Origin of the sequence: Tautonia marina (assembly GCF_009177065.1) — a bacterium.
GTDB classification, from domain to species: Bacteria; Planctomycetota; Planctomycetia; order Isosphaerales; family Isosphaeraceae; genus Tautonia; species Tautonia marina.
In genome coordinates, this window is record NZ_WEZF01000022.1 from 1 (window position 1) to 57,671 (window position 57,671).

The window sequence follows — 57,671 nt, forward strand, 5'->3', positions numbered from 1 at the left end:
ACGGGTGCTGGTTCACAAGAGAGTGGAGCGCCGGGAGCGTACGAAAAGCGATGGTCGGCTCATCAATAGCATCGTGACCAAGGGGGGGCTTCAGTCACTTTTTTTCGGATACGGGGGTTTTGCCGGTTGAGATTTTGGAGCCCAGGATGGGAGAACGGAAGGTCGGACGGGTGCGGTACAGCACGTTGAGTCAACCAGAGGGAGACGGTCGTAACGGCCGAGGGACGAAATGCGAACAACCCTGATGATCGTTCCGGGAGTGGTGCTGGGGCTGCTGGTGGGCTGGCAGGGAGAGGCGACCGGGCAAGTGCAACCGACCAAGATCGCGCTGGAGTACGCGCCCGCGGCGGTGGACAACCCGATGAAGGGACTGGTCCCTTACGCGGGGCAGGGAAGGGAGTTCCCGCATTCGCTCGAATTTGATTATGTGTCGCTCAGTGAAGTGATGACGGGGTATGAGTCGTTTGACTGGGAACCGCTGGAACGTCGGCTCGATGCGATCGCGAGCCGAGGGAACCAGGCGGTGTTTCGGGTCTTCCTGGAGTATCCGGGACGGTTGGGGGTGATTCCCGAATTCTTGATCCGGGATGGATTGACGGTCCATCGGTATGTGGTGGCCGACACCGACGGGAAGGAGGTCGAGACGCCGGACTATGAGGACGAACGGTTGCGGCGGGCCTTACGATCGTTCATCTCGGCCCTGGGGGAACGGTACGACGGTGACCCGAGGCTCGGGTTCTTGACGGCGGGGTTGCTCGGGCACTGGGGAGAGTGGCACACGTATCCCCGGAGTGAGCTGTTTGCCTCGAAGGCCGTGCAGGAGGAGGTGCTTGATGCGTTCGAAGGGGCCTTCAGCACAACGCCGGTCCTGTTGCGGTATCCGGCCGGAGACGATCACGACCGAATGGCCTCGAACGCGGCGCGAGGCTTCGGCTATCACGACGACTCGTTCGCCTGGGCGACTCTGGACACGGGGCGTCGGGAGGATTTCTGGTTTTTTGTTCCCTTGCTGAAGGCGGCGGGGCCGAAGGCGCTGGAGAAATGGAAGACGCACCCGATCGGCGGCGAGATCCGGCCGGAAGCGTGGGGAAAGGTCTTCGACGAGGATCCGGGAGATGATCGCATCCAGAACTTTCGGACGTGCGTGGAGGTGACGCATGCCTCGTGGTTGCTGGATTCGGGGATGTCGCGGAGGAACGTGCCCGAGTCAAGGCGGCGAAGGGCCGATGATGCCGTGAGAGGGATGGGCTACGAGTTCCATGTGCCGACGGTCGAGATCGGGCCGGATCGGGAGGGGTCGAGGACGGTGACCGTCGAGATTGATAACCGAGGGGTCGCGCCGTTCTATGTCGATTGGACCCCGGAATTCGGTCTGCTGGGAGAGGATGGAGCGGTGATCACGTTCCCTTGCGACGGCTCGTTGATCGGTCTGCTGCCGGGTGATCCGCCGCGGCAGTGGACCGGGACGATCGCCACTGGCTCGGATGAGCCATCGCAATGGACGCTGATGCTTCGGATTCCGAACCCACTGCCGAACGGCAATCCGATTCGCTTCGCCAACGCGACGCAGGATGCCGACCGGCCGGGGTGGTTGACGCTGGGGACGATTACCCCCTGAGCGAGTCGAGGACGGAAGCGACGTCGCAATCGCCGACGCCATCGGGAGGTGAGCCAGATCCGGAGTCGGCGGAGGATGATGGGGCCGTCGCGGTGCCGTTGACCTGATCGAGGAGGATCTGGAGTTGGTCGTCGGCGGTAGGGCTGTCGTCGGTAAGCAGGGCGTCCAGCTCCTCAATGAGTTCACGTTTCGCGCGGTCAGCCTCCTCGCGCAAGCCCAGATGGATCAGGAAACCGAGAGAATTGGCACGATGGGCGTAAAGCGCGGAAACGTACGAAGCGGAATGAGGGAACGATTGAACGAGTTGACTCATGATCGCCTCCGACTCCTTCATCGCGGCACATGACTCTTCGCGGAGGTGCAGTTGAGCATATCCGTTGGCGAGCAGGTGGAGAGTGGCCGCGCGCTCGAACTGTTGCTGAGGAAGGCCGGGATTCAAGTTACTCATCTGGGAGACGGCGACGAGGGCACGCTGGGCGGACTGAACGGCCCTGTCCGGGCGCTGTTGAATGAGGTCCAATTGGGTGAGCAGCAGTTCGGTGCGATAAAGGTTGCCATAGAAGAGGGGATCGTCGGGAGCCTCTGAAACGAGTTGTTGGGCGAGGCCGCGGGCCAGCAGGACATAAGATCGAGATTTATCGAACTCTTGCTGGAACTCATACAAGAATGCAAGGTTGTAGTACTGGTAGGCGATGGCGTCGCGGCACTGAGGCTCGGTCGGGCTCTCGGGGTGATCGGCGGCGAGGGCCTGAATGATCTCTAGCGCGCGTTGGTGGTCGGCTTCGGCGGCGGCGAAATCGGGATTCTCCCCCCAGGCCGAACGAGCGATCCCGCGTTTGGAGAGGCTTCGAAAGAGGTTGTAGCGGTACCAGGGGTCCTTGGGACGGTCCCTGAGGACGGATTCGAGCAGGGTGATGGAGCGGCTGAGGTGCTTGAGAACGAGATCGATGTACGCGTGGTGATCGCGCCCTTCATAGGATTCGGCGAGGGTGTAATTGATGAGTGCGGTGCGGTAGCGGAGTTCAATGTCTCGGTCGGCGCCGGGGATGTCGCGGAGGGCGGTCTCGAACAGATCGTGCGTGGCGAGGATGTAATTGTGCATCGCGTCGGAGCCAAGGGGCACGGCCTTGGAGATGTACTCGGGGGCGAGCACGGCATTCCCGATGAGCTTCCAGGCGAGTCGCATCGATTCGCGGGCCTGAGCGTCGGCGACGAGGCGTCGGTTCTCGACGGCCAGCAGGGTGAGGGCGGCGATCAGGAGGGTGATTGCCAGAGAACCGGCAGCGAGGAGCCGGCCGCGGTGTCTTGCGGTCCAGCGGTTCAACTGGGTGATCGGAGACGGGCGGCGGATGGTCAGGGGGAGACCGTCGAGGTAGCGCTGAAGCTGTTCGGCCATGGCTCCGGCCGTGAGGAACCGCTCGGAAGGGTTGCGGTCCATGGCCTTCAGGGCGATCGTTTCGAGGTCGTAGGGGGCCTGGCGACGGTAGAACCGAGGGGGGCGAGGTTCCTCGTGGAGGACTTTCATGCACAGTTCCACATGAGAGCCACCCATGTAGGGAGGACGACCGGCGATGAGGAAGTAGAGAATGGCTCCGAGGCTGTAAATATCGACCGTCGGCAGGTTACGGCCAGGGCGGGCGCCGAGCTGCTCGGGGGCCGCAAAGGAGGGGGTGCCGACGATGGCGCCGGGATGGGTGACTATGGAGTGTCCCTGGCGGAGAATGGGACGGGCAAGTCCAAAGTCGGAGACCTTGGGCACCCCTTGTTTGGAGATGAGGATGTTGGAGGGTTTCAGGTCGCGGTGGACAATTCCCTGGTCGTGGGCGTGGTCGACGGCGAGAGCGATGTCGCGAAGGATGGTAGCGATGCCGCGATCGTCGAGGGTCGCCCGGTAGTGAGGGGCACTGAGATTCGGACCGTCGACGAACTCCATCACGAGATAGGGAGCGCCGGTGTGGTCGGTGCCGGTGTCGAGAAGCCGAACGATGTGCGGGTGCTTGAAGTGGGCGAGCAACTGGCGTTCGGCGTGAAAGCGTCGGATGAGATCGGGGGTCGCGCCGTGTCGGATCTGCTTGAGGGCGACGAACTGGAGGGGGGACGATTCGAGGACGGCGAGGTAGACCGATCCCATGCCACCGTGGCCGATGGTGCCGAGGATGAAGTACGGGCCGACCTGATCTCCGGCCTTCAGTTGGGAATCGTCGGGGAGGTCGAGGATGAGTTGGGTCTCGGGTGCCGATGCCTCGGATGAGGCATCGCCGAGCGCCTGGACGAGAGCTTCGGCTTCGAGCAGGGCTTCGACCCAGGCGACGAGGATGGGGTCGGAATTCTTGAGCGCCTTGAGTTGGTCGAGGCGTTGGGCGGGATCGAGGTCTCGGATCGAATCGAAGAGAGCTTCGGCTTCGTTCCACCGAGCCATCGAGTCTCCGTCGGGTTGGTCAGCGATCGACATGGGCACACTCCGCCTGGACACCCCATCCTCATCGAGGGGCACACACAGCTTGCTCAGAGCCACACGGGACGTGCAAACAAACCGATTCGAGGACGACGGGCCAGGGGTTCTGGTGAGAGGGGAGGGATCAACCGAGCCTGGCCTGTCGGACGCTTCAAGACAACCTGGGGAGAGGTTCGGACGGCGAGGAACTTAGCGGAGAGCGTCGCGAGGCGTCAACTGATCTCGAAGCCAGGCGGCGCGGTTGGTGGTGATGGAATCGACGCCGAGATCGACGAAGATCCGGGCGACCTCGGGATCATCGACGGTCCAGACATGGAAGGAGAGGCCGGCGTCTCGGATCCTCCGGACGAGGTCGGCGTCGTACGGGCCGCGGTAGGCGAGGTCGAGGCCATCGGCACGAATTTCAAGGGCCGTAGAGATCAGGTCTTCGATCGTGGGGGTCCATTCGCCCGTCTGATCGTCGCGGCGGAAGCCGGAAAGGTAGTACATCTGGAGTTCGGGAAGCCGACGCTTGGCCTCGGCGATCGTCTCAGCGTGGAAGCTGATGACGGCGAGTTGCTCGGCCGACTTTCCCGAGGCTTCGACGGCCCGGACAAGGGCAGGGACGGCTTCGGGTCCGACCTTGACCTCGATCAGGCACAGACCGCCGTCGGGAATGGTGGCGAGGGCTTCTTCGAGGGTGGGCAAGGGCTCGCCGGCCCATTGCTCCCCTTTCCAGGAACCGGCATCGAGCGGACGAAGTTGATCGAGGGTCGATTCCTTGACGAGCAGATCAACGCCCGTGGTGCGCTTGGTCGAGGCGTCGTGAATGACGATGAGGCGGTCGTCGGCGGTGAGATGGACGTCAAGCTCGATGGCCGGCACGCCGCGCTGCCAGGCGAGATTGAAGGCGGCCAGGGTGTTTTCCGGGGCATCGGCCGACTCGCCTCGATGGGCGACGAAGGGTACCGAGGGGGGCACCTGGACCGCGAGGGCAAGACCAAAGAGCATGGCGACCACGAGGAGAGGCTCCGGCGGGGACGAAATTGTTGAATTTCAGTTAGACCTCCAGGATTGCCGGAGGACGCGCCTCGGTTCAAGATGATTGTCGGTGAGTTTCAGATTGTGCTGGCGAAACGCAACGGTGAGTCGTTCTAATAAGAACCGTATGCTCGGTTCGGACGGGGCCCCCTGGCGACTGGCTCAGGCGATCGGGGACCCCCGTTTCGCCGCCTCAACGGGTCACGAATCCCCGAGCCGTGGTGTGCCCTCCCCAACGTCCGAATCTTGAAGGAGAATGTATGAGAAATCGACTGCTCGCGATCGCCCTGGCGCCGGTTCTTGCACTAGGGGTTGTGGCCGTCTCGCCCGCCAAGGCCAACGATGATGTCAAGGCGAAGGCCGAAGCGGTCAAGGCCAACCCGACGGCCGAACTGATCAACGACTACATGGGTACGGCCATCGGCGACATCCTGACGTCGATGGAAAACGACGTCAAGGCCGCCGAAAAGGCCCTGGCCGAGCTGAAGGCCGTGGTGGAATCCCTGAAGCCCGAGGCCGACGACGCCAAGCAACTGGTCGATCGCGCCAAGCAGGTCGTGCCGATCCTGGAGCAGCGAATCGAGCTGTCTCGGACCACGCTGGCCGACGTGCAGAAGAAGCTTCAGGAAAATGTGAACGACGCCGAGACCCTGAACCTGTACCGCGAAAAGCTGGTCATGGAGCTCAGCTCGAAGGCCTACAGCGCTCCGGCCGAGGCCAATGAGCAACTGACCAAGGCCCGTGCCTTCCTGGCCGAGGCGGCTGCCGCGGCCACCGAGAAGCAAGGCTATGCCCAGACCATGCAGGTGCTCGACCAGATCGGCGGCGCGATCGAGAGCAACCTGGCCCGCGAGCAGATGATCGGCAAGGACGCGGCCCCGCTGTCGGTCGAGGCGTGGGTCAACGGCGAGCCGCTCACCGATTCGGACCTGAAGGGCAAGGTCGTCTTGCTCGACTTCTGGGCCGTCTGGTGTGGTCCGTGCATCGCCACCTTCCCGCACCTGATCGAGTGGAACGAGAAGTACGGCGACAAGGGCTTGGTCATCATCGGCCTGACGAACTACTACGAGTTCGGCTGGGATGACGCCTCGGGCCGCGCCGTGCCGAAGCCCGGCACCACGCCCGAGGAAGAACGGGCGATGCTGGAGAAGTTCGCCGCCTCGTACGATCTGACGCACCGCTTCGCCATTCAGGACGGCGACGCGATGTCGGAATTCTATCAGGTGTCGGGCATTCCCCAGGTCGTTCTGATCGACCAGGAAGGGAAGGTCCGGATGGTCCGCGTCGGCAGCGGCGAGCAGAACGCCAAGGACATTGGCAACCTGATCGCGGAACTGTTGGGCGATTCGGCTCCGGCGGGCGAATGATCGCCTGAAGGAGTCGGGCCCTTCGGCCTTGAGCCCCGAGCAGCAGACAACCACGGCCGAGGTTCGATCGGATGATCGGGCCTCGGCCGTGGGTCATTTCCAGGGATGAGCGAACGATCGGACGTCCGATCAGTTGATGCCGTATTCCTTGAGCTTGCGATAGAGGGTCCGTTCGCCGATGCCGAGGATGCGGGAGGCTTCCTCGCGGTTGCCGCCGGTCAGGCGGAGGGTCTCGGCGATGTAGTGAGCCTCGATCGACTCCATCGGCTGGCCGACCAGTTGAGAGGCCCCCGAGGATTGAGGGGTGACGCCGGCCGAGGCGAGCAATTCTTCATCGGTCAGGTCGTCGAGGCCCAGCTCACCATCGGTGTCGATTACCAGGAGGCTCTCGACCACGTTGCGCAACTGGCGGACGTTGCCGGGCCAGGAGTAGGACATCAAGACCTTGCGCAGGTCGGGATGAATCCCGGGAATCGGCTTGCCGTAGTGGGTCGCATTCTCTCGAACGAAGTGATCGAGCAGAAGGGGGATGTCTTCTCGACGTTCGCGAAGCGGAGGCAGCTTGATGCTGATAACCTTGATCCGGTGGTAAAGGTCGGTGCGGAACTTCCCTTCCTTGATCATCTCGGGCAGGTCGCGGTTGGTGGCGGTGACGAGCCGGACGTTAACGTGAATCGGCTCGTTGGTGCCCATGCGGATGATCTCGCCGTTCTCGATCACGCGGAGCAGGCGGACCTGGGTTGAGGGGGGAATGTCGCCCACCTCGTCGAGGAAAAGGGTGCCGCCGTTGGCGTGTTCGATCAGCCCTTTGCGCTCGCGGTCGGCGCCGGTGAAGGCCCCTTTGATGTGGCCAAAGAGTTCGGATTCGAGGATCGAATCGCTGAGGGCCGCACAGTTGAGGGCGACGAAGGGCTTGCTCTTGCGGGGGCTGTTGTTGTGGATCGCCTTGGCGACCAGTTCCTTGCCGGTGCCGCTCTCGCCGGTGATGAGAACGGTCGCGGTGGTGGGGGCGATCTGGCGGAGCTTGTCGATGATCGCCTTCATCTGAGGGCTATTGCCCACCACCCCTTCGAAGCCGAAGCGTTCCTGCAGCTGGCGCTGGAGTTCGAGGTTTTCGCGGGCGAGACGCTGGGATTTGCTGGCCTTGTCGACGACATCGCGGAGTTCATCGATGTCGAGCGGTTTGGTCAGGTAGGTGGCGGCGCCGCCTTGCATGGCCCGGACGGCGGTTTGAATCGTGCCGTGGCCGGTGAGGATGACGACCTCGGCCTCGGGGAGTTCCTGCTTGGCCTTGCGTAGGACTTCGAGGCCGCCGACCGGTTCCATGACGAGGTCGGTGACGATGATGTCAAAATGCTGTTCTTCGATGAGGCGCAGCGCCTCTCGACCACCGACGGCCACCGTGCAATCGTATCCGACGCGCTGAAGGCTCTCGGCGACGGCCTGGGCATGGGGCTCGTCATCATCGACGACGAGGACGCGGATCTGAGGGTCCATCAGGCATTGCCTCCTGGATCGGAGGCGGGCAGTCGGATGAGGAACCGCGTGCCTTTGCCAGGCTCGGAGTCAAGCTCGATGGTGCCGCCGTGGGCCTCGATGATGCGACGGGTCATGGGAAGCCCGAGTCCCGAGCCGCGCGGGCGGGTCGAATAGAAGGGGTCGAAGACGCGAGGGAGGGCATCGGCGGGAATGCCGCATCCGGTGTCGATGACATCGATCACGACGCTGTTCTCGGGATTACGGCGGGTCCGGAGAATCAATTCTCCTCCTTCGGGCATGGCGAGCTGAGCATTGCGAATCAGGTTCAAGAGTGCCTGCTTGAACGAATCGACATGCAAGGCGACCGGCGGCAGGTCGGGATCGGTTTGCAACCGGGTGACGATCCCCTGAGCGAGCGACTGGGGTTCGCAGAAGTCGCGGACGTCTTCGAGGACCGCGTTGAGGTCGCCGGGCACGAGGTCGAGATCGCTGAGGCGGACGACGCGGAGAAAGTCTTCGAGCAGGTTTTCCAGGCGGTGCGACTCCTTGCGCACCCGATCGATTTTCTGCAAGGCCCGGCGTTCGCGGTCGGTCTGGGCGTCTCGAAAGTCCTCGGCGAGGAGGTCGAGGGTCAGACGCATGGTGGACAGCGGGTTGCGGATCTCGTGGGCGAGGCCGCCGGCGAACTGGGCGATCTCGGCGTACTGATCACGAAGCCGACGGGCCAGTTCGGGGGGCAGGGGGGCGGCCGGTTCGGGATCGGTGGCGTGGGAGTCGGCGAGGGCGGGCTCCGGCGCGGGGGAGGCAGGAGCGGCGGGGGATCGTGCCATGGGCGGGCTCCCCTCGGAGCGATCGGGGGGCGGGGCTCGGTCCGTTCCGGTCGTGTCCGAATGCCCCACGCTCTTCCCAGGCGACGCGAACGGCCCGGTGCGATGACCGGGCCGATTGAGCGTCGAAAAGGGAGTCGGGGCATTCGAACGGTGTCCCGGCGACCGAAACCCTCGGACCGGGACACACAGAGGAAAACGGGACGATCCAGGAGTGGGTGCTGGATCAGCGACGGTCGCGGTCTCGGTCGCGGGGAGGAGGTCCGCCGGGGCCTCGCGGGCCGGGGCCTCGGTCGCCTCGGGGGCCACCAGGTCCACGATCACCGCCGCCTCGGGGACCACGGTCCCCCTCACCACCGGCGGGCCGGGGCTTCGACTCGACATCGTCTTCGATCCCGCGCTCGGCGAGGGCCTGGCGACGGGAGAGCTTGACGCGGTCTTGCTCGTCGATGGCGATAACCTTGACGAGCATGGTGTCGCCGACGCGGCAGACGTCGGCCACACTGTTGATATAGCCGTCGGTCAATTCGGAGATGTGCACCATGCCGTCCTGGCCGGGCAGGAGTTCGACGAAGGCACCGAAGTCCTTCACGGACATGACGCGGCCCTCGTAGATCTTGCCGAGCTGGACGCCGGCGGTCATCCCCTCGATGCGGTCTCGGCATTCCTCGGCACCGACGGCCGAGGCGCTGGCGATGGTGACAATGCCGGTGTCTTCGATATCGATCTTCGTGCCGGTCTCCTCCTGGAGCCGTCGGATCGTCTTGCCACCGGGGCCGATGAGCATGCCGATCTTCTGAGGATCGATCTGGATCTGGATGAGCCGGGGGGCGTTCATCGAGATCTGGTCGCGGGGCCGCTTGATGGCGCGGAGCATCGAGCGGAGGATCTCGACGCGGGCCTCGCGGGCCTGGTCGAGCGTGTCTCGGATGATCTGTTCCGAGAGGCCGATGTTCTTGACGTCGAGCTGGATGCCGGTGATGCCGTGCTGGGTGCCGGCCACCTTGAAGTCCATATCGCCGAAGTGGTCCTCGTCGCCGATGATGTCGGTCAGGAGGATGTAGCGGCCGGTCTTCGGGTCTTCAACGAGGCCGATCGAGATGCCGCCGACAGGGTCGGTGATGGGCACGCCGGCGTCCATCAGGCTGAGCGTCGCGCCGCAGACCGAAGCCATCGAGCTGGAGCCGTTGGATTCGAGAATGTCGGAAATGACCCGGATGGTGTAGGGGAAGCGCTGGGGGTCGGGCAGGATGGGGGCGACGGAGCGCTCGGCGAGCATGCCGTGACCGATCTCGCGACGGCCGGGACCTCGAATCGGCCGAACCTCGCCGACGGCGAAGTGGGGCATGTTGTAGTCGAGGTAGAACTTCTTCGAGTACTCCTCCATGATGCCGTCGACGCGCTGCTCGTCGGCCCCGGTGCCGAGGACGGTGGTGACGAGGGCCTGGGTTTCGCCGCGCTGGAAGATGGCCGAGCCGTGGGCACAGGGGAGAACGCTGACCTCGCAGGAGATCATGCGGAGGTCTTTCGGACCTCGGCCGTCGGAGCGGTAGCCGTCGAGGATCATCTCGCGGGCCACTCGTTCCTGAAGGGCGTAGAAGGCGGTTTTGACCTCAAGGGGAGTCGGCCCGGTGGGTTCCTGGCCTTCGGGGACCTCGGGGCACAGTTCGGTGACGACCCGCTCTTGCAATGCCTTGACGGCGTTGTTGCGATCCTGCTTGAGCTTGATGAGCCGGGCCTCCCGGAGGTCGGCCGAATAGCGGCGGTGCAGGTCCTCGACGAGGGGATCGGGCTGCGGCTCGGGGTGCTCCATCGGGGGCATGCCGAGCTTCTCGCGGAGCTCAAGCTGTAGGTCGATGAGTTCCTGATTGAGCTTGTGGGCTTCGAGGATGGCGTCGAGCATCTCGGCCTCGGGCAATTCCTTGCCGAAGCCTTCGATCATGGTGACCTTTTCGCGGGTGCTGGCGACGATCAGGTCGAGATCGCTGCGGGTCATCTCCTCGGCGGTCGGGAAGGGGACAAGCTGACCGTCGATCCGGCCGAGCCGGATGGTCCCGAGCGGCCCGAGGAAGGGGACATCGGGGCAGATGCAGAGGGTCGTCGACGCACCGATGAGGGTTAGGATATCGGGGTCGTTGATCCGGTCGGCCGAGATGGGGCTGGCCTGGATCTGGACCTCCATGCGGTAATCGCTCGGGAAGAGCGGCCGGATGGGGCGGTCGGTGAGGCGCGAGGTGAGAATTTCCTTGGTCGTGGGGCGACCTTCGCGCTTGATGAAGCCACCGGGGAACTTGCCGGCGGCGTAGACTTTCTCGCGGTAGTCGACCATCATCGGGAAGAAGTCGAGCCCCTCACGACCGGGGGCGACGACGGTGGCGACGAGGGTCATGGTGTCGCCGAGGCGGACCACCACGGCACCGGTGGCCTGCTTGGCAAGGCGGCCGGTCTCGATGGAAATTGTCTTGCCGCCGATCGTACGTTCGACAACGACAAGTTTCTTGACGGGATTCACGGGAGCGAAAGAACCAGACGTGGACATGCCCACCCTTACCTCGACTCGGCAATAGTGTGCCGGGTGCGTGGGCGATGGCGTACCGGCCTTGAGAAGACCGGGAGGAGAGAATGACGCGGGAGGGCCGGTCGACCCAATCGGGAACACAAGAAAGCCACGAGCCGAAACAGCCCGCAACCCTCCTGATCAATCAAACACGATCAGGGCGCACCGAGATTCGGAAACGCCCTAACCGAAGGAGTGGGTCACCGACAGACGGTTACTTGCGGAGGCCGAGCCGGCCGATCACTTCGAGGTAGCTCTTGCGGTCGGTCTGTCGCAGATACTTCAACAGGCTCGATCGCTTGGAGACCAGCATCAGCAGCCCGCGGCGGCTGGCGTGGTCTTTCTTGTGGGTCCTGAAGTGGTCGGTCAAATCGTTGATGCGGGCCGTCAGCAGCGCAATTTGCACCTCGGGCGATCCCGTATCATGTTCCTCGCGCCTGAACGCGTCGATGATCTCCTGCTTCTTCTCTTTGGTGATCGCCATCACACGCCCCGCAAGGCACCGGCCGAATAATGTGAGAGGCCGTAACTCGAAATCTTTACGCTACGAAGTGAGAGAGTTTACGCGAGGCGGTGTCCAAGAGCAATGGCAGTTGGTCGAAATTGGCCGGAACCGGAGGGATCGGTCCGGTGTCGAGGGGGAAGGTTGCGCGTTGAGCGAGCGGTTTCGCCGTGTGGCCAGACGGTTTTGTCTATGATGAACAGCAAGGGCGTTGTGGAGACGGTTGGTTCAGCCGGGAGCGAGCAAGGAGCGGCATCTTGAGCGAGGGGCATCGGGTTTCAAGTCGGAAACGGCTGGAGGAGGTCGCGTCGACGCCAACGGCGACGGGGTCGAACGCGGGAGGACTCGGGCCGGAGCTGCCAAAGACGCGGAATCGATCGATTTTCGAGCTCTACCGCGCCCTGTTTGCCCTGATGAAGGGGCATCGGGGGATGCTGGCGCTGACGCTGGCGACGTTGACGATCAGCACGAGCCTGAGGCTGATTCCTCCGGCGGCGACGAAGGTAGTGATCGATTACGTCCTGCTCAAGCGCCCTTTGCCCGAACAGGTGCCAAGCTGGCTGCCAATGCCGCCCAGCGGCCTCGGGATGCTGACGGCGGTGGTGGTGGTCGTCTTCGCCGTGTCGATCGTCGGGGCGTTGCTGGGGCTCTGGGGGCGATGGCGGGCGACAGTGTTAACCAAGCAGATCCAGGTGAAGGTGCGTCGCCGGGTGTTCGAGCATGCGTCGAAGCTCCCCTTGCACCGGATCTATCAGCTCAAGTCGGGAGGGCTGTCGAGCCTCTTGCGCGAGGATGCCGGGGCGCCGGGCGAGATGGTCTTCAACATGATTTACAACCCGTGGCGAGCGGTGACGCAGCTCATCGGGGGGCTGTTGATCCTGGCCTGGATTGACTGGCGATTTCTGCTCGGGGCGGCGTTTTTGATTCCGGTAGCGTACTGGGCCGACCGGCTCTGGAATCGGGTCTTACGGCCGATTCATCGCCGATCGCGCCGCCAGCGGCAGGAGATCGACGCCAAGAGCGCCGAGACGTTCGGCGGGATTCGCGTCGTGCGGGCCTTCGGCAGGCAGAAGACCGAGGCCACACGGTTTGTCCGGGAGAGCCATTTTCTGACGAGGCTGGAGATGCTCGGCTGGTACCGGGCGAGGGCGTTCGATCTGTTCTGGGATCTGTTGATGCCGACGGCCTCGGGGATCTTGTTGCTGTACGGCGGCTGGCAGGTCTTGCAAGGGGCGCTCTCGCCGGGGGATCTGATGATGTTCCTGGTGTATCTGGCGATGCTGCTGGAGCCGATCGCGGTCCTGGCGTCGAACATGACGTCGTTGCAAAACAACCTCTCGGGGTTCGACCGGGTGCTGGACCTGCTGGCCGAGCCTGCCGAGTTGCAAAGCCGTCCCGGTGCGATCGCCGTGCGAAAAGGTGACGTGAGCGGTCGGATCACGCTCGATCGGCTCCGGTTCCACTATCCGGGGCATCCGGAGGAAGTGATTCGGGGGATCGATCTGGAGGTCGAGCCGGGGGAGACGATTGCCCTGGTCGGCCGCAGTGGAGCGGGGAAGACAACGCTTTGCAACCTCGTTGCGCGGTTCTACGACCCGACCGGCGGCGCGGTCCGGCTGGATGGAATCGACCTGCGCGACATCGACCTGCAACGCTACCGGCGATTACTGGGGATCGTTGAGCAAGACGTGTTTTTGTTCGACGGCACGGTGGGAGAGAACATCGCCTATGCCGACCGCCGGGCCTCGCGACGGGCGATCGAGGAGGCGGCCGAGGCGGCCAACGCGGCAGCGTTTATTGAGGCCTTGCCCGACGGTTACGACACCTTGATCGGCGAGCGGGGGGTTCGCCTGAGCGGCGGACAACGGCAGCGGCTCGCGATCGCTCGGGCCATTCTGGCCGATCCGGTGATCTTCATTCTTGATGAAGCAACGAGCAATCTCGACTCGGAGAGCGAGCGGTTGATTCAAGGCGCGCTGGCCGACCTGATGCGCAATCGGACCTCGTTCGTAATCGCGCATCGGCTGAGCACGATTCGAGACGCCGACCGGATTCTCGTCCTCGATGGCGGCGAGGTGGTCGAGTCGGGCAGTCACGCCGAGCTCATGGAGTCGAGCGGTCTGTACCGGGATATGGTGGAGCTGCAACGCATGGAGGAAGGCTTTTGAGAGCGCGGCAAGGAAGGTCGCCGGTTGTGATCCGATCTCGGTCGAGGCCCCGGGGGATTGCGTCAGGAGAGGATCGTTTCGGGTTGGTCGATCCCTTCGAGCGAAAGGCAATCGCGCAGGGGGAGGGTTTCTGCGGGTGTGGGACGGGCGAAGAAATAGCCCTGTCCACAATCGCACCCGAACTGCTGAAGCATGGCGAGTTGGTCGGCCGTCTCGATCCCCTCGGCCACGACCCGAAAGCCGAGGGTCTCGGCCAGCGAGGTGACGGTCCGGACGATGGCGGTTTGCCGGGCTGAGATGCCGAGGTCTCGAATGAAGGACTGGTCGATCTTCAACAGGTCGAAGGGGAACTCGTGGAGGCAGGCGAGCGAGGAATAGCCGGTGCCGAAGTCGTCGATGGCCAGGGAAAAGCCGGCGGCTCGGAGTTCGTTGAGGGTGGATCGGGCGGCTTGCAGGTCGTGCATGACGGCCCCTTCGGTGATCTCGATGTGGATGTCCGAGGGAAGGAGGCCGGCGGCCTTGGTCGTGTTCAGAAGCCGGCAGACCAGGTCGGGCACGAGAAGGTGCTGTCGGGCCAGGTTCACACTGACGCCGGGGATGGACAGGTCCGGGTTTTCCATCCTCCAGCGGGCGAGCTGCCGGAACGATCGCTCGATCATTCGCTCTCCCATCGCGACGATCAGGCCGCATTCCTCGGCCATGGGGATGAACTCTTTCGGCGAAATCGGTCCGAGCTCGGGGTGCTCCCATCGGGAAAGGACCTCGAAGCTGAGGACCCGTCCGGTCTGGAGGCAGACGATCGGCTGGTAGACCAGATCGAGCTGATCGGCGGGAATCGCCTCGCGCAACCCTTGCTCCAGTTGCATCCGCCGCTTGACACGGCGTCGCATGGTTTCATCGAAGACGGCGAGACTGCCTCGGCAGGAGGTCTTGGCCTCGTACATGGCGGTATCGGCATCTCGAAGGAGGTCTTCGGCCGCCTGGTACTGATCATCCCCCAGGACAATGCCGATGCTCGCGGTCGAGAGGACGCGGTACGACTTGATCGTGTAGGGTTTTGCCAACGCTTTGAGGAGGCGACGGGCCACGAGGATTGCGTCATCGGGGTGCTGAAGCCCTTCGAGCAAGACCACGAATTCATCTCCGCCGATGCGAGCCGCCGTGCTCGAGGAACAGGAGGCACGCAAGACCCCGTCCGTGTCTCGCAGGTTTTCCCGAAGCCGAGCGGCAATGGCCTTGAGCAAGGCATCGCCGACCTCGTGGCCAAGGCTGTCGTTGACGATCTTGAAGCGATCGAAGTCGAGAAAGAGCAGCGCGTAGTGATGGTCGGGACGCTCTTGGTGCGTCTGGATGACCTTGCGGACCTGGGAGAGCAGGGCGGAGCGATTCGGCAGGCGAGTCAGTCGGTCTCGCCGGGCGGCCCGGTGGAGCTGTCGCTGAAGCCGGACCCGATCATGGACATCGCCGATCGACCCGGCAAAGCGAATGGGGGTTCCGTGATCGTCCCAGACGGCCTGGCCTCGTGATCGGAACCAGCGATAGGAGCCCGACGCCGTCCAGAGGCGAAACTCGATGTCGTAAGGAACACGATCGCGAAGGTGCTTATCGGTCGCCTCCTCCACTCGGGCGAGATCGTCGGGATGAATTCCCTGGCGGAATCGCTCGCGGACCGAGGTCACGATCGCCTGATTTCGTTCAGCTCCGATCATCCATCGCAGTTGCTCGGAGAGGTAGATCGAATCGGAGCGGAGGTCCCAATCCCAGATTCCCTCGTTCGAACCGTCGACGGCCAAGGCGTAGCGATGTTCGCTCTGGGCCAGTTGATCAACATAGGTCCGCTTGGTTTTCACGTAGAGATAAACCCAGACACCGATCAGGACACTGGCGATGGTGGCCATGATGCAGGCGATCAACTGGGCGTTCCAGATGGCGGCCGATTGAGCGCGAAGCTCCTGAATGTCCATGTCGACGCCGAGGACCGCTTCCAGCCGCCCTTGATTTCGAATCGGAATCCAGACCGAGATGAAGGTGCCCCAGGGGTCGGATCTTGGCTCGGGACTGACATAGCAATCGTACGCCTGAATGCGTTGCAGGAGATCGGGAGGGGCTTCGGGGTAGAGCGTGCCGAGCGTGGCCTGGTCCGGGAGCCCGTTCGGGTTACGAACCTGGGGATCTCCCGAGTCGAGCACAAAGCGAAACCCTTCGGGAGAAGGGCGCATGGTGTAGATGGAGCGGACATCCTGCGCCGAGGTGACCATGGCTCGGAGCGGTTTGACCAGAGCAAGGTATTCCGGGCTCTTGTGCTGTTCGGGATGGATCAGCGTTGCGTGGACCCGAGGGTCGATCTGCTGCTTGGCAATGCGGGCAATGGACAGAAGGTTCGTATTCACCGAACGTTGGAACGCGTCTCGCGCGGTGGCGTAGCACGTCCAGGCACAGCCGATCGAGATCACCAGGAAGCAGAGACCAGCGATGAGCCCTTGCCAGCTCGGCGAGAGGCTGGACAGGAAGAACGTGAGCCGGCACAGCAGGCTGCCGTCGCAGGGGTCGCTGAGGGAATCGCTCCACCGGACCCGATTCGAGCGCCGAGCCGGGGAAATCGTCGGGAACGGGCCGGGTATGTCATCGGGGTGATGCGTTCCACTCACGCAACTTTCCTCGCAGCTGGGGAACCGGCGGCTCTGAGCGGTCCGAGACGGCGCGGAGCGTGAGGTCCGAAGGCGATTTTCAGGGGAACTCATCCTTGCTCCGGTCGCTCCGCGTCGAGTCGACCGAGACGGCGATCACGCCAAGCCCCCTGGGATTGGGCGCGGTGCTTCGTCGACCGATGAAACAACGCGCCGACGACATCCTCCCGCGGGGCTTGGGGTCGAACCTGGGGTTCCCAACAGATCCATAGGTCACATCCAGGGGTTTGGCAGGCTTGCGGAGCCGAAACGGGCAAACCGGCCCTCCCTTGAACCTGGCTGATGAACAAGGCAGATCGGATCGCAACGGCCGAGGCCTCGGTGTAGACTCATCTCGAACGAATCGTCGCACGTCGGCATCAAAGGGCGAGGCAACGGGGATGGCAGGAGCGTCGGAGCAGCGAGACGAACCGCGAGGGATCGCCCTGGTCGGCTACCGGGCGACCGGGAAATCGACGGTGGGGCGGATCGTTGCGGATCGGCTCGGTTGGGAGTTCGAGGACGCCGACGAGGTCCTGGAGCGCCGGATTGGCCAATCCATCGCCAGCCTGTTCGCCGAGCAAGGGGAAGGGGCCTTCCGCGACCTGGAGCAAGCCACGCTGGCCGACCTGACCACGCGATCGGGCCTGGTGCTGGCCTCGGGGGGCGGGGCGGTCTTGCGAGAGGCCAATCGAACCGCCTTGCGGCGATTCGGGTTCGTCGTCTGGCTGTCGGCCCGGCCGGAAACACTCGTCGATCGGCTGAGGCGCGATCCTGCCAACCGGCCGGCATTAACCGCCGCCGGGCTCCTTGACGAGGTGGCCACGCTGCTTCGGCAGCGCGAGGACCATTACCGGTCGGTGGCCGACGCAAGAATCGAGGTGGATGAACACTCGGCCGAGCAGGTGGCCGAGGCTGTGCTGGCGTCGTGGTCGCGCCACGATCCGAAACGCGATTCCCTGATCACTCCGCAGGACCCCACACCGTGATCTGGATGTTTCACGCGATCATGCTCCCCCTGACATTCCTCATCGGGGCCCTGGTCGGCAGCTTCGCGAATGTCTGTATCTACCGCCTCCCCTGGGAAAAGAGTGTCATCTGGCCCCCGTCCTGCTGCCCGGCGTGCCTGGGGTGGATTCGGGCCAGTGACAACGTGCCGATTGTCAGTGCCCTGTGGTTAAAACGAACGTGCCGATCGTGCGGGATCGCGTATTCCGGGCGTTATCTGGGCATTGAGCTGCTGGTCGCGGTGCTGTTCGCGGGGATTTATGCGCTAGAGCTGATGGTAGAGCCGCAGTTCCTGCGCGATTCGGAATTGATGGAGCGGCTGGCCCGCGTGGCCTATCACGCCACCCTGGCAACCTTCCTGGTCGTGGCGACCTTCATCGACTACGACTACGAGATCATTCCCGACTCGGTCACGATGACCGGCATGGTGATTGGGCTCGGATTCGGCACGATGATGCCCGGCATCCGACCGGTTCCCGCCGGAGCCGAGACGCCGCTTGGCGGGCTCGGGGTGGGGCTCCTTGGCCTGGTGGTTGGGGCAGGGGTGATCTACGCCGTCCGGGTGCTGGGCTGGGTCCTGTTCCGCAAGGAGGCAATGGGGCTGGGAGACGTGACGCTGGTGGCGATGATCGGCAGCTTCCTCGGCTGGCAAGTCACACCGCTGACCTTGTTCCTGGGGGCAATTCTCGGCCTGGTCCACGGGGTGATCCGGCTCGTTACGATTCTCGGAGATCGCCTGGCGGGCCGGTCGCCTCGGTCGTCGGCCATTCCGTTCGGGCCTTATCTGAGCCTGGCGGCCTTGATCCTGATGCTTGGCTGGCGATGGCTCTGGCCGGGATGGCTGGCCGAGCTGTTCGAGGTTTATGGCGAGGTGGCGCGCTTCCTGCTCGGGGCGTTGCTCGGTCGGATGGTCGGGGGCTGATGGACCAAGGTGACTGACTGGGCCGAGTCTTCAGGGAATCCGGGCAAGGGAACCGGATCTGCGGCGAAGATCCGGCATCGGGATGACCGATCAGTCTCCAGGACGATGTTCAACACAGGAGCCCTCGGCCATGACCTCGCCGTACAAACGTCGCAAGCCGTCGCTTATCCGCAACTTCTGGCTCTATCGCTACGTGATTGCCATTGCGTTTGTGCTGGGCGTCTTGCTCTGGTTCGTGGTCAGCAACAACGCCCGCGTCGAGGTTTCGTTTCCGTTTGGAATGGGATCGCTGAGTAGTTCGACCGGAATCATTATTCTGCTCAGCGCGATGGCAGGGTCTCTGCTGACCATGCTGGCGATGGGTGTGCTGTATGCGCTCAGACGTCTCAAGGCAGGGGTGGAGTCGGCCGAATTTGAGAAAGACAGCGTGACGTTCGATGACGAGCTTCCTCCTTCGGATTATGCCTCGAAGGCTCCCGAGGGGTTCGATCAGTCGTCCTGGTCGGATCGAAGCTAGGCACCGTGCGAGGCAATGCGGACTTGTTCTGGGGTTCTCCCATTTGACACCCGAACGAGTGGCCTGCACGGTTGACTCATCGATCGGGATCGCAATCGGCCGGGATGGGGTCGGATGGTCGGGGGGAGCCCGCCTCGAAGCCCGCCCCTTTTGGATTTCCGCCTCGGACCACCGACCCCAGGGCGCCGGACTCATGACCGTCTTGATCCGATACCGACGGTTGAATGTCGCCTGGCTGCTGGCCGCCTTGATCGCACTTCCCGCGCTGGGATGCTCTGGCGGCAGCGGAGGGAAATTTGCCTTGAATCCGAGGCGGGTGGCGATTCGGGAACAACTCAGCCGGCTCGAATTCCAGAATCAGCAACTTAAAGATCAACTGAAGGTCGCCCAGCAGGAATCGAAACGCCTGACCAACGACCTGCAACTGGCCGAGATCGATAACCGCGATCTCGAACGCCGGGTCGATAGCTTCCGAACGCAACTGGGCCTGCGGGGATCGTCCGATGAGACGCTCGACGTGGCCCGCCCGTTCCCAGACACCAATCGTCCTGAATCGGGCACCACTCGCCCGGCCGCCCAGCCGCCGACCCGAGCTCCCTTTACTCGGATTCCCAATCCATCGGCCATCGACGTCTCTCCGCCGCCGGGCCCTTCGGCCGAGGAGTTCTACGGCATTCGCCGGTCGCCGTCTTACGATCAGCAGACTCGCCCTCAGATCGAGCCGCCGCCGGTGCAGTATTTCGACCTGAGCCCGTCGGTTTCGGTGGGACGCACGAACCTGGATGTCCGGTCCGATGTGACTTCCTCAAACTGGTCGCCGATCTCGGTGGGAGGTTCGTCTCGCATGACGCGGTACTGATAGGAAAGGTTCATCGCTCGACCTCGAGTTCCCTTCCACTCTCGTGTCTTGATCGAATGAGCGATTCGGCGACGGAGCCGGCCGGATCAAGACAGGAAGGGGCCTCTCCTGGTAGATTGGATGACCGTTGTGGACGCCAGGAGTTGAGACGTCGGGACGAGACGGGACGGTCGGCGGATGATCGCGATTATCGACTACGGAATGGGCAACCTGCGGAGCGTGCAGAAAGCGATCGAGGCCGTCGGGCATGAGGCCGTCGTGTCGAGCGATCCGGACGTTGTGGGCAAAGCCGACAAGGTGATCTTGCCGGGTGTTGGCGCGTTCGAAGACGCCATGGCCGAGCTGAACCGGACCGGCCTGGGAGAAGCCTTCCGCGATCGAGTTGCGTCGGGAGCGCCCGCGCTGGGAGTATGCCTCGGCTTGCAACTGCTCTTCGACGAGAGCTTCGAGGACGGTCACCATCAGGGGCTCGGTCTGGTCGCGGGAAAGGTGGTGCGGTTTGAACCAAAACCGGGCCTGAAGGTGCCGCACATGGGCTGGAACACCTTGCGGGTGCTTCGGCCCGCCCCCTTGTTGAAGGGGTTGCCGGAGGAGCCCTCGGTCTACTTCGTGCATTCCTACTACGTCGTTCCCGACGATCCGAGCGTCGTGGCAGCCGAGGCCGACTATCCGACCCCGTTTACGGCGATGATCTGGAAAGACAACCTGATGGCCTGCCAGTTTCATCCGGAAAAGAGTCAGACCCTCGGGCTGGCGATGTACCGGAACTTCGCCGAGCTGTAAGCCTGGGGCCCGTCGTGCTCCGTCGCCCAGGGAGATCACGACGCGGAAGGAGCCTTGGTCCTTGCGGTGAGGTCCGGGGCGGGATATAGATTCGAAAGATGAGGTCTGGTCAGGTCAGACCAGCCGAAGGGATTGGGACGCCGATGCAAGTCATCCCGGCCATTGATTTGAGAGGGGGCCGTTGCGTCCGCCTCGTTCAGGGAGATTACGACCGGGAGACGGTCTTCGGGGAAGATCCGGCGGCAATGGCCGAGCACTGGGTCGCCGAAGGGGCCACCCGGCTGCACCTGGTTGACCTCGACGGCGCGAAACTGGGCCGTCCGGCAAACGTGGAGAGTGTCCGGGCGATCCTTGATCGCGTCGATGTCCCGTGTCAGTTGGGTGGCGGCGTCCGAGACGAAGCGACCCTGACGGCCTGGCTCGATGCCGGGCTGGAACGGGTGATCGTCGGCACGCAAGCCCTGAAAGACCCGGCCTGGTTCGCAACGATGGCCGAACGGTTCCCCGGCCGCCTGATCCTCGGCCTCGACGCCAAGGATGGGCGGGTGGCGACCGCCGGCTGGCTCGACGTGTCCTCGGTGGAGGCGACGAGCCTGGCCGAGGGTTTCGATGCGCTGCCATTGGCCGCGATCATCTACACCGACATCGCTCGTGACGGCATGCTCGAAGGGCCGAACCTTGAGGCCACCGGAGCGCTTGCCGATCGCCTGAAGACGCCGGTGATTGCCTCTGGGGGCGTGAGCACTCTGGAGGATCTGGAACGCCTGGCGACCCTGCCCGTGGCGGGCGTGATCGTCGGGCGGGCCTTGTACGACGGTCGTTTCCGGCTGTGCGAAGCTCGGGAACGTGCCGGCGACCGCTCTTAACTCCCCAGTGGCGGGAAGCCTTGGGTTTCTCGGGCTCTCCCGCGATTCGGGCCGAAGGCGATCGCCGGATCTTTGCTTTTCCAAATCCGGCGGGTCGAACTTCCAACGCGACCCACCCCAGAGGGGGGGACAGCCATGGCATCGGGCTCGTATCACATCGAAGACATTCGCAATATCGCCCTGGCAGGACACGGGGCGTCGGCCAAGACCAGCCTCGCCGACGCCCTGCTCTTTGCGGCTGGACTGGCCCCCCGGCGCGGGTCGGTCGACGAGGGCACGAGCCTGCTCGACGTCGACGATGAAGAAAAGCGCCGTCATTTTTCGATCGATAGCCACCTGCTCCACCTGGAGTGGGACGGGAAGCAAATCCACCTGATCGACTCTCCCGGCTACCCCGATTTCATCGGTAGTGCGCTGGGGGCGATTTCGGCGGTTGAGAACGTGTTGATCACCGTGTCGGCTCCGGTGGGGATCGAGGTCAACACCCGTCGATTGTTCCTGGAGTCGGGCCGGCTCGGCCGAGGACGGTTCATCGCCCTGACGAAGATGGACGCCGACAACGTCGATTACATTCGCGATCTGGAGTCGATTCGAGAGACGTTCGGTCCCGAATGCGTGCCGTTCAACGTGCCGATCGGCGTCGGGGCCGACTTCAAGGGGGTGGTCGATGTGTTGAACCCGCCGGCTGAGGTGCCGGACGGGTGCCCGATGTCTCCGGACGAGGCCGCTCGAATCGTCATCGAGCAGATCGTCGATGAAGACGAGGAATTGACCAACCGGTATCTCGAAGGGGACTCGATCGCGATCGACGAGCTGCGCAAGGCGGCCCACGACGGCATCCTGCGCGGGCATATCGTGCCGGTCGTGTGCCTGTGCAGTAAGAACGATATCGGGATCAAGGAGTTGCTCGACCTTCTGGCGACCTGCGGCCTGAGCCCGGCGGACATTCACCGCTTCGGCTTCCCCGCCCAGCCGGGATCGATCGAGGCGGACGCGGCGACCCCACACGACGGCGAGGACGAGGAGGAGGTCGAAATCGACCCGACGGAAGACGGCGACCTGGTCGCTCAGGTCTTCAAAACGGCGATCGACCCGTTTATGGGGAAACTCAGCTTCATGCGGATCATCTCCGGCAAGCTGACCCCGGACACCCCCCTGGTGAACCTCCGAACCGGCAAGGCCAACAAGCCGGGCCACCTGTACGTGGTACAAGGCAAGCAGCACGAGGAAGTGGGCGAGGCGATTGCCGGCGACATTGTGGCGGTGGCGAAGTTCGAAGACCTGCACATTTCCGACACGGTGACCAACGGCGGCCAGCACAGCGCTCCTCACGTCGTCTTGAAGCCGATCAACTTCCCCGCGCCGATGGTCCCTCGGGCCGTCCAGCCGAAGGCCCGCGAGGACGAGGCAAAGATCGCCGCCAGCCTGGCGAAGATGGCCGAGGAAGACCCGACCTTCACCTATCGCCGTGACGAGCAAACGCATGAACTTGTCATCAATGGTATGAGCGATCTGCACCTTGACGTGATCTTGCAGCGGTTGAAGAACCGCTACAAGCTCGATGTCGAGACGCACATTCCGCATGTGCCGTACCTGGAGTCGATCACCGCTCCGGCCGAGGCGGATTATCGGCACAAGAAGCAGACCGGCGGCCGGGGGCAGTTTGCCGAGGTCCACCTGCGCATCCGGCCTCTCGAACGGGGTGAAGGGTTCAAGTTTGTCGATGCGGTCAAGGGTGGCGTGATTCCCAACAACTACATTCCGGCCGTCGAAAAGGGCTGCCGAGAGCAAATGGCCAAGGGGGTCATGACCGGCAACCGCGTGGTGGATGTTGAAGTGGAAGTCCACTTCGGCAAGTATCACGATGTCGACAGCTCGGAAGCGGCCTTCAAGATCGCCTCGGCCGCCGCCTTCCGCAAGGCGTTCGAACAGGCCAGGCCCGCGCTTCTGGAGCCGGTCGTGTCGATGGAAGTGACCGTCCCTGGTGAGAAGTTCGGCGACGTCTCGGCCGACCTTTCAACCCGCCGCGGCCACATCACCGGCATGGACGCTTTGCCGGGCGGCCTTCAGATCATCAAGGCGACGGTCCCGCTGGCCGAGGTGCTCTCGTACTCGTCGACCCTCAAGAGCATGACGGGCGGGCAGGGGTCGTACGTCCTCGAATTCCACTCGTATCAACCCGTGCCGGCGCATGTGCAACAACAAATCGTTGACAAGTATCAGAAGAGCCGGACAGGAGTGGAGGAGGAGTGATCTCCTTTCACGGATGATCTGAACCTGACGCACCAATCGAAGGCCGGGCGAGCGACGACTCGTCCGGCCTTTGGCATTGGGTTTCCCATCACTGAACGATGAGACGCTTCAGCGCGGTCAATCCGGATCGTAGGAGAGGTTCGGGGAGAGCCAGCGTTCGGCCTCGGCAAGGGTCATCCCTTTGCGGCGGGCGTAGTCCTGAACCTGGTCACGGGTGATCATATCGACGGCGAAGTAGCGGGCCTCGGGGTGGGCGAAGTAGAAGCCGGAAACCGAGGCGGCGGGCCACATGGCGCAGCTTTCGGTGAGACGGATGCCCGTGGCAGCCTCGGCGTCGAGCAGTTGCCAGAGGGTACGCTTCTCGGTGTGGTCGGGGCAGGCCGGATAGCCGGGAGCGGGGCGGATGCCGCGGTAGCGCTCGTCAATCAGATCATCGTTGGAAAGGTTCTCGGATCGTCCGAAGCCCCAGTCGATCCGGGCCTGTCGGTGGAGGCATTCCGCGAACGCCTCGGCGAAGCGATCGGCGAGCGCCTTGACCATGATGGCGTTGTAGTCGTCGTGGTCGGCCTCGAAACGGGAGACGATGGGGTCGATGCCGAGGCCGGCGGTCACGGCGAAGGCGCCGATCGTGTCCAAGCGGCCCGACTCGACCGGGGCGATGTAGTCGGCCAGCGACCGAAAACACTCCTGCCCCTGCCGCTGCCATTGCTGCCGGAGGCAGTGGAAGCGGAACCGCTCGGAGGATCGCAGCTCATCCGAGTAGACGATGATGTCGTCCCCCTCGGAATTGGCCGGGAAGAAGCCGTAGACGGCTCGGGCTTTCAGCTCGCCGTTCTTGATCAGATTCGAGAGCATGGCCTGAGCCTTCTCGAACAGATCGCGGGCCTCGGCGCCGACATAAGGATCTTCAAAAATCTTCGGATATTTCCCTTTTAGCTCCCAGGTGGAGAAGAAGGGGGACCAGTCAATAAACGGGACCAGATCGGCCAGCGGCATCTCCTCGATGATTCGTTGGCCGAAGAACTCGGGGCGGGGGAGGTCAACGGTGGCCCAGTCGGTCGGGAAGCGGCGGCGAAGGGCCTCGGCGTAAGGAACGAGGTTCCGTTCGCGGCGCTTGCTGAACGCCTGACGTTCCTGTTCCTGGGCGGCTTGAATCTGATCGACGTATTCTTTCCTGGTGTCGTCTTTGCGGCTGAGGCGTTCGACGACGCCGACGGATCGGGAGGCGTCCTTGACGTGGACAACCGGGTTGTTGTAGGCCGGGGCGATCTTGACGGCGGTGTGCTTCGGGCTGGTCGTCGCGCCACCGATCAACAAGGGGATGGTGAAGCCCTCACGCTGCATCTCACGAGCGACGTGAACCATCTCGTCAAGCGAGGGGGTAATCAGGCCGGAAAGGCCGATCACATCCACCCCGTGTTTCTTGGCTTCGGCGAGAATTTTTTCACTCGGGCACATGACCCCGAGGTCGATCACCTCGTAATCGTTGCAGCCAAGGACGACGCCGACGATATTCTTGCCGATGTCGTGGACATCCCCCTTGACCGTCGCCATGAGGACCTTGCCACGGACCTGCACCCCTCCGGCAAGGCGCTTCTCCTCTTCCATGAAAGGGGTGAGGTACGCGACGGCCTTTTTCATCACACGGGCCGATTTGACGACCTGAGGCAGGAACATCTTGCCGGCGCCGAACAGGTCGCCAACGACGTTCATGCCGTCCATCAAGGGGCCTTCAATGACCTTCAATGGGGAACCGAGGTGCTGGCGGGCCTCCTCGGCGTCTTCCTCGACGAAATCGACAATCCCTTTAATCAGGGCATGTTCGATTCGCTTGGCGACAGGGGCATCGCGCCAGGAGAGATCCTGGGCCGTGGTTTTCTTGCCGGCGTCCTTGACCGACTCGGCGAACTCGGTGAGGCGGTCGGCGGCATCGGGGCGGCGATTGAGGAGAACGTCCTCGACCTTCTCACGGAGTTCGGGGGCGATTTCCTCGTACACTTCAAGCTGGCTGGGGTTGACGATCCCCATGTCCAGCCCGGCCTTGATGGCATGGTAGAGGAAGGCGGCGTTCATCGCCTCGCGGACGGTGTTGTTGCCGCGGTAAGAGAAGGAGACGTTCGAGACACCGCCGGAGGTCTTGGCCAGGGGGAGTCGCTGTTTCAGTTCCCGAACGGCTTCGATGAACTCGACGGCGTAATTGTTGTGCTCCTCGATCCCGGTGCCGACGGTGAGAATGTTCGTGTCGAAGATGATGTCTTCGGGGGGGAATCCGACCTCCTCGGTCAGGAGTTTGTAGGCCCGTTCACAGATGGCGACCTTGTTCTCCTTGTCGACGGCCTGGCCGGTTTCGTCGAAGGCCATGACGACGACGGCCGCGCCGAAGCGTCGGACCGTCCGGGCCTGTTCGAGGAATTTTTCCTCCCCTTCCTTCAGGCTGATCGAGTTGACGATCGCCTTGCCCTGGCAGCAGCGGAGCCCGGCCTCGATGACCTTGAAGTCGGAGCTGTCGATCATCACCGGAATGCGGGCGATGTCGGGCTCGGCGGCCAGCAGGTTGAGGAATCGGGTCATGGCCTTCGGGCCGTCGATGAGCCCTTCGTCCATGTTCACGTCGAGGATGTTCGCGCCGCCCTCAACCTGTTCACGGGCGACGGCGAGCGCCTCGTCGTAGTTCTCCTCGCGGATCAGGCGAGCGAACTTGCGAGAGCCGGTGATGTTCGTCCGCTCGCCGATCATGATGAAGCCGCTGTCGGGGCGGATCGTCAGCGGTTCCTGCCCGGAGAGGCTCGTCCAGTGCTTTGACTTAGGACGAACGCGAGGCTTGGCCCCTTCGACGGCCAGGGCGATCTGACGGATGTATTCCGGCGTCGTGCCACAGCAGCCGCCGATGATGTTCAGCCAGCCGTTGCGGGCGAACTCGCCGATGACTTCGGCCATCCGCTCGGGAGGGTCGTCGAAGTTGCCGAAACCGTCGGGCATGCCGGCGTTCGGGTGAGAGCTGACGTAACACGTGGCAACATTCGCCAACGATTCGAGGTACGGACGGAGTTCGTCGGCCCCGAGGGCGCAGTTGATGCCGACCGAGAGCAGCTCCATGTGCGAGACGGAGTGCCAGAAGGCCTCGATCGTCTGTCCCGAGAGGGTCCGGCCGCTCTTGTCGGTGATCGTGCCCGAGACCATCACCGGCAGGCGAATGCCGTGGCGTTCGAAGTACTGGTCGATGGCGTAGAGGCACGCCTTCATGTTCAGGGTGTCGAAGCTCGTCTCGGGAAAGAGAATGTCGACCCCACCGGCGATGAGGCCGTCGACGGCCTCGGTGTAGGCGTCGACAAGCTGATCGAAGGTCACCCCTCGGTAGCCGGGGTCTTCGACCTTCGGAGAGATCGAGGCGGTCTTGTCGGTCGGGCCGATCGAGCCGGCAACGAAGCGGGGCTTGTCGGGGTTCAGAGCCGTCACCTCGTCGGCCACGCGGCGGGCGAGTTCGGCGGCGGCGCGGTTGATCTCGAAGCAATGGTCCTGAAGGCCGTAGTTCTCCATCGTCAGACGATTGGAGATGAAGGTGTTGGTCTCGATGATGTCGGCCCCGGCATCGAGATAGGCGCGATGGATCGCGGCGATGACGTCGGGACGGGTGATCGAGAGCAGGTCGTTGCAGCCTTTCAGGTCCTTCGGATGGTCGCGGAAGCGATCGCCGCGGAAGTCCTCTTCGGTCAACGAGTAGGTCTGGATCATGGTCCCCATGGCGCCGTCGAGCACCAAAACGCGCTGGGCGAGCAATTCTTCCAGAAGGGCTTGGGTGTCGATCCGCTCGGCATGGGACATCGTGTGGTCCATCCTCAGGACAGGGAGACGCGGGCCTGGAGCAACATCAGGAAACCGGCAGCGGAGGCGCAGCCCCTGGGGTGATCACCGATCGAGGACGAGGGGCCCCGCTGTCGGCGCCGACCCGAGGCAAAACCTATTGAGAACGACGCAGCGTTCGTCCGAGAAGGCGATGCATCGAGCCCTCCCTGGGAACACGCCTGGTTTCCCTCAAGGAACGGTACGGAATCGCCTCGGGGTCATCCCCTGCCGCCCCGACCGAAGTCCGCCGGGAGAGGCGATCTCTCCAGGAGGGCCGGAAACGTTCCTTCGATTCTTAGAAGTCCCTTAGTATCGGACCTTGGCAGTCGGGCTGTCAACGCGAGGTCAGGCCCGCGGCGTTTGCCAGCAACAGCACGACCACGAGGAGCACCGCCCAGAAGCAGGTCTGGACCAGGGGCCGGGGACCGCGAAACCGTCGGGGCCGTTTCTCAACAATTCGCGCTGCCACGGCGGGGCAAACGTGCTGCGTCCAGCGGCCGAGCCGACCCGATCGACCACAATCGAGGCAGTGGTACCGAAACAGCCTCGGCAGAACAATCACCGCCAGGGCGGGCAGGACCACGAAGGCCAGAAACAACCCCAGGGGATCGCTCCGGCTCAGGACCACCAGGCGGATCGCTGCCAGCCAGAAGCCGATTCCAAGGAACCCGAGAAAGGGATTGGCCAGGATCCTCCGGTACGCTCCCGGATGGACGACGATCGGCAAGGATCGTTCGGAGAGTTGGGGCCGAAAATCGGGATCGAGCGTCGGCGGAGGGGGGGCGAGTTGCTCCACGAAGGCGGCTCTCCGGAACGCGCCGGCCCGAGGTCGGTCAACGGTCCCTTTGCGTGATCGATCCGAAGGACGGGACAGCGTCTTCCTCCATCGAACCACTTTACAAGGCGGGGGTCGTGACGGACAATCAAGTCTTCTGCTTTTCGGGGACTGCAACGGTACATCCGTCGAGGGCTCAGAGTGGTGCATGAGGAAGCGATCCGCAAGGCCGACGTCTTGATCGAAGCGTTGGGCTATATCCGCAAGTTCCATAACCGGTTTACCGTCATCAAGCTGGGCGGTTCGGTCATGGAGGAACCGGAGACGCTGCGGGCCTTGCTGGTGGACGTGGTCTTCATGCAAACCGTCGGCCTGCGTCCGGTGGTGGTGCATGGCGGCGGGAAAGCGATCTCGGCGGCCATGCAGAAGGCGGGCCTGGAACCGAAGTTCGTGCAAGGGCGTCGCTACACCGACGAGGCCACGCTGGGAATCGTTGCCGACGTCCTGATCGACGGTGTGAATGCCGACACCGTGCGGCACATCAACAAGTACGGCGGCCGGGCCGCGGCCTTGCACCCGCGGACGACCTGCTGCCTGCTCGGCTCTCGGATTCGCCTGAGCGGAGACGATCAGACCCCGATCGACCTGGGGCGCGTTGGCGAGGTGGTCGACGTCGATACCATGACGATCGAGAATCTTTGCCTGGCCGGAATCGTGCCGGTCTTGCCCTCGCTGGCCATCTGCCAGGAGGACGAAGGGCTCTTGAACGTCAATGCCGACACCGCCGCCGCGGCGGTCGCGCGGCACCTGAAGGCCGAGAAACTGGTGTTTCTGACCGACATGCCGGGCATTTTGCGCGATCGAAACAACCCGGACAGCCTGATCGAAGGTCTGACCCCCGACGGTTGCCGGGCGTTGATCGAACAGGGGATCATCGATCGGGGCATGATCCCCAAGGTTGACGCCTGCCTGGAGAGCCTGGAAGCCGGCGTGCGCAAGGTTCACATCATCGACGGCCGATTGCCGCACGCTTTACTTCTGGAAATCTTCACCGATCGGGGCATCGGGACCGAAATTGCCCCGGCCGGAGCCAGTCGCCGGGTTTTGTTGGAAACGGCCTCGGCCCGCTAAGGCCCGCTTGCCTCGCGATGAATCGACGGCACGAGCCGAACCTTGACACCCGACCCCTCGTCCACTGGTTGGTACGAGCCGCTTGGTGGTTTGATTCTCTCGCTCGACGTGTTTTCCCTCGCCCTGCTGAACCGGCGTCGCACCGCCTCCGCCGGTTCAGTGTCTTGGAGTTGGACCCGTGGCCCACGTTTCCCATCCCAGTTCGGCCGAAACGATCGAGCAGTTCGAACGCTACGTGATCGGCAACTACCGGCGCTTCCCGGTCTGCCTGGTGCGCGGCGAAGGCTCGTCCATCTGGGACGCCGAGGGGAACCAGTACCTCGACCTCTTTCCCGGATGGGGCTGCAACGTGCTCGGCCACTGCCCGCCTCGGGTGGTGGAGGCGGTTCGGGATCAGGTGGGCACGCTGATCCACGTGCCGAACACCTGGTACATGGAGGCTCAGGGAGCCTTCGCCCAGGCCCTTTCCGAGCGTTCGTTCGGCGGCCAGTGCTTCTTCTGCAACAGCGGAGCCGAGGCGAACGAGGCGGCCATCAAGCTCGCTCGGTTGCACGGGTCGAAGGCGAACCGATCGACAATCGTGACGATGACCCACGGTTTCCACGGTCGGACCTACGCCGCGCTTTCGGCCACGGCCCAGCCGAAGTATCACGAAGGCTGCGGGCCGATGTTGCCCGGCTTCAAGTACATTCCGTACAACGACCTCGCCGCCGCGGCCGACGTGATCGACGAGCACACGGCCGCTGTGCTGGTTGAGCCGATCCAGGGAGAAGGCGGGGTCAATATCCCGTCTCCCGACTATCTGCCCGGTCTTCGCAAGCTCTGCAGCGATCGCGGCGCGTTGCTCATGCTCGACGAGGTGCAAACGGGCCTTGGCCGCACCGGAAGCTGGTTCGCCTATCAGCATTCGGGAATCACGCCGGACGTCTTGACCTGTGCCAAGGCCCTCGCCGGTGGTGTGGCTTGCGGTGTGATGATCGCCTCAACCGAGGTCGCCCCTTCGCTCCGTCCAGGGATGCACGCGAGCACCTTCGGCGGCAACCCGATCGCCTGCCGGGCCGGCCTGGCGACGATCGAGACGATTGAGGCCGAGGGCCTGCTCGATCGCGGCCCGCAGATCGGCCAGCGGTTCCGAGGCCACTTCGAACGGCTGCAAGCCGAGCGGCCGGAGTTGATCCGGGAGATCCGGACCCAGGGAGTGATGATCGGCGTGGAACTGACGGTCGATGCCTCACCCGTCGTCTCCGGATGTCTCGAGCGACGGGTGTTGATCAACGCGACCCAGGGCACGGTCATTCGTCTCTTGCCCTCGCTCACCCTGACGGACGAGCAACTGGACGAGGGGTTCGAGGTGATCGCCGAGGTCATCCGCGCGTTGCGTTCGTAATCGCTCGTGATCGCGAGCCGAAGCCGACGCCGCTCGTACCGACGAGCGGCCGACCGGAGTTTGCCGTCCATGCCCCGTCATTTCATCGAGTTGTTCGACCTGAAGGCCGACGAGGTTCGGCAGTTGCTCGACCAGGCAATTGACCTGAAGCGTCAAGGGACGCGCGGCCTGCGCGCTCCTCGGCTGGCTGGCCACATGCTCGGCCTGGTCTTCGACAAGCCGTCGATGCGCACCCGGATCTCGTTCGAGACGGCCATGACCCATCTGGGCGGCTCGGCCATCTACATGACCGGCAAGGACGTGGGGATCGGTGTCCGGGAACCCGTCAACGACTTTGCCAGAGTCATCAGTCAGTACGTTGATGCGCTGGCCGTGCGGACGTTCTCGCAAGACCTCATCGAAGACCTGGCTCGTCACGCCGACATCCCGATCATCAACGCCCTGACCGACTCGGACCACCCCTGCCAGGCAATGAGCGACCTTCTGACCATCCGAGAGGCACTCGGCGGCCTCGAAGGGGTAACGCTCGCCTTCGTGGGAGACGGCAACAACGTGGCCCGATCGCTCGCCGTGGCCTCGGCCCTGAGCGGCATGCGCTTCATTCTGGCCTGCCCGAAGGGGTATGCCTTCCCCGACGAGTTCCGACGCCGATTTGCCGCTCAGTTCCCCGGGGTCGCGCTTCAGGAAACCCACGAACCGGCCGATGCCGTCTCGGCAGCCGACGTGGTCTACACCGACGTCTGGACCAGCATGGGCCAGGAAGACGAGGCAGAGGTCCGACGCAAGACCTTCGAGCCGTACCGGGTCGATGCGACTCTGATGGCCAAGGCTCGGCCCGAGGCCATTTTCCTGCACTGTCTCCCCGCACACCGGGGAGAGGAAGTGACCGCCGAGGTGATCGACGGTCCGCAAAGCCTGATCGTCCCGCAGGCCGCCAATCGCTTGCACTTCCAGAAAGCGTTGCTCCTGCATCTGATCGAGGGGGCGTCCACGTCTGGCGGCGACCGGGGTTGACGTTGACGACCGCTCCGGATCGGGCAAGAATCCGACCGCCCTTTTCGCAACGGCCCCGAGCGGCGGAGTCCGCGCCGGGAATGCGCGTCACGGAGGATTCCGCTCATGCTGGCCCGGTCGAAGCTCCCGGCGCTGCTGGCCGTCAGCGCTCTTGTTCCGTTGTTTGCGCTGGCGATCTGGTTCCGGATCTCCAGCCTGACGATGCCGGCCCCCAACGGTGACGAGGCCTTCTACGGCGTTCAGGCCGCCAAGTTGCTGGCCGGCGAGGCGATCGCCTCGAAAACGGCGTCGGGCAATGTGATCAACTTTCTGGTTCTTGGAACCGAGGTTCCGCTTTACTGGATCTTGGGCCCCTCAAGCTATGTGATCAAAGTTCCGGGGGCCCTGGCGGGGATTCTCGCGGTCATTGCGGCGTATGTCCTGTGGAAACGGGCGCTGGACCCGCTGACGGCGATCATCGGGGCGACTCTGATGGCCGTGCTTCCGGTGGCGATCGCCGAATGCCGGATCGGCGCGGAACCGGCCTGGAATCCCCTGGTCGGCGTCATCGTGATGGCCGCGGCCTTCCGGGGCCACCGCCTCGGACTGGCGCTTGCCTTTTTGCTGTGTTATTACGTTCATCCAACATACCTGTTCCTGCTTCCGGCTGTGGGACTCGTTCTGCTGGCAAAGCTGCTGGAACGCACCACCAACGACCCGACCGCCCGCTGGCGATCGCTGGCCATCACCACCTGGGGAGCGTTGGCGGTCATCGGCCCGTTGGTCTTGTTAACTCGCGGCCGATCCACGATTCAGTGGACGTATCAAACCTATGGCTTCGGCCCAAGCGATTGGCCGCTCTATTTTCTTCGCTACGAACGACTCTTGATGGGGTTTTGCGAGGTCGGCCCGACGGAAACCTCGATCAGTTATGACCGAACCTTCTGGTTCGGTTTCGGCTCGATCCTCGCCTTCGGGTCGTGGTGCCTTTGGCGTCAACGGCGGTGGGATCGCCTGGCCTTGATCGGCGGGCTAACGCTATCACTCTGCGGGATGCACCTGGTGACAGGGCCGGACATCTTGCGCCCGTACTTCGTGCGATACGGCCTGTATCTGGTCGCGCCGTCGGTGCTGGCGGTGGCCTGCTGTTTGAGGGCGATGCTCGTCATGCCCGAGGGGGGCTGGGCGACGATTGCGCATCGTGTTCAGACGGTCGGGATGATCGGCCTGGCCTGGGTGCTGCTCCTGGGATTCAAGGTTCATTATCTTGATCACCTGCTCAAGGTTCATGAAGGGCAGGAATCCCTCTGGACCCTCCGCACCGAGGCGGTCGATCCGAAACACTGGGCCGCGAAGATCGTCAAACGCGACCTCGACGCCGCCCGAGCCGCGGGCCTGGAGGTGCCGGAACGAACCGTGGTGCTCGGAGAAGACTGGTGGACATATCGTCCACTCCAGTATTTTTTCGGCACGCGCCCGGACATCGAGCCGGGTTCCCTGGAATCCTTCGACGGGCCGGGGCGTGATCGCCTGATTCGGGATCATCTGGCCGGTGGCGGTTACGTGGTCGGCACACCCGGCAAGGATGTCATTCTTCGCGTCGAGGGGCTGTTCCCTCCGGAAGCCCTGACGCACTGGCACGTTCAGGTTCCGCCGTACGCTTGCCTGGCGATTTATCGCCTGAAACGGCAGAATGAAGCGCCTGAGCCTCAGCCGATTGTCGTCATCCGACCACCGGGGCTCAACGGAGACACGAGGGTCCGCTGACCCACGCAACCTTCTCCGTTGATGGACCAGTCTTCTCCTTCACGACGGACACCATGAGTCACCGAAACGACGGCCGATCTCCTTCCGAACCCCGCGCCGTGACGATCGAACGGGGGTTTGCCCGCCGCAGCAACGGCAGCGCCCTGTACCGATGCGGAGGCACCACGCTGCTGGTCACGGCCAACCTCACCGAAGCCGTCCCCGGATGGCTGGAAGGCAAGGGGACCGGCTGGCTAACCGCCGAATACATGATGCTGCCGGGCAGCACCTCGCCCCGGAAGGAGCGGCGGGCCGACTCCCGATCGACCGAGATCCAGCGTCTGATCGGCCGGAGCCTCCGCGCGGCCGTCGATACCCGAGCCCTTGGCCCCCGAACCCTGCACATCGACGCCGAGGTGATCGACGCCGACGGCGGCACCCGCACCGCGGCGATTACCGGGGCGTTTGTGGCGGTCGTTGATGCCCTTCTGGCGACGATCGGCCCCGATGCCACCCGCGCCGTCTTGAAGGACAGCGTCTCTGCCGTGAGTGTCGGGATCGTCAATGGGCAAGCGCTGCTTGATCTCGATTACGTGGAAGACGTGGGGGCCGAGGTTGACCTGAACGTCGTCCGTCTGGGCGGCGGCGGGCTTGTTGAGGTGCAGGGGACGGGCGAAGGGGGCACCTTCAGCCGCAATCAACTGACCGAACTGCTCGACCTGGCTGAGCACGGACTCGACCTGCTCACGACCGCCCAGCAGGAGGCCCTCGGCGCCGACTGGCCGTTCTGAGAAGGCACGAGCTTTGGGCAACTCCGAGGGTGGCAATCGCCGGTCCTCGAACCTCGCTCTCGAATTGCTCTTCGCAGCGGTTGGGGGATGTGTTAAGACACGGCTCGCCCGTCTGCGCGTCGGCTGTCCTCGACCTCACCTCTTGACGCTCTCACGCCGATCTCACCTGAGGAGACGTCATCTCCTCCGGTGGGTTTCGCGTATGACGTGATCACGATCGAACCTTTTGGTACGCGAACCCGTCAGGATGGGGGATCGCCGATGAAATCGGTCCTTTTCTCGACCAGCATGGCTCTGGCCCTGGCCGCGACCGCGCCCGGGGCAGTCCTGGCTCAGGTGCGGGGAGGCGCCCCCCGCGGTCCCGCCCCGACCCCGGTTGCCGAGCCGCTGAACCGTCCGTTCTTCCAGGTGCCTCCGACCCAGCAGCCCCCGGCCCCTAGCCCGGCTCCGGAGGCTGAGGGAACGACCGACACCCAGGTCTTCCAGAATGGCGCGGTGCTGCCGGCTCCGGTCGATCCGGGGCAAGAGGCTCCGCCCGCGTTCTTACCGACCGACCCAATTGAGCCGTACCTCTTGACCCGGCAGGCCGGGCCGTTCATGGTCGCGGCCCACATTTTCCGGGGCGACTACGCCGTGCAGCGTGCCCAGGCGCTGGCGATCGAGCTTCGATCCGAACATCGGATTCCGGCGTATGTTTACTTTTTGAAGCTCAAGCCCGGCAACAGCAACCAGCGAGGGATTCCGCCCACCTCGGATCGAGAGATCGATCAACCGTATGTCAGCCCTCCCGAACTCGACCGCGTGACCGACGAGGCGGTCGTCATGGCCGGCAACTGCGCAACCATCGACCAGGCCAAGGACTTGCAAACCCAGATCAAGAAGCTCAAGCCGCGAGCGATTGCCGATCACCACTCGATCTTCCCCTGGCGAAACGGCAAGGGCCTGGATCGAGCCTTTGTGACGACCAATCCGCTCCTGCCGGCTCAGGATCTCTATCCCGGCCGAGCCAAGTCGGCCGCCGTTCCGCAACTACCTCCGGGGGCCGTGGTCGATCCCGAAGTGCTTCGCTCCGGGTTCGTCAAGCCGCTTGATCCCCTGGTCGTTCGCATGAACAAGGGAACGCCGAACAGTATCTACAAGTGCCCGGCACCGTACACGCTGGTCGTCGCTGAATTCTCCGGTCGGGCGGCGCTGAGTGGTCCGGACGAGTCGGTGATCAACTTCCCGAAGGTCTTCGACAAGAGCCCTCTCCGCACCGCTCACGAAGACGCCGAGAAGCTTGCCTCGCTCCTGGCCAAGAACGAGGTTGTGCGCTCGCTGGGAGTGCAGCCCTATGTGTATCATGACCGGACGTCGAGCCGGGTGATGCTAGGGGCATTCCAGTCGCCGGAAGACCCGAAGGTCGATCAGGTCCGACAGGCCGCCATGACCATCGAGGTGGAAACCAAGCGTCAGGGCAGCAAGGTGTTCACCCAGCACCTCGCACCCTCGACCACAGTGTTCGAAGTTCCCCGATCCGAGTGATCAATACCATTGAGGCAGGCCAGGGCTGATCGCTCTTGACGGTCCTGGCCCGCCCCCGACACCCGCCACTCCATCCCGAGCCACTCCCATCGAGTTCGCCCCTGAGCCTTTCACCATGAGTGACGCACCCGCAGCGCCGTTTCCGATCATTCTCGCCACCCGGAACGTCAAAAAAGGGCGCGAGATGATCGGCCTGATCGCCCCTCCCTGGGAGCCGAACCCGCGACTTGATCGCCTAGTTGTTCTGACGCTTGATGGCTTCCCCGACGCTCCCGAGGTGGTCGAAGACGCCGACACCTTCGCCGGCAACGCCCGAAAGAAAGCGTCGGAAACAGCGCAGGCCCTCGGTCAGTGGGTCATCGCCGACGACTCAGGACTGACCGTCGATGCCCTGAACGGAGAGCCTGGGGTGTACTCGGCTCGCTATGCCGGATCGCACGGCGATGACGACGCGAACAACCGAAAGCTGCTCGATGCCCTGGCCAGCGTGCCCGACGAGCGGCGCGGGGCGGCCTTCGTGTGCAGCCTGGCCCTGTCCGATCCTTCAGGAAAGATCGTTCTGGAATCCGAGGGCGCCTGCCGGGGTCGCATTGCCCGGCAGATCCAGGGGGAGGGGGGGTTCGGTTACGACCCGTTGTTCATCATCCCTGAATATCACAAAACCTTCGGCGAGCTGAGCACCCTGGTCAAGCACCAGCTTAGCCACCGAGCCCGAGCCTTCGAACGACTTCGTCCGGGCCTTGAACAACTTCTGAGGACCCGTTGAGCGCACAAAAAACGCCCCCCGCAAGCGCGAGGGGCGTTTGATGATCGGATCGTGACGGAAGGGTTCGAGCGAAGCAACACCCCGCCCTCTGATGCGTCGGTCCTGTCTGGGTGAATCAAGCCGTCACGTTCTCGTCCCGGTCGGGCCGGTGGTTGGTCAAGGCGCGATTGTCAGAACCGCTTGCATCCGAAGACCCGGCTGAGCAACTCGCACTTGGGCCGGCAGATTTCGGCCGCGGGCAGAAGGTCGGTCGGGGCACATTGGGCCGAAGCCACAACGCTCTTGACCGGCACCTGCGGGGTGGGGCAAACGACCGGCACCACCTCGCAGACCTCAACCGGCACCTGACGGGTGACGGTCCGGGGCACGCAGATCGTCTTCACGTCAGTGACCTGACGCACGACGGTCTCAGGCACGCAGATCGTCTTCGTGACCGGCACCTGCTTGCAGACCTGGACGGGCACTCGCTTGACGCAAGGGATCGTCTGAATGTCGCAAACCGTGTAGGGCACGCATCGGGTCCGGACCTCGGGCACCATCTCGCAGATGGTCTGATTGACGACCTTCGTGCGGGTTTCGGAGACCATCCGGCAGACGGTCACGGGAACCTGTTTGTAGGCCGTCTCGCAGACCGTGCGGCAGACGGTGTAGGGCACCTGCTTGGTGTGGGTCTCCTTCACCATCCGCACGTGGGTCACCGGAACGGTCTTGTACTGGGTTTCCTTGATCGTCCGGGTGACGGTGTACGGCACCTGGCGGCAGGCCGTTTCCTTGACCACCTTGGTCACGGTGGTGGGAACCGTCTGCACAACCTTGTGCGGCACCATGACCGTGGTGGTCACCGGAACCTTTTTGCAAATGCTCCGCGGCACCATGGTCGTGACCTTGACCGGGACCTGCTTAACACAGGTTCGGGGAACCGTCTGGCAGACGGTGTATGGCACGGTCTTGGTGCGGGTCTCGGAAACCATCCGGCAGACGGTCACCGGAACCTGTCGAACCCGTTCCTGCGGGACCATGTCGCAGACAGTGTGAGGGACGAGCTTCACCTGGGTTTCGCGGACCATCCGGCAGACGGACACCGGAACCTGCTCGACCACGCGTTCCTTCACCAGCCGGGTCCGGGTCACCGGAACCTGCTTGCAGATGGTCACGGGGACCTGTCGGCAAACCTGGTAAGGAACCTGCTTCCGCACGACCTGCGGCACCATGACCGTCCGGGAAACGGTCTGCATGACCGTCTTGGGCACGAAGACCTTCTCGGTGACGACCGAGCCGGGACTCTGGGCCGATGGAACGACCGCGCCGCCCTTGGCCGGCACCGTGATCCCGGGCACGAACCGGGTGCGGGTGATCCACTCACCACATTCCACCGGGACCTGCTCGGTGATGGTCTGGGGGACGGGAACCGTCTCGCAAACCTCTCGGAAGGCCGTCTCGGTGACAGTCTGGTAAATCGTTTCCGAGACGTTCTTGAAGGTCGTCTCCTGCACCGGCCGGCAGATCTTCCGGGTCCGTGTCTGAAGCACGGTTTCGGTGATCGGACGGCTCACGGTGTAGGGAACTTCCTTCATGACCGTTCGCTTGACCGGAACCGTGATCACATCACGGATCGTCTGGAAGGTCGTCTCCTTCACCGGACGGGTGACGGTGTACGGGACGGTCTTGTACGCCGTCTGCTTGACCGTGTCCATGACCGTGTAGGTTTGCGCCTGCAACACCGTGCGGACCTCCGGAACCGAGATGGTCTCGGTCACGGTTTTGTAGGTCGTGCGGGGAACAGGCTTCATGACGGTCGTGCAGACAGTTCGCGGAACGACGTGTGTCACCGGCCGTTTGACGACGTACGTCTCGTTCCGGTACCGCGTCTCAGTCACGGGGCGGCAGACGGTAATCGGCACCGTCTTGTAGCTCACTTCCTTGACCGGGCGGCAGACGGTGTACGGAACCGTCTTCATGTGCGTCTCGGTAATCGGACGCTTGATGGTATAGGGAACGGTCTTCAGGTGCGTCTCGGTGACCGGCCTCATGACGGTGTAAGGCACCGTCTTGGAAACCGTGCGCGTCACCGGCCGCTGTACCGTGTACTGTTCCTCTCGGAACTCGGTCCGCTGGATCGGTTTCTGGATGGTATAGGGCACCTCCTGGAGGTGCGTTTCGGTGATCGACTGGAGCGTCGTCACGGTTTGCGGTCGCATCACGGTTTCGTGGACATCACGAACCGAGGTCACCTGCTGGCTTTCAAACACCGTCTCGGTGACAGGTTGCAGTACGGTCCGACGCCGGACTTCATAGGAAACCGGCCCGGGAAGAATCTCACCACCCATCGGGGCCACAGCCGGCAACCCTTTGCCAGCATGACCATGGCCGACAAACGCCGCGGCCGGCCGTACAGCCAGCCACGAACCAAGCGGCAACGCAATGAGCGGGATCAAGAGGAGGTATCGCTTCGTCATGGTCGCTCCGTCAGTTTCTCCGACGCTCAGAGATGTTTCGGACCCAGACCCTGGAAGGCCGCCAGGCGAGCCCGGGAGGGCATTTCTCAAGGCTCACCCTTTGATTCGGTTCCCCCAATGCTCTCTCTTGACTGAACGGCCCATTTTCCCCACGCCCCTAAATCGAACGAACCGAACAACTTGCCCATTCGCCACAACCTCGGCCCATTCCCCCCGAATTGCCGTCTTAATCAGGCGGGACCGCTGAAACCGCGTTCCTGAGTGCGACCGGAGTTCCCCTTCCTGGCGATATCCTCGGCACGAGGGGCGGGGGATGGCCCTCTCCGGCGGGGGGCAGTAGGCTAGGGGCCTTCAGCAAGATCAAACGAGGGAACCTTTCGTGTCCGAGATCGGTCTGCGGTGGTAAGCGGATCGGGATCGAGGCGACCTTCGGGGCGTCGGGGTTTCTCGAACGACTAGGGTACGGCTCAATGGCGGCAATCGATCGCTTTCGACTTGAGGGACGGGTGGCGTTGATTAGTGGAGGAGCCCGAGGGCTGGGGCGAGTGATGGCCGAGGCACTGGCCTCGGCCGGCGCCTCGGTTGCGTTGACGGCTCGGGAGCAAGATCGAGCAGATGCCGTCGCTCGGGAGATCGCTGAATCAACCGGCCAGCAGGTCGTCGGGCTCGCCGTCGAGGTGACGAAGGCCGATCAGGTCGAGGCTGCCGTCGCGGCGACCGTCGAGCGGTTCGGCAAGCTCGACATCCTGGTCAACAATGCAGGCATCAACATTCGCCGCCCAATCGAACAGCTCGAAGAGTCAGAATGGGATCTCGTCCTTGACACGAATTTGAAGGGCTCCTGGCTGTTCTGCCGCGCGGCAGTGCCCGTCCTGAAGAAAAACGGCTGGGGACGCATCATCAACGTGTCGAGCATGCTGGGTGAGATCGGCCTGGCCGAGCGGACCCCCTACTGTTCGAGCAAAGGGGGAATGACCCTGCTGACGAAGACGCTTGCCCTGGAACTGGCCCCGTTCGGGATCAATGTCAATGCCCTCTGCCCCGGTCCGTTCGCCACGGAGATCAACCTGCCTCTCCTGAACGATCCGGAGAAAAAGGCCGCGATGGAAGCCAAGGTTCCGATCGGCCGGTGGGGTGATCCGGAAGAGCTCGGCCCCGCAGCGGTCTTCCTGGCGTCCGACGCCTCCAGTTACATGACCGGCGCGACCCTCTTTATCGACGGTGGCTGCACAGCCCAGTAAAACACGGCAGGCGTGGGGCGGAGGAGCATTCTTGTGAGCGATTCAACATCATTGGAAATTCCCGCAGGATTTCGAGCCGCCGGGGTGAAGGCGGGAATCAAGCCGAGTGGGTTACCCGATCTGGCGGTGATCGTGGCCGACTCGACCTGCTCGGCGGCGGGAACGTTTACCACCAACCGGATTGCGGCCGCCCCGGTACAGTGGGACCGCGCGATCGTTCCCTCGGAAGCGATTCGGGCCATTGTGATTAACGCCGGAAACGCCAATGCCGCGACCGGAGCCCAGGGGTTCGAAAACGCGAAACGAACCGCCGAACTGGCCGCGACTCGCCTGAACTGCCAGCCGGAGCACGTCCTGATTGCATCGACAGGAGTGATTGGCCATCAACTCCCGATGGACCGCATCGAGGCCGGTCTCATCCAGGCCCTCGATGCGGCGACGGACGATCCGAAGGGGTTTCTTGATGCGTCTGAAGCCATCCTGACCACCGACACCCGACCGAAAATCGTCTCGATGCGTCGGAGGACCGAGACTGGGAAGACCATCCGCCTGCTTGGCCTGGCAAAGGGGGCGGCGATGATCGGTCCTCGGATGGCCACGATGCTCGGCTTTCTGATCACCGACGCTCGGGTGCAGATGGGGGCACTCTCCGGAATCCTTCACGACGTGGTCGATGAGACATTCAATTGCATCTCCGTCGAGGGCCACACCAGCACGAATGATTCAGTCTTGATGCTTTCCGGCTCTCGAGGAGAGTTGCCCTTGATGGGTGCCGACCTGAAGATGTTTGCAGGAATGGTCCGCGACACGTGTGAAAGCCTGGCGCGGATGATCCCAGACGATGGCGAGGGGGCCACGCACCTGATCACCATCGAGGTCAAGGGATGCCGCGATCGCGAGCAGGCCACCCAAATTGCCCGAGCCGTGGCCGATAGCCCCCTCGTGAAAACCGCCATTCACGGCGCCGACCCGAACTGGGGACGGATCGTTTCCGCGGCTGGTTACGCGGGAGTGATGTTCGAAGAATCGGAACTCTCGCTGGAACTTGACGGTGTTCCACTTTATCGCAACGGTGTGCCGCTCGATTACGACGCCGCCGCCGTCTCGGAGCGAATGAAGGCGAACCGAGAGGTCCGCATCACCCTGACCCTGACGCACGGTGACGCTTCGGCCCGCTTCTGGACCTGCGACCTGACGGCCGAGTACGTTCGCTTGAATGCCGATTACACGACCTGAGCCCGATCGGCCAGCACACACATCGCCGCGTTCCGACCGTTCACCGCCATGACACTGCCGCCGGGATGCGTCCCGGCGCCGCAGAGATAGACCCCCGGCATGGGAGTTCGGCTGAACAGGCGGCGATCCCACATGAACGACGGCAGACATTCCCCTTGAAAAATATGTCCGCCCGAGAGGCCGACTCGACGTTCGATGTCGGGCGGCCCCAGGACCTCGATCGCTCGCACCACCTCGGGAACATTCGAGCAGTGCCGTGCGAGCGAGTCGAGAATCGCGTTGACCACCTCCTCGCGTCGACTGTCCCAATCCCCCTCGGCAAAGGTGTGAGGAACATACTGAGCGAAGACGCTCATCGTCTGCATTCCTGCGGGAGCAACACTCGGGTCCGCGGTTGTCTGGAAATAGAGTTCCGACCAGAGTCGATCCGGCAACCGTCCGGCACGGGCCTGGGCAAACGACGCGGCCCACTCGTCCTTCGTGAGCGGTGTGTTGACCTGGCCTCGATGATGAGGCTCGTCGGTGCCCGGCCGGGCGCGAAAGTTCGGCAACTCGCTGAGCGCGACGTTGGCCTTGACCGTGCATCCGATCCTCGGGATGGCATCGACCCGATCTCGCCAGGAGGGATCGGCGAGGTTCCCGAGCATTGCAAGCGTTGATTTCGGATCGGCGTTGGAAACAACCACTGACGTGCAAAGACGTTCACCTGATTCCAGTTCAACTCCCTCACCCGGCACAATCCGGGCGACGTGCAAACCGCTGACGATGACGGCCCCAGCCTCTCGGGCAGCCTCGGCGATCAGGAAGGAGACCATCCCCATGCCTCCTTCAACATAACCCCAGGATCCGGGAATCCCGCCGAGTCGCCCCGATTGGTGATGAAAGTGGATCGAGGCGGTTCCAGGGTCGTGTGGGCTGGCGTTGGTGCCGATCACCCCCTGACCGAGATAGGCCATTTGAAGGTACTCGGAGCGGAAAAAGCGTTCGACATACTCAACCATCGACCACTCGAACAGCAGTGATCGAGCCTCGGAATCGTTACCGAGGCGATCCTCAATGACCGCTCGGGACGGTTCCGGATCCAGCCACAAATCCGCGTCATTGGGAGGCCGGAGCGCATCACGAAGCCGTCGCTTGACCTGGGAAAAGGCTCGGAACCCTTCAAGATCCTCCGGGCAGAGACGGCGGATTTCCGCCTCGCACCGCTCGTCGTCGTCCCAGAGTTGAAGACTCGCCCCATCGTCAAACGGCACGAACAACCCCGACGTGGCCGGGGTCCAGCGAAGCCCTCGATCGATCAACCTCAGTTCATCCATCACTTTCGGATGCAGCAACCCCAGCAAATACGCACAGGGAGACACAGAATAACCTGGCCACGGCTCATGGATCGTACAAGCTCCACCGATCGGATCACGAGCCTCCAGGACCAGAACGTCCATCCCGGCCCGAGCGAGATAAGCCGCGCACGTCAGCCCATTATGCCCCGCCCCCACGATGATCGCATCCCAGCGTTTCGCGGTCAGTTCGCCGAGCGAAACGTCCTCGCCCAATCGTCTCCAGGCCGGATGGTTTCGAGAGAACGTCATTGCTCAGTGTCCTGCCACTCAACCAGTCGAGCCTTGAACGACTGCGCGGCCAGCCGTGGTCGATCGGCATGAACCACCGCAGACGACACCGCGATCCGGGTTGCTCCGGCCTCGAGGACCTCGTCCAGATTCTCCTCGGTGATTCCCCCAATCGCAAACCAGGGAATCGTGGTTTCCTCAGCGACTTGCCGGACGTAGCTCAGTCCGGCAAAGGCATCAAAATCTTTGGTTCGACTGGGAAAGACTGGACCAACCCCGAGATAGTTCGCCCCATCTCGGATGGCCGCATCGCGCTGAGAGGGTTCATGTGTCGAAACACCGATCAGCATGTTCGGCCCCACCACGCGGCGAGCATCACGCACCGAAAGGTCATCTTGCCCCAGATGAACCCCATCGGCCGACGCGAGCCGGGCCAGGTCTGGCCGATCATTCATGATGAAGCGCACCCCGGCGCGAGCCGTCAGAATGCGAACCTCTCGCGCTCGCTGGAGGATGACTCGATCGGGGAATCCTTTCTCCCGGTACTGAATCACGTCGGCACCTCCCGCGATCGCCTCCTCGACAATCCAGGTCAGGTCGCCGAGGGTCGGAAGGCCACCGACCAGGACATACAAACGTGCCTGTTCGAGTGCTCCGCGAGCAACCACGGCGGCCATCACGCGCTTCTCAAGCGTATAGACATCATAACGCAAGACTTCGAATCGGCCTGCAAGCCACTGATCGAAGACCTTGGTATACTCTTCCAACGTCCGCAGAGCTTCGGCGGTCCGTTTGAAATTGGCGATCAAGACAGCCCGAGGATGTTCTCGGGCCCCCTCGTCGCTGGCCATGATGTGGGTGCCGACATCACCCGGCGTGTCGCGTGCGGTAATCAGCCAATCGGGGTCAAATCCGCGAATCGCGTCGCCGAAGCGGTGCCGGACATCCTTCAACCGTCGGGTCAGACCAGGATCTTCCAGCACGAATCGCGAGTAATCCTCGATAACCCGCAAACCTTCGCGTGCACGGTTCGCCGATGCGTCGAGAATACGAGCGAGGTCGTTCACTTCTCCGGGATCGGCCAGCACGGGGGCCGGCAAATCCTCGGACATTGGGATGGGGCCCGACTCCAGCGCGTTGACCCCGGCAATCCGCTCCATCAACAGATCCATCTGGAGCCCAGCCTCGCTCAGGTGGACCGCAACCGGATCGTTGGAGCCGAGCAATCCGACCAGCAAATGCTCAGTCCCGATGGCTTGCGAGCGATCGAGAGACCGAGCCCGAATGGTGGCCTCGGTCAGGGTCAAGCGCAGGGAATGGGAATGAGGCAGCCCCCCCCGATCCTCCTCCTCCCCGGTTACCAGCTCCGGTTCGGCCCCAGGAAGTTCAACCGGCTCCGCAATCGTTCGAAGCTCCTCCAGCGAGATGCCGAACTCGGCAATCATCACCGAGGCCCGGCTCTCGGTTTCCCCGATCAACGCGGCCAGGAGATCGATCGGTTCCACAGACTCGGATTGGCGCAGTCGGGCAAGCTGCTCGGCACGTTCGAGAACGCGCTGGGCACCTGCCGTAAATGATTCCCGCATGGTCTCCCTCGCACTCGGTCCGGCAGGCCCGCCTCCGCGACGGGGCCTCCCTACGTCCCTTCTACTGTACGCAATCAGGGTCGTGCGACGGAACGAGATTGAACGTTCGCAGGAACGCCGTCATCATCGGCCGCCATGCGGAACGGATCATCTTCTCTGACACGCGTTACTCCCGATGATTCTTCAACCAGTTAGCATACGAGTGATTACGAGCGCCGGTGTACTCGTACGTCTCAAACATCCAACCGAGCCCGAACATGCGAGGATCCCCCTCGGCACGGAGGATCGCTTCCATTTCATCTCGAAGCGTTTCCTTGATGGCACGGAACTCGGGGTCGGCGGCGCGATTGGTCACGCAGTCCGGATCATCAGCGAGGACGTAAAATTCTTCCCTCGGTCGCTTCCCGAAGCTGAGTCGATAAAACTCGTCGAAACGAAATGTCAGCAATGTTTTTGTCGGACTATTGTCACAGTTGGGGTAGGACGTTTCGGGATTTCCGGCAGGCCAGCGATCCGGCTCGTAGTTGTGAATGTAAAGGTATTCAGGCGTTCGAATCGCTCGGACCGGATACCCTGTGTCGTCGGGGCGGCCCAGGTCATGGCGTTCCTTGCCGATGACCATTCGGTTTCGAGTGGAATCGACCCATCCCGTACCCTGCGCGGTCAATGTTTTGAAGAAACTCTCCCCCGTCACCGAATCCGGAACCGCGACTCCAGCGGCCTCCAGGAACGTGGGGGCAAAATCCCGAACGTTAATGAAGTCGTCAATCGTCCGTCCCGAAGGCACCTTGGCTCCCCACCGAATCGCGAGTGGAAGCCGAAACCCATGATCGTAAATTTGCCCTTTCACCCGAGGAAACGGCATGCCATGATCGGAGGTGACCACGATGATCGTGTTCTCAAGCTCGCCAATCGCTTCCAGGTGGTCGAGCATTCGGCCCAGGTGCGTATCAAACCATTCCACTTCAAGACCGTAATCGAGCAGATCGCTCCGGATCGTGGGATGGTCCGGGTAGTAGGAGGGCACGTCCACCGCTTGCGGATCCCGACCGGCACGCAGTCCGGCTCCTGCCTCGTAGTCTCGGTGGGGTTCGAACGCTCCATACCAGAAACAAAACGGCCGATCGGGATCTCTCACGTCAAGAAACGCTTCAAAGTTCTTGGCGTAATCAACGTTTGACATGGCGAGGAGAGGGGGGCGTGCTCGGTGTTCGCTGAAGTTCGGCCCGGCGGGATTCCGAGAAAATCCTCCGGCCTGATAATCACCCGGCCCCCAACCTTTCCCCGTGTAGCCGACGACATAGCCGGCGTCTTCAAGCAGGTCGGGATATACCGGCCATTTCGCGGGAAACAAGCCGAAGTGACAGCATGCTTCCTCCAGTTGCCAGGTGTTCCGACCCGTCAGAATACTAGCGCGGCAGGGAGAGCATTTGGGGTTCGAGGTGAAACAGTTCGAGAACAAGACCCCTTCGCGTGCGACACGATCAAAGGAAGGCGTTTGCACCCATGTGCAGCCATAAGCCCCTGCATGATCGGCCGACCAGTCATCCGCGATGGCAAACAGGATGTTCGGTCGATCCGCACCCGAAACGTCCTCCGATCCGGCTGTGAGGGCTAGACCAACTAGCAGAATCGACCAAACCCATGCACCACGATCGCGTCCCGGATGCCGTCGAATCATTGGAGAACATTCCTCTCTGAGATGCAGCTTCAGCCACCTGTCCTGGTCAAAGGATGACCGTGAGTCGAACTCTCCGCAAGGCGCTCGAACTCTCGGAGACGTTCGTTCTTCCCGCCCGCCTCGGCTCTACGCCCAAACCTTCGGCTCATGATCGTGAGCACAAGGCCGCCGCGTGCATGATCCGACGGACCGCCTGAACCTCAGTCTTCCCGGACTCACACGCGGCGGAACCGACATGAAGCTCGTGAAGCCCCATCGCCGTCAAGGCGGGGAAATCGTCATCCTGGATCTTCCCTCCCGCCAGCACAATGATCCGTCCTGCCGCTCGGGAATGAAGTTCGCCCAGCCGAACTCTTCCCGCTCGCGCCGACTCCGCCTGCCCGGAGGTCAAGACCCGATCGACCCCGAGGGTGATCAGTGATTCCAGGGCTTGGACTGGGTCCGGAACCTGATCGAAGGCTCGATGAAAGGTCACGGTCATCGGTCTCGCCTCGGTGATCAGTACGGCGGTTCGCGCCTCATCCACCGTTCCATCGGGGTTGAGAATGCCCAGCACGACCCCAGCGGCTCCCAGGGATCGGGCAGTCGCAACATCGTGCCGCATGGCCTGAAATTCCAGGTCGGAGACGACGAAGTCTCCAGCCTTCGGTCGAATGAGCACATGAACGGGAATCTTCAGCGATTGGCAGGCCACTGCAATGGCACCGGCGGACGGAGTCACGCCACCGACTGCCAAATGTTCACAAAGCTCCACGCGATCGGCGCCTCCCGCTCCGGCAGCCAGCGCCGAGGCGAGCCCCTCCACGCAGATCTCGACGGTCACCTGGGGCATGATCCGATTCCTCCCGCACGAGGTCACTCGAAACGAAGGTGCTTGACCGATTCACCGGAATCGCGAAGTTCGATCAAGGCATCAATTCCGATCTCCAGGTGGGGAATGACGTATTTCTCGGAAACGCTTCGATCACTCCGAGACGACTTCACCCCTTCGGGAGTCATCGGGTTATCCGACACGAGCAAAAGTGCTCCTTTGGGAATATGATTGACAAACCCAACGATAAAGATCGTTGCGGTTTCCATGTCAATCCCGAGTGCCCTGGTCTTGCGCAGATACGATTTGAAGGCGGAGTCATGCTCCCAGACACGCCGATTGGTCGTGTAAACGGTCCCGGTCCAGTAGTCTCGGTTGTGTCGAACAATGGTCGAGGACACCGCACGTTGGAGCCGGAAGGAGGGCAGGGCGGGGATTTCCGGGGGGATGTAGTCGTTGCTCGTCCCTTCTCCCCGAATCGCTGCAATCGGGAGCACAAAATCCCCGACCTTGGTTTTCTTCAATCCACCGCACTTTCCCAGAAAGAGCACCGCCTTCGGCTCGATTGCCGAGAGAAGGTCCATGACCGTCGCGGCCATCGCGCTACCCATGCCGAAGTTGAGAATCGTCAGATTCTCGGCCACGGCCGATTGCATGGGTCGATCACGCCCCACAATTTCGGCACCAAACCGCTGCGCAAACAGTTCAACATACTGAAGGAAGTTTGTGAGCAGAACATAACGCCCGAATTGCTCGATCGGGCGTCCCGTATAGCGAGGTAACCAGTCTCGAACGATCTCAACTTTGGTCTTCACGAACCTCACCCCCGAAGCGTCGTTCATCCACGCGACTCCCGAGCGTGCCAGGATACCATGATGGTCGGCCATCCCCGCAAACCAGACAGACCAAAAAGACAGCAAAATCGTCAAAATCTGCTCAAGCCGTCGACCCGATCCCGCCGAAGATCACGATGAATGTCTCGCAATTCTGCAGGTCGTAGAAACCGAGCCATCGACAGACCTCGGGCTGAGGAGTCATCGTGCCGAACACCGACTGGAGTCGATCCGTCTGGTTCGCACTCTGCCTCGGATCGGTCTTGCCGATGACGAGATCGGCGGTCGCACAGGAGGCCCCCGAATTTCCCTCCGCGGCAGAACAATCCGCAGGAGCGGAGAACACGGACGATCTGGCCGAACGCGTGCGACGGCTCGAAGAACTTAACCGCCGCCTCCTTGAGCAATACGACGCCGTCTTGAGTCGCGAGGCGGAACGAGATCAACGCTACCAGGACCTCGAAGCGCGGTATCGCGGCCTCCTGGATCGGCTAGACGAACCAACCGACGACCTCGTGCGACCGGCTGACACATCCGTGTTGCGGTCGGCCGAGGAACCCGACCCGTTCGCCGAGGCCGAGGCCGACGAGACACTTGATCGAGTCATCGTAGGCCCCGGTCGTGCGTTCCCAATCTTCGCTCCTGGAACCGAGCCCCGACTCCTCGGCAAGGTCGGCGAAGGGTTCGAGCTGTTCACCCCAGACGAAGAACTGAGTCTGAGCGTTCGGGTTCTCAATCAGGTGGATTTCAAAGCCTTTGCCCCCGGCGATCTCGACCCGGCGACGAGCGGGCTGTATCTCCCTCGAACGCGATTCTACCTCGCCGGTCATCTCACCCGGCCAATCGAATATGAAGTCTCCTTCCAGCGCAGTCTGGAAGGGGTGCTCGACCTGCTCGATGGCTTCGTGAATTTCCGGTTTAACGAAGGATTTCAGATCAAGTTTGGCCGATCGATCGTCCCCTACAGTTTTGACTGGTACGACCACCTCGAACCGTACTTCATCACCCCGGAACGATCCCTTTACCCCATGAACTTTGGTCTGTCTCGGCAGGCTGGTCTGATGGCATGGGGCTATCTCCGCGACGGACGCCTCGAATATGCCGTCGGGGGATTCTCCGGAGGAACGCTCGGGATTGCCGACATCAACTCCACCCGAGAAGCGGTGGGATACCTCAACTGGCGGCCCTTTCTCACTAGCGAACGATTCCCGAGGCTGCGCTATCTCAACCTGGGCGGCTCCTTGGCCGGGGGCCTGACGGTTCGGGACAACGAGGAACGCCCGATGCCGCTTCGGACCTCCATTCAAGCGACAGAAAACAGCCGGGAGGCCTCGGCCGCATCGATCAGCTTCCTCGATTTTGAGGAAGACGTTCGGTCGTTTGGAGAGCGATATCAGGGAGCGCTTCACCTGGCCTATTACGGAGGGGGATGGTCGTTTGAGTCGGAAGTGCAGGCAGGTCGCTATCAATTTGAAAAGCTTGGCTCACCTCGCCGAGCAACCGTTCCGGTGATCGGTTATCACGTGACCGCCGCTCGGTTCCTGACCGGCGAGGAACCGCACGCTCGCACCACTATCGTCCCGCTGCGTCCCTTCTCACCGAGTCGGGGTCTCTATGGTCCCGGCGCCCTCGAAGTCTTCGCTCGCATCAGCCAGTTGCAACTCGGACGCGAGGTGTTCGAGTACGAGCTTGCCGATCCCGACCACTGGACCCGAGACATCGTGATGACCGACATCGGATTCAACTGGTACGCAAATCGTTATGTCAAATTCTATTTCGACTGGCAGCGCTCCATGTTCGGTTCTCCGGTCCTGTTGAACGAACGCACCGGAACCCGCCGAAACAGCAGCGACCTGTTCTGGATCCGTTGTCAAATCTGGTTCTGAGGGCTGATTTCCCGATGCGGGCTGGACGAAGGCTGCCCGACGGAGGACAATCGCCCGAAAGATGACTCGGCGATGGAATCGACACCCACGACGAGCGTGATGAGCCGGGAGCCAGGACAGATGGCGTACAGAAACGGATCAGATCGAAATCGTAACTCGCGCAGAACGTTTCTCGTCGCCTCGGGCATGGGGGTCGCCGGTCTGCAATTCGGAGCCCCCGGTCTGGCCATCGGGCGAGAGACGGAAGCCGCCGGACGACCGCCAGGGTCCGCCCGCTCGACCATCCTGTTCTTCCTCTGCGGGGGTGCCTCACACATTGACACCTGGGATATGAAACCGGATGCCCCGGCCGAATTCCGAGGTCCGTTTCAACCCATCGCCACCTCTGCGCCCGGCATCCGGTTGTGTGAACACTTGCCCTTGCTGGCCAGGCAGTCGCATCACCTTGCGGTCATCAATTCGGTGGGCGGGTCCGTCTCCACCAACGATCATCATGCAGGCTACTATTATCAATTGACCGGGCATCAACCCGACCCGACGTTCCTGAGCATGGGGAACGATCGCACTCCGCAGCCCGATGACTGGCCATTCATGGGAAGCGTGGTCGCGTCTCGGCGCCCCCCTCATCCCAACCTGACCAACGCCATCTCGTTGCCTCACAAGCCAAGCCAAGCCCCCTATACACGCCCCGGCCAGTTCGCCGCCCGAATCGGCGTGGAACACGATCCGCTCTACCTGATAGGCGACCGTGAGACCCCCTTAAGGTTTCAAGTTCCGGCCCTCACCCTTCAGGCCGACGTGAACCACCCGCGACTGCTTGCCCGTCGAGCCCTGCTCGACACCATCGACGACGCTCGCCGCGACCTCGATCAGGTCAGTGCCGTCCAGACCTACTCCACCCACGAAGAGAAAGCCCTGGGCTTGCTCGCGTCTGCCGGAACCTCTCGCGCCTTCAACCTCCTCGACGAACCCGAAGCCGTTCGAGCCCGATACGGCGAGACGACCAACGGCATGAGCTTGCTCATGGCCCGCCGACTGGTCGAGGCCGGGGTGCCGTTCATTACTGTCTTCTGGCTCGAAGACCGCTCCATCGCCAACCGCTGCAAGAGTGCCGGCGGCTGGGACACCCATGGAAACAACTTCAATTGCTTGAAAGAATATCTTCTTCCCGAATTCGATCGGGCGGTCTCTGGCTTGCTGGGCGACTTGCACGATCGCGGCCTGCTCGACGAGACGTTGGTGATGGTCACCAGCGAGATGGGTCGCAAACCCCAGATCGGCGATCCCCGGTCGGGCGGTGAATCGGGCGCCGGGCGTGATCACTGGACCCACTGCATGAGCGTGCTCCTGGCCGGGGGTGGCATTCAAGGGGGACAGACGTATGGATCGAGCGACCGGATTGCCGCCTATCCGGCCGATCGGCCCGTCACGCCCGCCGATGTGACACACACGGTTTACCATGCCATGGGCATTCACGACCTGGAAGCGACCGATCGTCAAGGGCGCCCCTTCAGCCTCCTGGCCGAAGGGGCCCCCATCCAGAGCCTTTTCTGAACTCGCCCCCCTGATCCAACCGGGTTTCACGGCGACCGCGACTCCGAGGCCCGGAGTGCGTGGATCGTCGCGTACAGATCGAACCGAAGGGGAGATTGGTCCTCGGCCACCAGATCGGTCGAAAGCCAGAACTGATCGATGGGTTTCAGCCCGTCGATCCGAAGAAAGACGCTCCGGCCATCCTCCTGGGGCTCCGCCGATTGAATCGTGACCGGATCGTGACCGATTCGGGCCGGGTCACTCGCCGAATAGTGAAACGATCCATAGATGCTCGACCACCGATAGTTCCACTGTTCCGCCCGGTAGCGTTTCACATCGGCAGCAGTTGCCGCGTCAATCGGCTCTGAGAAACTCAGCAGCAGACCATCTTCATACACCTGAAGGGCGGCCGGCATGTGAATCGGGCGCCCGGTGTAACGCACGCGCTGAAGGCTGCCATCGGCGGCCGCTCCGGTTTGCCAGCCGTTCAGACCCACCACATAAAGCTGACCATCGATCGGGTGGAAGACCGCTTCTCCCGAGCCCGAGAGGAAGGTCAGCCCTGGAAACCGCACCGTCGCCGCCTGGTGAATTCCATCAACGACCTCCTGCAAAACCGCATGCAACGTGCATCGGCCCCAGGAGAGGTGAAGCATGCCGTTCTGATGGTAGTCTCCCCAACGATCTCCGGTGTACCAGACCTGACCGCCGCTCGAATTATCGGCCGCCTTGGGGATGTAACAGAGTGGGGGATCGGGCACGACTCCCTCGGGCGCTTCAGGAGCACCGGCGAGATAGCCGTAAAATCCCCCTTCGCGGATCAGGTCGATCTTCGATGAGGGCACCCAGTTCCCCTCGTTATCGGCCACCGTAATCTGATTGTCGGGGCCGATCCCCATGCCGTACGGATGCCGGAACCCCCGGGCCACCACCGAAAGCTCCGATCCGTCCGCCGAGACCTTGATCAAAGCGCTTCCGTGCGGACCTGCTCCTGATTTGAGAAAGTAGTAATTTCCCTCGATGTCTGTTTCCAGCCGCATGGCGTAGGCGTGATCAAGCCCTTGAATGACCAGATCGTGATTAAACGATTCGTAGCGATCGGCCTCCCCGTCCTCATTCTCGTCAACCAGTTTCGTGAGTTGATCACGTCCCAGCACGATGACCGAGCCATTCACCACCTTCAATCCCAACGGCTGGTACAGGCCCGTCGCAAACCGCTGCCACGACACGGCCTGAAGATCACGGTCAAGACCTCGAACAATCCAGACATCTCCGTGAGCAGTCGCAACTGCGGCCGATCCATCGGGAAAGAAATCAATGGCAGTGATAAAGAACAGTGCCTGAAACGGGTTCTCGTAGGGAACCGTAACGGTATCAATGACGTAGGGAGACTGACCATCGTCGGCCCCGATCGTCCCGGTCGTGACGATCGGATCTCCCCACCGTCGCGGCCCCGGCTTCAGCAACTCCTCGATCGCTTCGCCCGCCTCCGTTGATCGTGCCATCGCAAGCACGGCTTCGAGCTGCTCGGCCGGTCCAGACCAGAGGAACACCTCGCCCGACCACTCGGTTCCCGCTCCGATGGGGAGACAAACATCTCCTCCCCGAACGACAAGCGACGTGGTTCCAAGGTCCGACCGAACGGCGATCGCGTACGCCGTGCCATCCTCTGCGGTGGCGGTGGCGAAGGACAACGATTCCTCGTTCCAGACATCCGCTGGCACCGGCCACTCGGCGAGCGTCAACCAGGCGGGGGCGGAGAGTCCATCGACCTTGAGCATTCGAGCAACAGCAACCACGTCCCCCTGCCGAGCTTCCCGACACGCCTCGATCACCGTCCCCCCAAGCACCCGAGACATCAGCACAACCTGATTCTCATGCAACCTTAGCCCCTGGTAGTCCAGGTTCTTCGGATCAACCGGCTGCGGATCGGGGTGGGAGTCGCTCGGAGGCGTTCTCCAGAGTTTCCCTGGAGACACATAACTCTGCAGTGATCCCTCCAGGGTCGGCTTTCGAAGCAGCCCGAATCGCATGGAATCGGTCTTCCAGGTCGATTGGGTCATCCCGGCGACAATCCCGCAACGTTCCAGGTCGAAGACGGCGGTCGTCGAGCGATCCGGACCCAGGAACAGGGTGAACGTCTTCGGCCCGAGCTGTCGTTGCGGGATCTGCGTGGAATGGCTGACAAATGGCCCCTTGTCGGTTCCTTGCCAGCGGCCGTCGATCCAATCAGGATCTTCTTGAAACTCGTAGGCACCAAACTTGTGAGGGTAGGGCAGTCCTCGCTGATTCGTCTCGCCGCCGGGGGTCCAGCGCGCCAGGTACTCGGCCTCAGACTCATCATAATTCCAGAGCACGATCGTCTGTTCATCCGTCACAAACGCCGTGCTCGGTGGGGTGACGACGTCCCGAAGCCCACTGGAAATCCGCACATCGTCAATCAAGACAGCGTTTGGGCGTCGATCCTCGATCCGAGTTCCCACCGCCAGGCCACTCCGCTGAGGAGGAGCGTTCGGGTGGTCCTCCACCTCCTCGTTGGCTCGAAGTTCGCCATCGACGACCACCCGCACCCGATTCGATTCGAGTAACAGGGCAACATGATGCCACTGGCCATCACCGATGGGGCCATCGGCCGTGACGATCGCGGGGCTTAGGCCCGGAGCCCGGAACGCCAGGTCGGCCGACTCGGGCAGGATCACCAGTTCCCAGTGCGACCCCGACGTCGGTGCTTCATGGGAGAGCAAGACCGCGCCGGCCTCGCGATCGAGCAATTGTGTCCACAGTTCGACCGTCAGCGGACGCTGTTCGAAGCGGTCGTCGGCCGGAGCAATGGTCCCTCCCTTGCGGGCATCGAGCGCCTGACCAAAGCGACCATCGACCAGTCCCGGAGCCGGCGGCGAAGGCGAAGCACCGTCGTCCGCCCTCACCGACGCCCCGATTCCCAGGGCGAGAACGGCCATCGACACAATGCGTATCCTCATGCGAGAATCTCCCTAATTTGCCGATCTGTTGCAAACGCGCTCATGGTCGTCATCGACCTCAGTGACGGGCCGGACCCAACGGCGCCATTGTTGCCGACATCCGCCTCGGAAGACAGGTCGATTCGCTCGACCCGAGACGCGTGGAACCATCAGCGACCGTTCACGTGGTCGAATTCGACCGCCTCGCTCCTCCGATTCTCCAGGGTGAAGGAGGTGCCCCATGCCCCGTGGTTCGAGATTTCCCGGCTTCCGGAATTCCGTCATGAGATCGACCCCCGATCGCAGGCCCTCTCCCGATCGTTGGGAGAGTGAACCGGGCAGTGGGCGATTTCTTTGGCTCACCTGGGGCCTGATGCTCGCCGTGGCACTCGGGTTTGTGGGGCGGTTTGGTCCCCGCGTCCCGCTCTGGGACGACTACGACGTGATTCCGGTCCTCACCCAGCACCGACCGATGAGCCTGGAATGGCTCTGGTCGCTTCACAGCGAGCACCGCCTCGTCTTGCCCCGGCTGGTCCTCCTGGCTGCCTTCCACCTGACCGACGCCGACTTCCGGGCAGGAATGGTCGTGAATGTCGCGCTCCTGGCAGCACTGGCGGCCCTGGCCCCCCTGGCGATCGGGATGGCAAGGGGAGGATGGCGCTATTCCGACGCCCTGTATCCGCTTCTGTTCCTCAATCTCGGGCATCATATCAACTTGATTTGGAACATGTCGGTGTCGTACATCCTGCCCGTGGTCCTGAGCGGTTTCACGGCCCTTCTGATCGCAATGAAACCCGGATTCCCAGGCCTCGGGCGGGGGGTTCTGATCGGTCTGACACTCCTCTTGCTTCCCCTCTGCAATGCGGCGGGGGTCGCGCTGGCTCCGTTGCCAGCCCTCTGGTTGCTCGGTGCGGCCGGCATCCATGCCCGATCAGTCCGTGAGGACGCCTGGTCCAGGGCGTTGCCGCTCGCCCTGTTGGCATCGGTGTCGCTCGTCGTGTCGATGCTTTACTTCGTCGACTACGAACGATCCACGCACCATCCACGACCGCCCGGCCTCTGGGCCATTGGGCGCACAATCTTGCAATTCCTGGGGACCGGACTGGGAGCGGGGGGAATGGAACTGGGCCTGGTGGGCGGTGGAATCGTTGCTGCGCTGGTCGCGGCGGCATTCCTCGTGCTCGCCCGTTCCGCGCTGGTCGTCCCGGCCGATCGGTCGAGAGCCTGGGGACTGCTGGCTTGCTGGGGGGCCATGGCGATGCTGATGTTCGGTACGGCCTGGGGACGTGCCGGCATGGGAGAACGGGCCGGAGCCCAGGAGCGTTACGTGACGCTCGCCACGACGGCCCTCCTGATCAGCGTCGTCGGCTTCGAGCGGTTCGGACCGGGCTCAACCCGCCGGCTGGTCCCAATGAGCGTGTTCTGCCTGCTCTGTGTCCTGCTCTGGCCGAACACACGATCGGCGATCGAATTCGGCCGATCGACGAAGCAACAGGCTGAGACCTTTTTCGCAGACCTTCACTCCGGCGTCCCTCGATTCCTGCTCGTTCGACGGCATACTCCCTTCGTTTACCCCTCGCACGACGAATTGACCCGACACCTCGCCATGCTCCAGCAGGCAGGAATCGAGCCCTTCGACCGTATCGCCCCCGATCCTCCGTTTCGGGAAGTGGTGCTTGATCTGGAGCCCAGCCGGCTGCAACTCGCTCGCTGGAACGGGCAGACGATTGAATCACTCGGCGCCGATCCCCAAGTCGTCTTTGAGGTGCCCGACGCCGTTTCACCGATCGCGGGGATCCGGCTTCGATACAGCCACTCGAATTCGGAAGGGGAGCCCGCACGGTTTAAACTCGCCTGGCGAAGACCCGGTCAGCACCAATTCCCCGCCGATCAGGAATATGCCGTCTGGGCCTTGCCGACCGGGACCGGTCGATCGACCACCATCTGGATCGGTGAGGCGGTCGATGCAATCCGCCTCCAACCCGATAATCGACCTTGCCACTTCAGGATCGAGCAACTGAGCTTGCTCGTGCCGAGCGCGAGTGCTTCCGATCACCGCGTTCTCGAATCGGCCCCACAGGCCGATTTCAAACGATCGGCTTCGCTCCCCCTCGCATCAGGCTCGGCGCTGTCGCCATCGACGGCCCGACCAGGCGGCTCCCACCAGGGTCAAGGCCCACATGGCCAGCGTGGCGGGCTCGGGAGTGGCGAGCGGTCCGTTCTGATGGCACGAGCAGCCATTGCCGTGCTCGGCGACTTGATGACGGCTGGCCAGGAGCCCATCATCCCACCGTCGCTGAAAGTCGCGATCCTCAAGCAGGGCGACCGCTTCGTTGCTGAACTCCAGCTCGTCGCTGGTCAGCAGGTTCCAGTTGATGCGCCCTGAGTCGAGGAATGTGCCCGACTCATCATGATATTCCACCCCGAAGGCGTGCATCAGCTCGTGCGAAATGTTGTTCGCGACGGCGGTTTCCAGGTCGTTCATCGTCGTGATGGAATCGGAGACAAAGTTGTCGATGAACGTGAAGCCATCTCCCCCGATGTCGGCAATTCCGATCGCCTGCGGATTTTCCGCGGCCAGTGCTCCCGAGACGACACTCAACGTATGAGCCGCCGAGCCGGGATCGAGCGTCAAATCCACGTCCAGGCCGCTCTTGCGAAAGCTGTCCTCAACCTTCGAGAGAACCTCGGTCTTGAACTCGTAGCGTTCCGAGTCATTCGGCGATCGTCCGAGGAGGTTCGAAACCGCTGGGCTCTTGTACCAGGCCTCAGGCGTTCCCTCGGCCAGGGTACGAGCCGCCGGAAACGGACCATCGGTAAAATTGAGAAAGGCATCGGCCGGACCGGATCGAACGGGCGACGTGAACGGAGCGGCCGACGCAGAAACTGGAGCCGGAGCGGGTGCTGGAGCCGGCGTCGGCTCCGGGGCCGGAGCCGTTGCAGGCGTCGGCCTCGGAGCGGGCGTCGGCTCAGGAGCGGGAGCGGGCTTCGACTCGGGTTGAACCGGAGTGGCAATCGAGGCGACCGAATCGAGCCGGTACCCCGAGGTGGGGCGTGTCG

The 57,671-nt window shown here is 63.0% G+C and carries 38 protein-coding genes; 22 read left to right on the forward strand and 16 right to left on the reverse strand.

The window, feature by feature from the left end; all coding sequences use genetic code 11:
• Positions 1-229 precede the first annotated feature (229 nt).
• Complete coding sequence (locus GA615_RS22100) at positions 230-1,618, forward strand: DUF4832 domain-containing protein (RefSeq protein WP_152053506.1); 1,389 nt, start codon at positions 230-232, stop codon at positions 1,616-1,618.
• Here GA615_RS22100 and GA615_RS22105 read toward each other — a convergent pair.
• Together GA615_RS22105 and GA615_RS22110 are read right to left on the reverse strand one after the other, a co-directional pair.
• A complete protein-coding gene (locus GA615_RS22105; RefSeq protein ID WP_152053507.1) occupies positions 1,608-4,070 on the reverse strand; it encodes a serine/threonine-protein kinase in 2,463 nt (820 codons plus the stop codon). The genes GA615_RS22100 and GA615_RS22105 overlap by 11 nt on opposite strands.
• A 192-nt stretch (positions 4,071-4,262) precedes the next feature.
• A complete protein-coding gene (locus GA615_RS22110; protein WP_152053585.1) occupies positions 4,263-5,063 on the reverse strand; it encodes a glycerophosphodiester phosphodiesterase in 801 nt (266 codons plus the stop codon).
• A 290-nt stretch (positions 5,064-5,353) separates the two neighbouring features.
• Here GA615_RS22110 and GA615_RS22115 point away from each other — a divergent pair, with 290 nt between their 5' ends.
• A complete protein-coding gene (locus GA615_RS22115; protein ID WP_152053508.1) occupies positions 5,354-6,460 on the forward strand; it encodes a TlpA family protein disulfide reductase in 1,107 nt (368 codons plus the stop codon).
• A gap of 129 nt (positions 6,461-6,589) precedes the next feature.
• On the opposite strand, the gene GA615_RS22120 is transcribed toward GA615_RS22115, so the two are convergent.
• The 4 genes from GA615_RS22120 to rpsO form a co-directional block, all read right to left on the reverse strand.
• Positions 6,590-7,957 carry a sigma-54-dependent transcriptional regulator gene (locus GA615_RS22120; protein WP_152053509.1) on the reverse strand — a complete coding sequence of 456 codons (1,368 nt, stop codon included), beginning with the start codon at positions 7,955-7,957 and terminating at the stop codon, positions 6,590-6,592.
• Positions 7,957-8,769 (reverse strand): two-component system sensor histidine kinase NtrB, encoded by an 813-nt coding sequence (locus GA615_RS22125; RefSeq protein WP_152053510.1) that lies wholly within the window; start codon positions 8,767-8,769, stop codon positions 7,957-7,959. Before GA615_RS22125 ends, GA615_RS22120 begins: the two co-directional genes overlap by 1 nt.
• A gap of 223 nt (positions 8,770-8,992) precedes the next feature.
• The gene (gene pnp, locus GA615_RS22130; protein ID WP_152053511.1) at positions 8,993-11,305 is read right to left on the reverse strand and encodes a polyribonucleotide nucleotidyltransferase; all 2,313 of its coding nucleotides are present in this window, start codon (positions 11,303-11,305) and stop codon (positions 8,993-8,995) included.
• A gap of 232 nt (positions 11,306-11,537) precedes the next feature.
• Positions 11,538-11,807, reverse strand: coding sequence for a 30S ribosomal protein S15 (gene rpsO / locus GA615_RS22135; protein WP_152053512.1), 270 nt, complete (start codon positions 11,805-11,807; stop codon positions 11,538-11,540).
• A gap of 275 nt (positions 11,808-12,082) precedes the next feature.
• On the opposite strand from rpsO, the gene GA615_RS22140 reads away from it, so the two are divergent.
• On the forward strand, positions 12,083-13,993 hold the full coding sequence (locus tag GA615_RS22140) for an ABC transporter ATP-binding protein (protein ID WP_152053513.1): 1,911 nt from the start codon (positions 12,083-12,085) through the stop codon (positions 13,991-13,993).
• A 62-nt stretch (positions 13,994-14,055) separates the two neighbouring features.
• Here GA615_RS22140 and GA615_RS22145 read toward each other — a convergent pair whose 3' ends face one another.
• Positions 14,056-16,641, reverse strand: a complete 2,586-nt coding sequence (locus GA615_RS22145) for a putative bifunctional diguanylate cyclase/phosphodiesterase (protein WP_161602487.1) — start codon at positions 16,639-16,641, stop codon at positions 14,056-14,058.
• 419 nt (positions 16,642-17,060) lie between these two features.
• On the opposite strand from GA615_RS22145, the gene GA615_RS22150 reads away from it, so the two are divergent.
• The 7 genes from GA615_RS22150 to fusA all read left to right on the forward strand — a co-directional run bounded on the left by GA615_RS22150 (position 17,061) and on the right by fusA (position 23,867).
• Positions 17,061-17,648, forward strand: coding sequence for a shikimate kinase (locus tag GA615_RS22150; RefSeq protein WP_152053515.1), 588 nt, complete (start codon positions 17,061-17,063; stop codon positions 17,646-17,648).
• A gap of 5 nt (positions 17,649-17,653) precedes the next feature.
• The gene (locus tag GA615_RS22155) at positions 17,654-18,589 is read left to right on the forward strand and encodes a prepilin peptidase (protein WP_152053586.1); all 936 of its coding nucleotides are present in this window, start codon (positions 17,654-17,656) and stop codon (positions 18,587-18,589) included.
• A gap of 130 nt (positions 18,590-18,719) precedes the next feature.
• Positions 18,720-19,106 (forward strand): DUF1049 domain-containing protein, encoded by a 387-nt coding sequence (locus GA615_RS22160; RefSeq protein WP_152053516.1) that lies wholly within the window; start codon positions 18,720-18,722, stop codon positions 19,104-19,106.
• 193 nt (positions 19,107-19,299) lie between these two features.
• Complete coding sequence (locus GA615_RS22165; protein ID WP_152053517.1) at positions 19,300-19,965, forward strand: hypothetical protein; 666 nt, start codon at positions 19,300-19,302, stop codon at positions 19,963-19,965.
• A 177-nt stretch (positions 19,966-20,142) separates the two neighbouring features.
• Entirely contained in the window at positions 20,143-20,748 is a 606-nt protein-coding gene (gene hisH, locus GA615_RS22170) for an imidazole glycerol phosphate synthase subunit HisH (RefSeq protein ID WP_152053518.1), read from the forward strand.
• Positions 20,749-20,891: 143 nt separating this feature from the next.
• On the forward strand, positions 20,892-21,614 hold the full coding sequence (gene hisA / locus GA615_RS22175; RefSeq protein WP_152053519.1) for a 1-(5-phosphoribosyl)-5-[(5-phosphoribosylamino)methylideneamino]imidazole-4-carboxamide isomerase: 723 nt from the start codon (positions 20,892-20,894) through the stop codon (positions 21,612-21,614).
• 135 nt (positions 21,615-21,749) lie between these two features.
• Positions 21,750-23,867: an elongation factor G gene (gene fusA, locus GA615_RS22180; RefSeq protein WP_152053520.1), complete on the forward strand. Its 2,118-nt coding sequence runs from the start codon at positions 21,750-21,752 to the stop codon at positions 23,865-23,867.
• Between the two features lie 117 nt (positions 23,868-23,984).
• Here the strand turns inward: fusA and metH are convergent, their stop codons facing one another.
• Both metH and GA615_RS22190 read right to left on the reverse strand, forming a co-directional pair.
• Entirely contained in the window at positions 23,985-27,689 is a 3,705-nt protein-coding gene (metH, locus tag GA615_RS22185; protein WP_152053521.1) for a methionine synthase, read from the reverse strand.
• A gap of 355 nt (positions 27,690-28,044) precedes the next feature.
• Entirely contained in the window at positions 28,045-28,506 is a 462-nt protein-coding gene (locus GA615_RS22190) for a hypothetical protein (RefSeq protein WP_152053522.1), read from the reverse strand.
• A 183-nt stretch (positions 28,507-28,689) separates the two neighbouring features.
• On the opposite strand from GA615_RS22190, the gene argB reads away from it, so the two are divergent.
• From argB to rdgB, 7 genes are all read left to right on the forward strand, one after another.
• Positions 28,690-29,616, forward strand: coding sequence for an acetylglutamate kinase (gene argB / locus GA615_RS22195; protein WP_152053523.1), 927 nt, complete (start codon positions 28,690-28,692; stop codon positions 29,614-29,616).
• Positions 29,617-29,794: 178 nt separating this feature from the next.
• Complete coding sequence (locus GA615_RS22200) at positions 29,795-31,003, forward strand: aspartate aminotransferase family protein (protein WP_152053524.1); 1,209 nt, start codon at positions 29,795-29,797, stop codon at positions 31,001-31,003.
• 69 nt (positions 31,004-31,072) lie between these two features.
• On the forward strand, positions 31,073-32,017 hold the full coding sequence (gene argF, locus GA615_RS22205; RefSeq protein ID WP_152053525.1) for an ornithine carbamoyltransferase: 945 nt from the start codon (positions 31,073-31,075) through the stop codon (positions 32,015-32,017).
• A gap of 105 nt (positions 32,018-32,122) precedes the next feature.
• On the forward strand, positions 32,123-33,763 hold the full coding sequence (locus tag GA615_RS22210) for a hypothetical protein (protein ID WP_152053526.1): 1,641 nt from the start codon (positions 32,123-32,125) through the stop codon (positions 33,761-33,763).
• Between the two features lie 53 nt (positions 33,764-33,816).
• Positions 33,817-34,533, forward strand: coding sequence for a ribonuclease PH (gene rph / locus GA615_RS22215; protein ID WP_152053527.1), 717 nt, complete (start codon positions 33,817-33,819; stop codon positions 34,531-34,533).
• 261 nt (positions 34,534-34,794) lie between these two features.
• On the forward strand, positions 34,795-36,057 hold the full coding sequence (locus GA615_RS22220) for a hypothetical protein (RefSeq protein ID WP_152053528.1): 1,263 nt from the start codon (positions 34,795-34,797) through the stop codon (positions 36,055-36,057).
• Between the two features lie 115 nt (positions 36,058-36,172).
• Complete coding sequence (rdgB, locus tag GA615_RS22225) at positions 36,173-36,823, forward strand: RdgB/HAM1 family non-canonical purine NTP pyrophosphatase (protein ID WP_152053529.1); 651 nt, start codon at positions 36,173-36,175, stop codon at positions 36,821-36,823.
• A 170-nt stretch (positions 36,824-36,993) separates the two neighbouring features.
• On the opposite strand, the gene GA615_RS22230 is transcribed toward rdgB, so the two are convergent.
• Complete coding sequence (locus GA615_RS22230; protein ID WP_152053530.1) at positions 36,994-39,279, reverse strand: hypothetical protein; 2,286 nt, start codon at positions 39,277-39,279, stop codon at positions 36,994-36,996.
• 470 nt (positions 39,280-39,749) lie between these two features.
• Here GA615_RS22230 and GA615_RS22235 point away from each other — a divergent pair, with 470 nt between their 5' ends.
• Both GA615_RS22235 and argJ read left to right on the forward strand, forming a co-directional pair.
• Entirely contained in the window at positions 39,750-40,520 is a 771-nt protein-coding gene (locus GA615_RS22235; RefSeq protein WP_152053531.1) for an SDR family NAD(P)-dependent oxidoreductase, read from the forward strand.
• 33 nt (positions 40,521-40,553) lie between these two features.
• Entirely contained in the window at positions 40,554-41,756 is a 1,203-nt protein-coding gene (argJ, locus tag GA615_RS22240; RefSeq protein WP_235905614.1) for a bifunctional glutamate N-acetyltransferase/amino-acid acetyltransferase ArgJ, read from the forward strand.
• Here argJ and GA615_RS22245 read toward each other — a convergent pair.
• The 5 genes from GA615_RS22245 to GA615_RS22265 form a co-directional block, all read right to left on the reverse strand.
• Entirely contained in the window at positions 41,744-43,342 is a 1,599-nt protein-coding gene (locus tag GA615_RS22245; protein ID WP_152053532.1) for a phytoene desaturase family protein, read from the reverse strand. The genes argJ and GA615_RS22245 overlap by 13 nt on opposite strands.
• Positions 43,339-44,907 (reverse strand): thiamine phosphate synthase, encoded by a 1,569-nt coding sequence (locus GA615_RS22250; RefSeq protein ID WP_152053533.1) that lies wholly within the window; start codon positions 44,905-44,907, stop codon positions 43,339-43,341. The genes GA615_RS22245 and GA615_RS22250 overlap by 4 nt, the downstream gene beginning before the upstream one ends.
• 166 nt (positions 44,908-45,073) lie before the next feature.
• Positions 45,074-46,588 carry a sulfatase family protein gene (locus GA615_RS22255; protein WP_152053534.1) on the reverse strand — a complete coding sequence of 505 codons (1,515 nt, stop codon included), beginning with the start codon at positions 46,586-46,588 and terminating at the stop codon, positions 45,074-45,076.
• A gap of 145 nt (positions 46,589-46,733) precedes the next feature.
• A complete protein-coding gene (locus tag GA615_RS22260; RefSeq protein ID WP_152053535.1) occupies positions 46,734-47,420 on the reverse strand; it encodes a copper homeostasis protein CutC in 687 nt (228 codons plus the stop codon).
• Positions 47,421-47,443: 23 nt separating this feature from the next.
• On the reverse strand, positions 47,444-48,214 hold the full coding sequence (locus GA615_RS22265; protein WP_152053588.1) for an AMP nucleosidase: 771 nt from the start codon (positions 48,212-48,214) through the stop codon (positions 47,444-47,446).
• A 224-nt stretch (positions 48,215-48,438) separates the two neighbouring features.
• On the opposite strand from GA615_RS22265, the gene GA615_RS22270 reads away from it, so the two are divergent.
• Both GA615_RS22270 and GA615_RS22275 read left to right on the forward strand, forming a co-directional pair.
• The gene (locus tag GA615_RS22270) at positions 48,439-50,118 is read left to right on the forward strand and encodes a porin (RefSeq protein ID WP_152053536.1); all 1,680 of its coding nucleotides are present in this window, start codon (positions 48,439-48,441) and stop codon (positions 50,116-50,118) included.
• 120 nt (positions 50,119-50,238) lie between these two features.
• Positions 50,239-51,672: a DUF1501 domain-containing protein gene (locus tag GA615_RS22275; RefSeq protein WP_152053537.1), complete on the forward strand. Its 1,434-nt coding sequence runs from the start codon at positions 50,239-50,241 to the stop codon at positions 51,670-51,672.
• A 26-nt stretch (positions 51,673-51,698) separates the two neighbouring features.
• On the opposite strand, the gene GA615_RS22280 is transcribed toward GA615_RS22275, so the two are convergent.
• Positions 51,699-54,632 carry a LamG-like jellyroll fold domain-containing protein gene (locus GA615_RS22280; protein WP_152053538.1) on the reverse strand — a complete coding sequence of 978 codons (2,934 nt, stop codon included), beginning with the start codon at positions 54,630-54,632 and terminating at the stop codon, positions 51,699-51,701.
• Positions 54,633-54,894: 262 nt separating this feature from the next.
• Between GA615_RS22280 and GA615_RS22285 the strand changes: the two genes are divergently transcribed.
• A complete protein-coding gene (locus GA615_RS22285; RefSeq protein ID WP_152053539.1) occupies positions 54,895-56,997 on the forward strand; it encodes a hypothetical protein in 2,103 nt (700 codons plus the stop codon).
• The last annotated feature ends 674 nt before the right edge of the window (positions 56,998-57,671 follow it).

What these genes read in the sequence shown, in the direction of transcription:
- GA615_RS22115 (WP_152053508.1), top strand. Translation starts at nt 5,354, where the DNA reads ATGAGAAATCGACTGCTCGCGATCGCCCTGGCGCCGGTTCTTGCACTA.
- GA615_RS22230 (WP_152053530.1), bottom strand. Translation starts at nt 39,279, where the DNA reads ATGACGAAGCGATACCTCCTCTTGATCCCGCTCATTGCGTTGCCGCTT.
- GA615_RS22280 (WP_152053538.1), bottom strand. Translation starts at nt 54,632, where the DNA reads ATGAGGATACGCATTGTGTCGATGGCCGTTCTCGCCCTGGGAATCGGG.
- GA615_RS22120 (WP_152053509.1), bottom strand. Translation starts at nt 7,957, where the DNA reads ATGGACCCTCAGATCCGCGTCCTCGTCGTCGATGATGACGAGCCCCAT.
- fusA (WP_152053520.1), top strand. Translation starts at nt 21,750, where the DNA reads ATGGCATCGGGCTCGTATCACATCGAAGACATTCGCAATATCGCCCTG.
- GA615_RS22285 (WP_152053539.1), top strand. Translation starts at nt 54,895, where the DNA reads ATGAGATCGACCCCCGATCGCAGGCCCTCTCCCGATCGTTGGGAGAGT.
- GA615_RS22105 (WP_152053507.1), bottom strand. Translation starts at nt 4,070, where the DNA reads ATGTCGATCGCTGACCAACCCGACGGAGACTCGATGGCTCGGTGGAAC.
- GA615_RS22110 (WP_152053585.1), bottom strand. Translation starts at nt 5,063, where the DNA reads ATGCTCTTTGGTCTTGCCCTCGCGGTCCAGGTGCCCCCCTCGGTACCC.
- GA615_RS22220 (WP_152053528.1), top strand. Translation starts at nt 34,795, where the DNA reads ATGAAATCGGTCCTTTTCTCGACCAGCATGGCTCTGGCCCTGGCCGCG.
- GA615_RS22100 (WP_152053506.1), top strand. Translation starts at nt 230, where the DNA reads ATGCGAACAACCCTGATGATCGTTCCGGGAGTGGTGCTGGGGCTGCTG.
- metH (WP_152053521.1), bottom strand. Translation starts at nt 27,689, where the DNA reads ATGTCCCATGCCGAGCGGATCGACACCCAAGCCCTTCTGGAAGAATTG.
- GA615_RS22210 (WP_152053526.1), top strand. Translation starts at nt 32,123, where the DNA reads ATGCTGGCCCGGTCGAAGCTCCCGGCGCTGCTGGCCGTCAGCGCTCTT.
- GA615_RS22125 (WP_152053510.1), bottom strand. Translation starts at nt 8,769, where the DNA reads ATGGCACGATCCCCCGCCGCTCCTGCCTCCCCCGCGCCGGAGCCCGCC.
- hisH (WP_152053518.1), top strand. Translation starts at nt 20,143, where the DNA reads ATGATCGCGATTATCGACTACGGAATGGGCAACCTGCGGAGCGTGCAG.
- rph (WP_152053527.1), top strand. Translation starts at nt 33,817, where the DNA reads ATGAGTCACCGAAACGACGGCCGATCTCCTTCCGAACCCCGCGCCGTG.
- rdgB (WP_152053529.1), top strand. Translation starts at nt 36,173, where the DNA reads ATGAGTGACGCACCCGCAGCGCCGTTTCCGATCATTCTCGCCACCCGG.
- GA615_RS22160 (WP_152053516.1), top strand. Translation starts at nt 18,720, where the DNA reads ATGACCTCGCCGTACAAACGTCGCAAGCCGTCGCTTATCCGCAACTTC.
- GA615_RS22260 (WP_152053535.1), bottom strand. Translation starts at nt 47,420, where the DNA reads ATGCCCCAGGTGACCGTCGAGATCTGCGTGGAGGGGCTCGCCTCGGCG.
- GA615_RS22250 (WP_152053533.1), bottom strand. Translation starts at nt 44,907, where the DNA reads ATGCGGGAATCATTTACGGCAGGTGCCCAGCGCGTTCTCGAACGTGCC.
- GA615_RS22275 (WP_152053537.1), top strand. Translation starts at nt 50,239, where the DNA reads ATGGCGTACAGAAACGGATCAGATCGAAATCGTAACTCGCGCAGAACG.
- GA615_RS22235 (WP_152053531.1), top strand. Translation starts at nt 39,750, where the DNA reads ATGGCGGCAATCGATCGCTTTCGACTTGAGGGACGGGTGGCGTTGATT.
- pnp (WP_152053511.1), bottom strand. Translation starts at nt 11,305, where the DNA reads ATGTCCACGTCTGGTTCTTTCGCTCCCGTGAATCCCGTCAAGAAACTT.
- argF (WP_152053525.1), top strand. Translation starts at nt 31,073, where the DNA reads ATGCCCCGTCATTTCATCGAGTTGTTCGACCTGAAGGCCGACGAGGTT.
- GA615_RS22245 (WP_152053532.1), bottom strand. Translation starts at nt 43,342, where the DNA reads ATGACGTTCTCTCGAAACCATCCGGCCTGGAGACGATTGGGCGAGGAC.
- GA615_RS22255 (WP_152053534.1), bottom strand. Translation starts at nt 46,588, where the DNA reads ATGATTCGACGGCATCCGGGACGCGATCGTGGTGCATGGGTTTGGTCG.
- GA615_RS22155 (WP_152053586.1), top strand. Translation starts at nt 17,654, where the DNA reads ATGTTTCACGCGATCATGCTCCCCCTGACATTCCTCATCGGGGCCCTG.
- GA615_RS22165 (WP_152053517.1), top strand. Translation starts at nt 19,300, where the DNA reads ATGACCGTCTTGATCCGATACCGACGGTTGAATGTCGCCTGGCTGCTG.
- hisA (WP_152053519.1), top strand. Translation starts at nt 20,892, where the DNA reads ATGCAAGTCATCCCGGCCATTGATTTGAGAGGGGGCCGTTGCGTCCGC.
- rpsO (WP_152053512.1), bottom strand. Translation starts at nt 11,807, where the DNA reads ATGGCGATCACCAAAGAGAAGAAGCAGGAGATCATCGACGCGTTCAGG.
- GA615_RS22150 (WP_152053515.1), top strand. Translation starts at nt 17,061, where the DNA reads ATGGCAGGAGCGTCGGAGCAGCGAGACGAACCGCGAGGGATCGCCCTG.